Source organism: Streptomyces sp. NPDC104581, assembly GCF_055583685.1.
In genome coordinates, this window is record NZ_JBVJNN010000026.1 from 1 (window position 1) to 56553 (window position 56553).

52 protein-coding genes are annotated in these 56553 nt (G+C 70.8%); 32 read left to right on the forward strand and 20 right to left on the reverse strand.

The genetic code is table 11. The annotated features are described in order from the left end of the window. The first annotated feature begins 459 nt into the window (after positions 1-459). From thrB to ACZ61E_RS21400, 20 genes are all read left to right on the forward strand, one after another. Positions 460-1380 carry a homoserine kinase gene (gene thrB / locus ACZ61E_RS21305; protein ID WP_469701404.1) on the forward strand — a complete coding sequence of 307 codons (921 nt, stop codon included), beginning with the start codon at positions 460-462 and terminating at the stop codon, positions 1378-1380. Positions 1381-1772: 392 nt separating this feature from the next. Beyond that, positions 1773-3833, forward strand: a complete 2061-nt coding sequence (gene rho, locus ACZ61E_RS21310) for a transcription termination factor Rho (protein WP_469701405.1) — start codon at positions 1773-1775, stop codon at positions 3831-3833. A gap of 231 nt (positions 3834-4064) precedes the next feature. After that, positions 4065-5699 carry a trypsin-like serine protease gene (locus tag ACZ61E_RS21315; protein ID WP_469701406.1) on the forward strand — a complete coding sequence of 545 codons (1635 nt, stop codon included), beginning with the start codon at positions 4065-4067 and terminating at the stop codon, positions 5697-5699. Positions 5700-5918: 219 nt separating this feature from the next. Then, entirely contained in the window at positions 5919-7025 is a 1107-nt protein-coding gene (locus tag ACZ61E_RS21320) for an LCP family protein (RefSeq protein ID WP_469701407.1), read from the forward strand. Positions 7026-7160: 135 nt separating this feature from the next. Then, positions 7161-7388 carry a 50S ribosomal protein L31 gene (gene rpmE, locus ACZ61E_RS21325; RefSeq protein WP_023538649.1) on the forward strand — a complete coding sequence of 76 codons (228 nt, stop codon included), beginning with the start codon at positions 7161-7163 and terminating at the stop codon, positions 7386-7388. A gap of 113 nt (positions 7389-7501) precedes the next feature. Further along, positions 7502-8593: a peptide chain release factor 1 gene (gene prfA / locus ACZ61E_RS21330; protein ID WP_469701408.1), complete on the forward strand. Its 1092-nt coding sequence runs from the start codon at positions 7502-7504 to the stop codon at positions 8591-8593. A gap of 147 nt (positions 8594-8740) precedes the next feature. Next, the gene (prmC, locus tag ACZ61E_RS21335; RefSeq protein ID WP_469701482.1) at positions 8741-9580 is read left to right on the forward strand and encodes a peptide chain release factor N(5)-glutamine methyltransferase; all 840 of its coding nucleotides are present in this window, start codon (positions 8741-8743) and stop codon (positions 9578-9580) included. 224 nt (positions 9581-9804) lie between these two features. Continuing rightward, entirely contained in the window at positions 9805-10452 is a 648-nt protein-coding gene (locus ACZ61E_RS21340) for an L-threonylcarbamoyladenylate synthase (RefSeq protein ID WP_469701409.1), read from the forward strand. Then, positions 10449-11090 carry an arsenate reductase/protein-tyrosine-phosphatase family protein gene (locus ACZ61E_RS21345; protein ID WP_023538645.1) on the forward strand — a complete coding sequence of 214 codons (642 nt, stop codon included), beginning with the start codon at positions 10449-10451 and terminating at the stop codon, positions 11088-11090. Before ACZ61E_RS21340 ends, ACZ61E_RS21345 begins: the two co-directional genes overlap by 4 nt. Positions 11091-11297: 207 nt before the next feature. Continuing rightward, positions 11298-12713: an MraY family glycosyltransferase gene (locus tag ACZ61E_RS21350; protein ID WP_469701410.1), complete on the forward strand. Its 1416-nt coding sequence runs from the start codon at positions 11298-11300 to the stop codon at positions 12711-12713. A gap of 265 nt (positions 12714-12978) precedes the next feature. Further along, positions 12979-13392, forward strand: coding sequence for a hypothetical protein (locus tag ACZ61E_RS21355; RefSeq protein WP_469701411.1), 414 nt, complete (start codon positions 12979-12981; stop codon positions 13390-13392). Between the two features lie 216 nt (positions 13393-13608). Beyond that, the gene (gene atpB / locus ACZ61E_RS21360) at positions 13609-14445 is read left to right on the forward strand and encodes a F0F1 ATP synthase subunit A (protein WP_469701483.1); all 837 of its coding nucleotides are present in this window, start codon (positions 13609-13611) and stop codon (positions 14443-14445) included. Between the two features lie 71 nt (positions 14446-14516). Continuing rightward, on the forward strand, positions 14517-14747 hold the full coding sequence (atpE, locus tag ACZ61E_RS21365; protein ID WP_242571200.1) for an ATP synthase F0 subunit C: 231 nt from the start codon (positions 14517-14519) through the stop codon (positions 14745-14747). 42 nt (positions 14748-14789) lie between these two features. Further along, entirely contained in the window at positions 14790-15347 is a 558-nt protein-coding gene (locus ACZ61E_RS21370; RefSeq protein ID WP_242571201.1) for a F0F1 ATP synthase subunit B, read from the forward strand. After that, positions 15344-16159: a F0F1 ATP synthase subunit delta gene (locus ACZ61E_RS21375; RefSeq protein WP_469701412.1), complete on the forward strand. Its 816-nt coding sequence runs from the start codon at positions 15344-15346 to the stop codon at positions 16157-16159. Before ACZ61E_RS21370 ends, ACZ61E_RS21375 begins: the two co-directional genes overlap by 4 nt. Before the next feature lie 161 nt (positions 16160-16320). Further along, positions 16321-17919 (forward strand): F0F1 ATP synthase subunit alpha, encoded by a 1599-nt coding sequence (gene atpA / locus ACZ61E_RS21380; RefSeq protein WP_469701413.1) that lies wholly within the window; start codon positions 16321-16323, stop codon positions 17917-17919. Positions 17920-17939: 20 nt separating this feature from the next. Further along, the gene (locus ACZ61E_RS21385; protein ID WP_469701414.1) at positions 17940-18866 is read left to right on the forward strand and encodes a F0F1 ATP synthase subunit gamma; all 927 of its coding nucleotides are present in this window, start codon (positions 17940-17942) and stop codon (positions 18864-18866) included. Then, the gene (gene atpD, locus ACZ61E_RS21390; protein ID WP_469701415.1) at positions 18866-20320 is read left to right on the forward strand and encodes a F0F1 ATP synthase subunit beta; all 1455 of its coding nucleotides are present in this window, start codon (positions 18866-18868) and stop codon (positions 20318-20320) included. The genes ACZ61E_RS21385 and atpD overlap by 1 nt, the downstream gene beginning before the upstream one ends. A 120-nt stretch (positions 20321-20440) precedes the next feature. Next, positions 20441-20815 carry a F0F1 ATP synthase subunit epsilon gene (locus tag ACZ61E_RS21395; RefSeq protein WP_469701416.1) on the forward strand — a complete coding sequence of 125 codons (375 nt, stop codon included), beginning with the start codon at positions 20441-20443 and terminating at the stop codon, positions 20813-20815. A 133-nt stretch (positions 20816-20948) separates the two neighbouring features. After that, positions 20949-21395, forward strand: coding sequence for a DUF2550 domain-containing protein (locus ACZ61E_RS21400; protein WP_469701417.1), 447 nt, complete (start codon positions 20949-20951; stop codon positions 21393-21395). Between the two features lie 68 nt (positions 21396-21463). Here ACZ61E_RS21400 and ACZ61E_RS21405 read toward each other — a convergent pair whose 3' ends face one another. The 3 genes from ACZ61E_RS21405 to ACZ61E_RS21415 form a co-directional block, all read right to left on the reverse strand. Next, positions 21464-23326 carry a glycosyl hydrolase family 18 protein gene (locus tag ACZ61E_RS21405; RefSeq protein WP_469701418.1) on the reverse strand — a complete coding sequence of 621 codons (1863 nt, stop codon included), beginning with the start codon at positions 23324-23326 and terminating at the stop codon, positions 21464-21466. Positions 23327-23532: 206 nt separating this feature from the next. Continuing rightward, positions 23533-24183 (reverse strand): response regulator, encoded by a 651-nt coding sequence (locus tag ACZ61E_RS21410; protein WP_469701419.1) that lies wholly within the window; start codon positions 24181-24183, stop codon positions 23533-23535. Then, on the reverse strand, positions 24180-25430 hold the full coding sequence (locus ACZ61E_RS21415; RefSeq protein ID WP_469701420.1) for a sensor histidine kinase: 1251 nt from the start codon (positions 25428-25430) through the stop codon (positions 24180-24182). Before ACZ61E_RS21415 ends, ACZ61E_RS21410 begins: the two co-directional genes overlap by 4 nt. Before the next feature lie 161 nt (positions 25431-25591). On the opposite strand from ACZ61E_RS21415, the gene ACZ61E_RS21420 reads away from it, so the two are divergent. Continuing rightward, the gene (locus tag ACZ61E_RS21420; protein WP_469701421.1) at positions 25592-26170 is read left to right on the forward strand and encodes a hypothetical protein; all 579 of its coding nucleotides are present in this window, start codon (positions 25592-25594) and stop codon (positions 26168-26170) included. A 186-nt stretch (positions 26171-26356) separates the two neighbouring features. Here the strand turns inward: ACZ61E_RS21420 and ACZ61E_RS21425 are convergent, their stop codons facing one another. Further along, a complete protein-coding gene (locus ACZ61E_RS21425; protein WP_469701422.1) occupies positions 26357-26929 on the reverse strand; it encodes a cob(I)yrinic acid a,c-diamide adenosyltransferase in 573 nt (190 codons plus the stop codon). Positions 26930-27253: 324 nt separating this feature from the next. Here ACZ61E_RS21425 and ACZ61E_RS21430 point away from each other — a divergent pair, with 324 nt between their 5' ends. From ACZ61E_RS21430 to ACZ61E_RS21440, 3 genes are all read left to right on the forward strand, one after another. Next, positions 27254-28102 carry a 3-hydroxyacyl-CoA dehydrogenase family protein gene (locus ACZ61E_RS21430; protein ID WP_469701423.1) on the forward strand — a complete coding sequence of 283 codons (849 nt, stop codon included), beginning with the start codon at positions 27254-27256 and terminating at the stop codon, positions 28100-28102. A gap of 240 nt (positions 28103-28342) precedes the next feature. Then, entirely contained in the window at positions 28343-28666 is a 324-nt protein-coding gene (locus tag ACZ61E_RS21435; RefSeq protein ID WP_355186420.1) for an STAS domain-containing protein, read from the forward strand. Between the two features lie 206 nt (positions 28667-28872). Then, on the forward strand, positions 28873-31425 hold the full coding sequence (locus tag ACZ61E_RS21440) for an ATP-binding protein (protein WP_469701424.1): 2553 nt from the start codon (positions 28873-28875) through the stop codon (positions 31423-31425). 27 nt (positions 31426-31452) lie between these two features. On the opposite strand, the gene ACZ61E_RS21445 is transcribed toward ACZ61E_RS21440, so the two are convergent. Continuing rightward, positions 31453-32439: a threonine ammonia-lyase gene (locus ACZ61E_RS21445; RefSeq protein ID WP_469701425.1), complete on the reverse strand. Its 987-nt coding sequence runs from the start codon at positions 32437-32439 to the stop codon at positions 31453-31455. A gap of 222 nt (positions 32440-32661) precedes the next feature. On the opposite strand from ACZ61E_RS21445, the gene ACZ61E_RS21450 reads away from it, so the two are divergent. Then, positions 32662-34053 carry a hypothetical protein gene (locus ACZ61E_RS21450; RefSeq protein ID WP_469701426.1) on the forward strand — a complete coding sequence of 464 codons (1392 nt, stop codon included), beginning with the start codon at positions 32662-32664 and terminating at the stop codon, positions 34051-34053. 72 nt (positions 34054-34125) lie between these two features. Here ACZ61E_RS21450 and ACZ61E_RS21455 read toward each other — a convergent pair whose 3' ends face one another. Continuing rightward, a complete protein-coding gene (locus tag ACZ61E_RS21455; RefSeq protein ID WP_469701427.1) occupies positions 34126-34551 on the reverse strand; it encodes a Rid family hydrolase in 426 nt (141 codons plus the stop codon). Positions 34552-34679: 128 nt separating this feature from the next. On the opposite strand from ACZ61E_RS21455, the gene ACZ61E_RS21460 reads away from it, so the two are divergent. Continuing rightward, complete coding sequence (locus ACZ61E_RS21460) at positions 34680-35189, forward strand: MarR family winged helix-turn-helix transcriptional regulator (protein ID WP_469701428.1); 510 nt, start codon at positions 34680-34682, stop codon at positions 35187-35189. A 76-nt stretch (positions 35190-35265) separates the two neighbouring features. Here ACZ61E_RS21460 and nucS read toward each other — a convergent pair whose 3' ends face one another. Continuing rightward, a complete protein-coding gene (gene nucS, locus ACZ61E_RS21465) occupies positions 35266-35937 on the reverse strand; it encodes an endonuclease NucS (RefSeq protein ID WP_469701429.1) in 672 nt (223 codons plus the stop codon). Positions 35938-36150: 213 nt separating this feature from the next. On the opposite strand from nucS, the gene ACZ61E_RS21470 reads away from it, so the two are divergent. Beyond that, a complete protein-coding gene (locus ACZ61E_RS21470; RefSeq protein ID WP_469701430.1) occupies positions 36151-36543 on the forward strand; it encodes an SCO5389 family protein in 393 nt (130 codons plus the stop codon). A 104-nt stretch (positions 36544-36647) separates the two neighbouring features. Here the strand turns inward: ACZ61E_RS21470 and ACZ61E_RS21475 are convergent, their stop codons facing one another. After that, positions 36648-37676 (reverse strand): LLM class flavin-dependent oxidoreductase, encoded by a 1029-nt coding sequence (locus tag ACZ61E_RS21475; RefSeq protein ID WP_469701431.1) that lies wholly within the window; start codon positions 37674-37676, stop codon positions 36648-36650. A gap of 210 nt (positions 37677-37886) precedes the next feature. Here ACZ61E_RS21475 and ACZ61E_RS21480 point away from each other — a divergent pair, with 210 nt between their 5' ends. Beyond that, positions 37887-38216 (forward strand): ATP/GTP-binding protein, encoded by a 330-nt coding sequence (locus tag ACZ61E_RS21480; protein ID WP_469701432.1) that lies wholly within the window; start codon positions 37887-37889, stop codon positions 38214-38216. Positions 38217-38263: 47 nt separating this feature from the next. Here ACZ61E_RS21480 and ACZ61E_RS21485 read toward each other — a convergent pair whose 3' ends face one another. The 7 genes from ACZ61E_RS21485 to mce form a co-directional block, all read right to left on the reverse strand. Then, positions 38264-39109, reverse strand: a complete 846-nt coding sequence (locus ACZ61E_RS21485; RefSeq protein ID WP_469701433.1) for an ABC transporter permease subunit — start codon at positions 39107-39109, stop codon at positions 38264-38266. Beyond that, positions 39106-40323 (reverse strand): ABC transporter ATP-binding protein, encoded by a 1218-nt coding sequence (locus ACZ61E_RS21490; RefSeq protein ID WP_469701434.1) that lies wholly within the window; start codon positions 40321-40323, stop codon positions 39106-39108. The genes ACZ61E_RS21485 and ACZ61E_RS21490 overlap by 4 nt, the downstream gene beginning before the upstream one ends. Before the next feature lie 163 nt (positions 40324-40486). Then, entirely contained in the window at positions 40487-41266 is a 780-nt protein-coding gene (locus tag ACZ61E_RS21495; protein WP_469701435.1) for an ABC transporter permease, read from the reverse strand. A 3-nt stretch (positions 41267-41269) separates the two neighbouring features. Beyond that, positions 41270-42265: an ABC transporter ATP-binding protein gene (locus ACZ61E_RS21500; protein WP_469701436.1), complete on the reverse strand. Its 996-nt coding sequence runs from the start codon at positions 42263-42265 to the stop codon at positions 41270-41272. A gap of 82 nt (positions 42266-42347) precedes the next feature. Next, positions 42348-43286, reverse strand: a complete 939-nt coding sequence (locus ACZ61E_RS21505) for a cellulose-binding protein (RefSeq protein WP_469701437.1) — start codon at positions 43284-43286, stop codon at positions 42348-42350. 114 nt (positions 43287-43400) lie between these two features. Further along, entirely contained in the window at positions 43401-47141 is a 3741-nt protein-coding gene (gene scy, locus ACZ61E_RS21510; RefSeq protein ID WP_469701438.1) for a polarized growth protein Scy, read from the reverse strand. Between the two features lie 160 nt (positions 47142-47301). Next, positions 47302-47739: a methylmalonyl-CoA epimerase gene (gene mce, locus ACZ61E_RS21515; RefSeq protein WP_469701439.1), complete on the reverse strand. Its 438-nt coding sequence runs from the start codon at positions 47737-47739 to the stop codon at positions 47302-47304. A gap of 141 nt (positions 47740-47880) precedes the next feature. Between mce and ACZ61E_RS21520 the strand changes: the two genes are divergently transcribed. Together ACZ61E_RS21520 and meaB are read left to right on the forward strand one after the other, a co-directional pair. After that, entirely contained in the window at positions 47881-49086 is a 1206-nt protein-coding gene (locus ACZ61E_RS21520) for an acetyl-CoA C-acetyltransferase (RefSeq protein ID WP_469701440.1), read from the forward strand. Positions 49087-49169: 83 nt separating this feature from the next. After that, on the forward strand, positions 49170-50129 hold the full coding sequence (gene meaB / locus ACZ61E_RS21525; RefSeq protein ID WP_469701441.1) for a methylmalonyl Co-A mutase-associated GTPase MeaB: 960 nt from the start codon (positions 49170-49172) through the stop codon (positions 50127-50129). 613 nt (positions 50130-50742) lie between these two features. Here the strand turns inward: meaB and ACZ61E_RS21530 are convergent. After that, positions 50743-51480, reverse strand: a complete 738-nt coding sequence (locus tag ACZ61E_RS21530) for a PepSY domain-containing protein (protein ID WP_469701442.1) — start codon at positions 51478-51480, stop codon at positions 50743-50745. 114 nt (positions 51481-51594) lie between these two features. Between ACZ61E_RS21530 and ACZ61E_RS21535 the strand changes: the two genes are divergently transcribed. Both ACZ61E_RS21535 and ACZ61E_RS21540 read left to right on the forward strand, forming a co-directional pair. Next, complete coding sequence (locus ACZ61E_RS21535; protein WP_469701443.1) at positions 51595-52257, forward strand: response regulator transcription factor; 663 nt, start codon at positions 51595-51597, stop codon at positions 52255-52257. Beyond that, a complete protein-coding gene (locus ACZ61E_RS21540) occupies positions 52254-53858 on the forward strand; it encodes a sensor histidine kinase (protein WP_469701444.1) in 1605 nt (534 codons plus the stop codon). The genes ACZ61E_RS21535 and ACZ61E_RS21540 overlap by 4 nt, the downstream gene beginning before the upstream one ends. Here the strand turns inward: ACZ61E_RS21540 and ACZ61E_RS21545 are convergent. The 4 genes from ACZ61E_RS21545 to ACZ61E_RS21560 all read right to left on the reverse strand — a co-directional run bounded on the left by ACZ61E_RS21545 (position 53808) and on the right by ACZ61E_RS21560 (position 56481). Then, positions 53808-54284, reverse strand: a complete 477-nt coding sequence (locus ACZ61E_RS21545; RefSeq protein ID WP_469701445.1) for a MarR family winged helix-turn-helix transcriptional regulator — start codon at positions 54282-54284, stop codon at positions 53808-53810. The two genes, ACZ61E_RS21540 and ACZ61E_RS21545, sit on opposite strands and share 51 nt — an antisense overlap. 135 nt (positions 54285-54419) lie before the next feature. Beyond that, entirely contained in the window at positions 54420-55196 is a 777-nt protein-coding gene (locus tag ACZ61E_RS21550) for an AIM24 family protein (protein WP_469701446.1), read from the reverse strand. Next, on the reverse strand, positions 55193-55843 hold the full coding sequence (locus tag ACZ61E_RS21555; protein WP_469701447.1) for an AIM24 family protein: 651 nt from the start codon (positions 55841-55843) through the stop codon (positions 55193-55195). Before ACZ61E_RS21555 ends, ACZ61E_RS21550 begins: the two co-directional genes overlap by 4 nt. Further along, positions 55843-56481, reverse strand: coding sequence for an AIM24 family protein (locus ACZ61E_RS21560; protein ID WP_469701448.1), 639 nt, complete (start codon positions 56479-56481; stop codon positions 55843-55845). Before ACZ61E_RS21560 ends, ACZ61E_RS21555 begins: the two co-directional genes overlap by 1 nt. Between the last annotated feature and the right edge of the window lie 72 nt (positions 56482-56553).

The window sequence follows — 56553 nt, forward strand, 5'->3', positions numbered from 1 at the left end:
ACGACCTAGGGTCTGGGGGTTGGGTGTTTTTGGTGTGGGGGGGGCCCGGCCCCACCCCTCCCCCCCTGTCGTCGTTGGTTGGGGGGGCGTCTGGCTGTCTTCCTCCCTCCCCCCCCCCCCCTCCCCACCCCCCCCCCCCCCCTCCCCCCCCCCCCCCCCCCCCCCCCACCCCACCCCCCCCCCCCCCCTCCCCCCCCCCCCCCCAGCCCCCCCCCCCCCCCCCCCCCCCCCCCCCCCCCGCGCACGGAGCACACCGGGAACCCGCACAGAAGCACGGGAAGGCACGCGACACGCATCGTGCGCCTCCTGTGCGCCCTATGTCGCCACAGAACCTTCCTTCGATAAGCTGTACCCAACCCGCCCCGCCGCATATGCCGCGGTGTTGTTGCCTTCGTGGCCGTCGGGTGTTTCCGTATCTCGTCGAGACTTCGCCGCCACACAAGGAGAGTCGTCCAAGCGATGGCCGGTCCCGCTTTCCGCGCCGCCGCCGTACGGGTGCGCGTCCCCGCCACCAGCGCCAACCTCGGGCCGGGATTCGACGCCCTCGGCCTGTCGCTCGGGCTCTACGACGACGTCGTGGTGCGCGTGGCCGATTCCGGTCTGCACGTCGACATCGCGGGCGAGGGCGCGCGGACGCTGCCCCGCGACGAGAACCACCTGCTCGTACGGTCCCTGCGCACCGCGTTCGACCTGCTCGGGGGCCAGCCCCGCGGTCTTGAGGTCGTCTGCGCCAACCGCGTCCCGCACGGCCGCGGCCTCGGCTCGTCGTCCGCCGCGATCTGCGCCGGGATCGTCGCCGCCCGCGCCGTGACGATAGGCGGCGACGCCCGGCTCGACGACGCGGCGCTGCTGGAGCTGGCCACCGAGATCGAGGGCCACCCGGACAATGTCGCGGCCTGTCTGCTCGGCGGTTTCACGCTCGCCTGGACCGACGGGGGAGCGGCACGGGCCATCCGGATGGACGTCGCGCAATCCGTGGTCCCCGTCGTGTTCGTGCCCGGGACACCGGTCCTCACCGAGACCGCCCGCGGGCTGCTCCCGCGCTCCGTCCCCCATGTGGACGCGAGTTTCAACGCGGGCCGGTCGGCGCTGCTCGTCGAGGCCCTGACCAGGCGTCCCGAGCTGCTGCTCGCGGCCACCGAGGACCGGCTGCACCAGGAATACCGCGCTCCGGCGATGCCGCAGAGCGTGGAGCTCGTGGGCCGGCTGCGGGCCGACGGCGTCCCCGCGGTCGTCTCCGGCGCCGGCCCCACGGTCCTGGCGCTGACCGACGACAGCGCGGCCGACAAGGTCGTACAGCTGGCCGGCGAGGGCTGGGCGGCGCACAGGCTCGGCCTCGACGGCACGGGTGCCAGCGTTCTGCCGCTCGGTTCTCAGTGACGGTGGATTGCCGGTGAGTGAGAGGGGGAATGTTTGTTGGAGCCGGTAGTGTTAACCTCAAGTCTGCACCCGACGTCTTTTGGGCTCGGTGCTTTGCGTCCCCAATCGGGACCACCATTCTTCCGGGAGCCTCCCCGACTGCCTGAGCAGCCTGCCTGAGCAGTTTTGAGCACGCCCCGGAACCGGCACGACACCCCTCGCTGTGTCCAGGAGTGGGCCGAGCAGGGGGACCTCGGGCCGGATCCATCGCACGTACGCAAGTTTTCCGCCGTACCCGGCGGGACCATCGCCCCGACCTAGGCCCGTGATCGACACGATCACGACCCGCGGTCGGACAGCACAACCGGTCGCCGAGCCAGATGGCCGACGTCCGCTCCAGGGAAGGACCCTTCGTGAGCGACACCACCGATCTGATGGGCGTGAGCGCCGACAACAGCGTCGACACCGCCGCGCCCGCCGAAGGTGCTGCCACCGGCACCACCTCACGGCGCCGCCGCTCCGGCACCGGCCTCGACGGCATGGTCCTGGCCGAGCTCCAGCAGGTCGCCTCCGGCCTCGGCATCAGGGGCACCGCGCGGATGCGCAAGAGCCAGTTGATCGAGGTCATCAAGGAGGCGCAGGGCGGCGGTTCGCCCGCGCCCAAGAGCGACGCGGAGGCCGGCGGCGACGCCGGGACGAAGCCCAAGCGGCGCGCCACCTCCAAGGCCCGTACGGGCGACGCGGCCCCCGCGGAAGCCCCCGCCGAGAAGGCCGCGGACCGTGCCCCGGCCAAGTCCGACAAGGCCGACGGGCAGATCGAGATCCCCGGCCAGCCGGCGAGCGACGAGCAGCCCGCGGGCGAGCGCCGCCGTCGCAGGGCCACCGCGCAGGCGGGCAGCCCGGACGGCAGGACCGAGACCCGCGGCGAGTCGGGCACCGACACCGTCGTGGACGAGCGTCCCGACGCCAAGGCCGAGGCCGCCGTCTCCGCGTCCGCCCAGGGCGAGAGCGACGGGCGCCGCGGCGACCGCCAGGAGCGCGGCCAGCGGGGTGACCGCGGTGACCGCGGTGACCGCCAGGGCCGCCAGCGCGACCGCCGGGGCAAGGGCGACGACCAGCAGGGCGGCGGCCAGCAGGGCGGCGGCCAGCAGGGCGGTGGCGGCCAGCGCCAGCAGCGCCAGGGCGGGCAGAACCAGGGCAACGGGCCGCAGGACGACTTCGACGACGAGGCGGGCGGCCGGCGTGGCCGGCGCGGCCGGTACCGCGACCGCCGTGGCCGCCGCGGCCGCGACGAGTTCGGTGGCGGCGGCGAGCCGCAGGTCGCCGACGACGACGTGCTGATCCCCGTCGCGGGCATCCTCGACATCCTCGACAACTACGCGTTCATCCGGACCTCCGGCTATCTGCCGGGCCCCAACGACGTGTACGTGTCGCTCGCCCAGGTCCGCAAGAACGGCCTGCGCAAGGGTGACCACGTCACCGGCGCGGTGCGCCAGCCCAAGGACGGCGAGCGCCGCGAGAAGTTCAACGCGCTCGTGCGCCTGGACTCGGCGAACGGCATGGCGGCCGAATCGGGCCGCGGGCGGCCCGAGTTCCAGAAGCTGACGCCGCTCTACCCGCAGGACCGGCTCCGGCTGGAGACCGACCCGGGCGTGCTGACGACGCGGATCATCGACCTCGTCGCACCGATCGGCAAGGGCCAGCGTGGTCTGATCGTGGCCCCGCCGAAGACCGGCAAGACCATGATCCTCCAGGCGATCGCCAACGCGATCACGGTCAACAGCCCCGAGTGCCACCTGATGGTCGTCCTCGTCGACGAGCGTCCGGAAGAGGTCACCGACATGCAGCGGTCGGTGAAGGGCGAGGTCATCTCCTCGACCTTCGACCGTCCCGCCGAGGACCACACCACCGTCGCCGAGCTGGCCATCGAGCGTGCCAAGCGCCTCGTGGAGCTGGGTCACGACGTGGTCGTCCTGCTGGACTCCATCACCCGTCTGGGCCGCGCGTACAACCTCGCGGCCCCCGCCTCCGGACGCATCCTGTCCGGTGGTGTCGACTCGACCGCGCTCTACCCGCCGAAGCGCTTCTTCGGCGCGGCGCGCAACATCGAGGACGGCGGTTCGCTGACCATCCTGGCCACCGCGCTCGTCGAGACCGGCTCGCGCATGGACGAGGTGATCTTCGAGGAGTTCAAGGGCACCGGCAACATGGAGCTCAAGCTCGACCGGAAGCTCTCGGACAAGCGCATCTTCCCGGCGGTGGACGTGGACGCGTCCTCCACCCGCAAGGAAGAGATCCTGCTCGGCGGCGACGAGCTGGCCGTCGTCTGGAAGCTGCGCCGGGTGCTGCACGCGCTCGACCAGCAGCAGGCGATCGAGCTGCTGCTGGACAAGATGAAGAAGACGAAGTCGAACGCGGAGTTCCTGCTCCAGATCCAGAAGACGACCCCGTCGCCCGGAAACGGCAACGACTGACGTCCGATTGCGCAACTTCCGTATGGGTCCGCCCCGTTACTCCGGTGACGGGGCGGATTTCTGCATGTAATATCCGATCAGCCGTTCCATCCCCCCACACGGCGCCAAACCAATTCCCTTGATTAGTGGGAGATTTGCGTGCGTGTGTCGAGTCATGGCCGACCCGTCTCCAGAATGCGAAGACTGATAGCCGCCGGTACGGCGGCACTTGCCGTTCTCGCAGGTGGACTGGTGTCGAGCGCCCAGGCCGCCGACGGCGGTGGCGGCAGTGAGAAGTTCCTGCCGCCCAAGGGCGCCGAGGTCGTCGGTTCCAAGGAGGTGTCGCCGCGAATCATCGGCGGGACGAACACCTCCATCAGCAGCGCCCCCTGGATGGTGCAGCTGCTTTTCGAGTTCGACAACGACGGATACTTCTACTTCACCTGTGGCGGAACGCTCGTCGCACCCAACAAGGTTCTCACCGCGGCGCACTGCGTCACCGACGAGAACGGCAAAGCGCTCGACATGGTCGGCCGCGGCATGATTCTGGCCGGCACCGCCAAGCTCGCCGGCGGTCCGAACGACGAGGGCACCGCGGTCGGGATCAGCCGCTCCTACTTCGCCGGCTCCTACAACGCGGACGAGATCGACAACGACGTCGCGCTGCTGACGCTCGCCAAGCCGCTGACCAACACACCGGCCCAGCCCGCGTCGTACGGCGACACCGCCCGCTACGCGCCGGGCACCACCGCCACCACCTACGGCTGGGGCATGACCGGCTCCGCCCCGGACGTCGACACGCTGGCCGACACGCTCCAGCGGGTGACCCAGCCGCTGAACTCGGACGCCGACTGCGGCGAGAACCTCGACACCGTCCTCAACACCCCGGGCGCCTTCAAGCCCGGCCACATGATCTGCGCGGGCACGGGCGGCACGGGCGACAACAGCACGGGCAGGGCGACCTGCCCCGGTGACTCCGGCAGCCCGATGATGGTGAACGGCCGGATCATCGGCATCACCTCCTGGGGTGTCGCCACCCAGTCAGAGCTGTGCAACTACCAGGGCACGTACGACGTGTACACCAAGGTCTCGACGTACATGCCCGCGATCCAGCCGCGCGTCGACGACACCAACTTCAGCCGTGACCACCGGGCGGACCCGTTCGCCCGTACGACCGGCGGCACCGGCTACACCTTCACCTCGGCCGGCGAGAAGCTGACGCGCAAGGCGTTCGCCGGTTCGTACAGCGCCTACAACTACATCGTGCAGACCGACCTCAACAGGGACGGTTACCAGGACCTCGTCGCACGCCACGGCAGCACCGGCGACATCTACTGGCTGCACCGCTCCGCGAGCAGCTCGACGTACGCGAAGACCAAGCTGTTCTCCAACTGGAAGACGGTGCGCGCGATCGTCGCCCCCGGCGATGTGAACGGTGACGGCAAGGGCGACCTCGTCTCGGTCACCTCGACGGGCACGGTGATGGTGCACCCGGGGTACGGCAACGGCAAGTTCAACACCGCGGTCAGCTCGGGCACCGGCTACCAGGTCTACAACCAGGTCCGCGGCCACGGCGACCTCACCAACGACGGCAAGGCCGACCTGCTGGTCCGGCGGGGCGGCACCAACGCCCTCTACCTGGTGAAGGGCACCGGCAAGTCCACCGCGCCCTTCGAGGCCCCCGTCCTCGTCCGCGCCGACTGGTCCGCGTACAACCTGATCGTCACCCCCGGTGACGTGAACGGCGACGGCAAGGCCGACGTCGTCGTCCGCACCCCGGGCGGCAGCCTGTCCCTGCTCAAGGGCACCGGCAAGGCCACGTCCGAGATCTTCGCCACAGGAGTGAGCCTGGGCACGGGCTGGCAGAGCTACTACACCATCGCGTGAAACCGCAGGTGAGGACCGGCTGACCGGTCACTCGCCGGCAGCTCCCCGTGGCCCCCGCCCCCGGCGGGGGCCACAGCTCGTTGTGCGACCCTGCGTGCTGCCCCGCCCGTCCGCACCCGTGGACGGGCGCACCGTGACCGAAGGCCGCGGCAAGGGGCAGCCGCACACGCTGCGAGAGCCGACGACAACCGGCGGGAGCCGGCGGGAGCCGAGGAGCACATGACCGATCAGAGCAAGGGCGGCCGCATACGCGCGACCGGCACACGCCGCAAGAAGCCGGGCACACGACGCCGCGCCACGACCGCGGCCGCGTGGTCGGCCGCCGCCCTGGTCCTCGTCGGCGGATCCGGTCTCGGATACCTCTACGTCAAGCTCAACGGCAACATCCAGGGCGTCGACATCAACGCCCGGCTCGGCACCGACCGCCCCGTCGACGTCGACAACGGATCGATGGACATCCTCGTCCTCGGCTCCGACTCCCGCTCCGGCGACAACGCCGAGTACGGCACGGACCAGGGCGGAGCCCGTTCGGACACCGCGATGATCATGCACATCGACGAGGGCCACCGGAGCGCCGGTGTCGTCTCCGTACCGCGTGACACCATCGTCGAACGCCCCGACTGCGAGGACGCGGACGGCGGCACGACCGCCGGCGGGCGGGCCATGTTCAACACCGCCTACGAGGTCGGCGGCCCGGCCTGCGCGGTGAAGACCGTCGAGAAGATGTCCGGCATCCGCATGGACCACTACATCGAGGTCGACTTCACCGGGTTCAAGCGGCTCGTCGACGACCTCGGCGGCGTGCGGATCACCACCACCGAGGCCATCGACGACTCCAAGAGCCGTCTGCGTCTGGCACCCGGCCCCCACACCCTCGACGGCGAACAGGCGCTCGGCCTCGTCAGGACGCGCAAGAGCGTCGGCGACGGCAGCGACCTGGGCCGCATCCAGCTCCAGCAGGCGTTCATCAAGGCGCTGATCACCCAGGTCAAGGACATCGGCCTGCTCAGCAGCCCCAAGAAGCTGTACGACATCGGCGACACCGCGACACGGGCGATCACCCCCGACTCCGAACTGGACACGGTGCGGGAACTCGCCGGCTTCGCCGGCGGCCTGAAGGACCTCGGTGCCGAGGACGTCGACATGATCACGCTGCCCGTCCGCTACGACCCGGCGGACCCGAACCGCGTCGTCCCCCTGGAGAAGGAGTCGGAGCAGGTCTGGACGGCGCTGCGCGCGGACAGGCCGATCCCGGCGTCGGCCACGGAGGAGTCCGCGGGCGACAAGGGAGACGCGTCCGAGGTGATCACGGGCGGCGCGGAATAGATCCGGACCCACCCCGGTTTTGGAGATACGGCCGGTCCTGGCAGACTGGATCGTCGGCCCCGGTTCACGTACGAGCATCCGCGCGTGCGACCCGGCGCCTTCCTCGCCTGGCGAGGATGTTCCTTAGGAGACACCTTGAAGCGCGACATCCACCCCACGTACGTCGAGACCCAGGTCAGCTGTACCTGCGGTGCGTCGTTCACCACTCGCAGCACGATCGAATCCGGCTCCGTCCGTGCCGAGATCTGCTCCGAGTGCCACCCGTTCTACACGGGCAAGCAGAAGATCCTCGACACCGGTGGCCGCGTGGCCCGCTTCGAGGCCCGCTTCGGCAAGGCTGCCGCCGGCTCCGCCAACAAGTAGCGAGCCGATTGCGCCGGTCCTCGGTGCCCCTGCCCTGGGGCGCCGAGACCGGCGCTTTGCCGTCCCGCAGCACCTTCGCGCAGCATTTTCGTACGCAACCCAGGAGCCCCCGAATGTTCGAGGCGGTCGAGGAACTGGTCGGCGAGCACGCCGACCTGGAGAAGCAGCTCGCCGACCCGTCGGTCCACGCGGACCAGGCGCATGCCCGCAAGCTCAACAAGCGGTACGCCGAACTGACCCCGATCATCGGGACGTACCGCTCCTGGAAGCAGACCGGGGACGACATCGAGACGGCCCGTGAGTTCGCCGCCGACCCCACCGACCCCTCGGCCGGCGACTTCGCCGCCGAGGTCAAGGTGCTGGAGAAGCAGCGCGACGAACTCACCGAGAAGCTGCGGCTGCTGCTCGTCCCGCGCGACCCCAGCGACGACAAGGACGTCATCCTGGAGATCAAGGCGGGCGCGGGCGGCGACGAGTCCGCGCTGTTCGCCGGTGACCTCCTGCGGATGTATCTGCGCTACGCCGAGCGCGTCGGCTGGAAGACCGAGATCATCGACGCCACCGAGTCCGAGCTGGGCGGTTACAAGGACGTGCAGGTCGCCGTGAAGACCAAGGGCGGCAACGGGGCCACCGAGCCGGGACAGGGCGTCTGGGCGCGGCTCAAGTACGAGGGCGGGGTGCACCGCGTGCAGCGGGTGCCCTCCACCGAGTCGCAGGGCCGGATCCACACGTCGGCGGCCGGTGTGCTCGTGACGCCCGAGGCGGAGGAGGTCGACGTGGAGATCCACGCCAACGACCTCCGTATCGACGTCTACCGCTCGTCGGGCCCCGGCGGCCAATCCGTCAACACGACGGACTCCGCCGTCCGGATCACGCATCTGCCCACCGGAGTCGTCGCTTCCTGCCAGAACGAGAAGAGCCAGCTCCAGAACAAGGAGCAGGCCATGCGTATCCTGCGCTCGCGGCTCCTGGCCGCGGCACAGGAGGAGGCGGAGAAGAACGCGGCGGACGTCCGGCGCAGCCAGGTCCGTACCGTCGACAGGTCCGAGAAGATCCGTACGTACAACTTTCCCGAGAACCGCATCTCGGACCACCGGGTCGGCTTCAAGGCGTACAACTTGGACCAGGTGCTCGACGGTGAGCTGGCGGCAGTGATCCAGGCGTGCGTCGACGCCGACTCGGCGGCGAAGCTCGCGGCCGCCTGAGCCGGCCGAGCGCACCCGCGCACCCGCCTCACTCCCCACCGATCATGGTCCGTCCCCTTCCACGTCCCAGGAGGAACCAGCGTGCAGACACCTTCCGGGGGGCCGAGCGACCCCCAGAGGCTCCGCCGCGGGCACGCCCCCCGCAGTCTGCTGCTCGCCGAGGTGGCCCAGGCCACCCAGCGGCTGGCCGACGCGGGCGTGCCGTCGCCGCGCTTCGACGCGGAGGAGCTCGCCGCGTTCGTGCACGGTGTGAAGCGCGGAGAGCTGCACAGCGTCGTGGACGAGGAGTTCGACGCCCGCTACTGGGAGACCGTCGCGCGCCGCGAGGCCCGCGAACCGCTCCAGCACATCACCGGGCGGGTCTTCTTCCGCTATCTGGAACTCCAGGTCGGGCCAGGGGTGTTCGTGCCCCGACCGGAGACCGAGTCCGTCGTCGGCTGGGCCATAGACGCGGTGCGCGCGATGGACGTCGTCGAGCCGCTGATCGTCGATCTCTGCTCGGGATCCGGCGCGATCGCCCTCGCGATGGCGCAGGAGGTGCCGCGCTCGCGCGTGCACGCCGTGGAGCTGTCCGAGGACGCCCTCACCTGGACGCGGAAGAACGCCGAGGGGTCCAGGGTCACCGTGCACCGCGGAGACGCCCTGACGGCCCTCCCGGACTTCGACGGCCAGGTCGACCTGGTCATCTCCAACCCGCCGTACATCCCGCTCACCGAGTGGGAGTACGTGGCGCCCGAGGCCCGCGACCACGACCCGCAGATGGCGCTGTTCTCCGGCGAGGACGGCCTCGACACGATCCGCGGGATCGAACGCACCGCGCACCGGCTGCTGCGGCCCGGCGGCCTCGTCGTCGTCGAGCACGCGGACACCCAGGGCGGGCAGGTCCCGTGGATCTTCAGCGAGGAGTCCGGGTGGGCGGACGCGGCCGACCACCCGGACCTGAACAAGCGCCCGCGCTTCGCGACGGCGCGCAAGGCCATGCCGTGACGGCCGGCACCGTGACGGCAGCGGCGGCCCCGGGCGCCGTGACCTCAGCCTCGAGGCGCACCGTGGGTGATGCGGGTGAGCCGAAGGGACGCGCGCCTGCCGAAGGGGAGAGCGCGCGGAGGCCCCGAGGAACGAGGGGGCGAGCACGGTCGACCGTCGACAGGTGCCCAAGCGCCCCGGAGGCGAACCGAGCACTACAAAAAACACAGATGGAGGGCCGTTAGATGGCACGGCGATACGACTGCAACGACGCGACCGACCGCACGACCGGTCTGCGTGAAGCCGCGTCCGCCGTCCGCCGCGGCGAGCTCGTCGTCCTGCCCACCGACACCGTCTACGGGCTCGGCGCCGACGCCTTCAGCGCCGAGGCCGTCGCCGATCTCCTCGACGCCAAGGGCCGGGGCCGCAACATGCCCACACCCGTGCTCATCGGCTCCCCGAACACCCTGCACGGCCTCGTCACCGACTTCTCCGAGCAGGCGTGGGAGCTCGTCGACGCCTTCTGGCCGGGCGCGCTCACGCTCGTCGCCAAGCACCAGCCGTCGCTCCAGTGGGACCTCGGTGACACACGCGGCACCGTCGCGATCCGGATGCCGCTGCACCCCGTCGCGATCGAGCTGCTGACCGAGGTCGGCCCGATGGCCGTCTCCAGCGCCAACCTGACCGGACACCCGGCGCCGGAGGACTGCGACTCGGCGCAGGAGATGCTGGCGGACGCGGTGTCGGTCTACCTCGACGGCGGCAGGACGCCCGGCATCGTGCCGTCCTCGATCGTGGACGTGACGGGCAAGGTCCCGCTCCTGCTGCGCGCGGGCGCCGTCGACGCCGACGAGCTGCGCAAGGTCGTACCCGACCTCGAGGTGGCCAATTGACCGCCCCTGAGGGGCGTGGCATAGCGGGGCTCCCCGACACCTTCCGCATCCTCCACGTCAGTACCGGCAACGTGTGCCGCTCGCCCATCACCGAGCGGCTGAACCGCCATGCCCTCAGCGACCGCCTCGGCGAGCGGCTCACCGGCGGGCTCATCGTGGAGAGCGCGGGCACCTGGGGGCACGAGGGGGCCTCGATGGAGGCCAACGCGGAGGCCGTCCTGGCGGATTTCGGCGCGGACCCGTCCGGCTTCGTCGGGCGGGAGCTGCTGGACGAGCACGTGATCCGCGCGGACCTGGTGCTCACGGCGACGCGTGACCACCGGGCGCAGGTCATCTCCATGGGGCACTCGGCGGGACTGCGGACGTTCACGCTGAAGGAGTTCACCCGTCTCGTACGGGCCATAGACCCGGCGACGCTGCCCGACCCCCTCGACGAGGGCGTGGTCGAGCGGGCCCGTGCGCTGGTGCGTGCCGCCGCGGCGCTGCGGGGATGGCTCCTGGCCCCCAACGCGGAGGCGGACGAGGTCTACGACCCGTACGGCGCCCCCATCACCTTCTTCCGCTCCATCGGCGACGAGATCCACCAGGCGCTGGACCCGGTGGTGACGGCGCTCACGGGCGTGCCGACCCGGCACTGACCCGTCGTCCGGTACGCCGCTCGCACACCGTGGAACAGCGGCGACGCACCGTGAGAGATCCGGCGGTGCGTACGGTGGGACGAATTTGTGCAACCGTCGCGGCGCCGTGTATGTCCTTGACCATGTGGCTACGCGCATTCCAACAGTCGTCCTGTCGCGAGCTAGTGTGTGTGGCTCAGATGGCCGGCGAATCCTGTGGGGCAGCCTGTGCGTGATTACCTGCTGACGCTCTGCGTGACGGCCGCGGTGACGTATCTACTGACCGGTCCGGTGCGGAAGTTCGCCATCGCGATCGGCGCGATGCCCGCGATCCGCGCCCGAGACGTCCACCGCGAACCGACACCGCGTCTCGGCGGTATCGCCATGTTCTTCGGACTGTGCGCCGGACTGCTCGTGGCCAGCAACCTGCAGAATCTCGGCGGGGTCTTCGAGCGGTCGAACGAGCCGCGCGCCCTGCTGTCCGGGGCCGCGCTGATCTGGCTGATCGGCGTGCTGGACGACAAGTTCGAGATCGACGCCCTGATCAAACTCGGCGGTCAGATGATCGCCGCCGGTGTGATGGTGATGCAGGGTCTGACGATCCTGTGGATCCCGGTGCCCGGTGTCGGCACCGTCGCGCTGACCTCCTGGCAGGGCACGCTCCTGACCGTCGCCCTCGTCGTGATCACCATCAACGCGGTCAACTTCGTCGACGGACTCGACGGTCTGGCCTCGGGCATGGTGTGCATCGCCGCGGCGGCGTTCTTCCTGTACGCGTACCGGATCTGGTACGGCTACGGCATCGAGGCAGCCGCCCCCGCGACGCTCTTCGCCGCGATCCTGATGGGCATGGGTGTCGGTTTCCTGCCGCACAACATGCATCCGGCCCGGATCTTCATGGGCGACTCGGGATCGATGCTGATCGGTCTCGTTCTCGCGACGGCCGCCATCTCCATCACGGGCCAGGTCGACCCGGACGCCCTGAAGATCTACGCCGACGGTTCGACGCGTGAGGCCACCCACGCCGCGCTGCCGGTCTTCATCCCGCTGCTGCTGCCGTTGACGATCATCGCGATCCCCATCGCCGACCTCGTCCTCGCGATCGTGCGCCGCACCTGGAACGGGCAGTCGCCGTTCGCGGCCGACCGCGGCCATCTCCACCACCGGCTGCTGGAGATCGGGCACTCGCACAGCAGGGCCGTCCTGATCATGTACTTCTGGTCGGCGCTGATCGCCTTCGGTGTGGTGCTGTACTCGGTCCACTCCTCGTCCACGATGTCCACGATGTGGATCGTGCTCGCGGTCGTCGCGCTGAGCGCGCTGGGGCTGCTGCTCCTGCTGCTGCCGCGGTTCACCCCGCGTGCCCCGCGCTGGGCCGAGGCCGTCGTGCCGCCCCGCTACCGGCGCCGCCGGCGGGGTGCGGCCCGGAGCGAGCCGGCGGAGGCCGTCCAGGAGGCCACGGAGCCCACGGAGCCCGCCGCGAGCCGGCAGGGCGCCGGATCGCAGGTGCCTCGGGAGTCCCCTCGGACCGACGACGCGACGGCCGGCGAGCGGACCCCGGTCCCGGCGGGCGTCAACGGGGCTACCGCCATCGGGCCGCGATCTCGTCTCTCCGACCGGCGGAAGGCCGATTCGGCATACTGAGAATTGCCTCGGCGGGCCCCATTACCAGACATGAAAGACTCGTGGCCGACTCACACGCGTGGATTCGTCCTCATGTGTGACGGTCGGCACACGTTCATGGTAAAGACCTCATCAAATAGTTTGTGATACCGTTCACGAGACCCGGCGCCAGAGCCGAAGGACCGTAGTGCGACGGTCCGTTGGCCCGAGAACCCAACTCTCGGACCGGGCCTACGCTCGTCCATGACGACACGATCTGCCCCACCCAGCTAGCGGAGTTGCCGCCATGCCGACCAATGACGTCCGGACCCTTCTTCAAGCCGCCGTACCCACCGCCGCCGTCGGCGCTGTCGCGGCGGTGGTCAGTGGTGTGGTGGCCGGGGGGAAGGGCGCGCTGGGCGCCGCGGTGGCCTCGGTGGTGGTGATCGTCTTCATGGGGATCGGCCTCATCGTGCTCCAGCGCACGGCCAAGTCGCTGCCGCATCTCTTCCAGGCGATGGGCCTGCTGCTCTACACGACCCAAGTGCTGGCGCTCTTCGTCTTCATGGCCGCGTTCAAGGACACCTCCCTCTTCAACCCCAAGGCGTTCGCGCTGACGTTGGTGATCGCGACGCTCGTCTGGATCGCCGCCCAGGCCCGTGCCCATATGAAGGCGAAGATCCTTTATGTGGAGCCGGAGAAGACGGGTACGTCGGCGTGATAGGTAGGGGCGGGATAAGTGCGAGTTCGAGATCCTGCTATCGTCCGGTTCCAACTGCGGCATCGATGGCGCGGGCTCCCCAGCTGACGCCTGCTCTTACGACGCGAGGCTCGGAGCAGCCCGGTCGCCGTTCCCACATCCGAAACACCAGTCCAGTGCCGAATCGCGGCTTCCCGCCGCGCCGACACAACGAGGTTGCCGTACCCATGCGCCATGTTGAAGGAGCCCGCGGTGAGTGCTGACCCGACGCAGGTGCTCGCCTTCGAGACCGACTGCCACATCTTCCAGGGCTGTGGCTTCCCGGCTCCCGGCCTGCATTCGTTCCTGTTCAAGCCCCTCCTGGGCGACGGGGACAGCGACTTTTACTTCAACAAGCCGATGCTGCTGGCGCTTCTCGGTTCGATCGTCATCATCGCCTTCTTCTGGGCGGCCTTCCGCAAGCCGAAGGTTGTCCCGGGCAAGCTTCAGATGGTCGCCGAGGCGGGTTACGACTTCGTCCGGCGGGGCGTCGTCTACGAGACGCTCGGCAAGAAAGAGGGCGAGAAGTACGTCCCGCTGATCGTCTCGCTGTTCTTCTTCGTCTGGATGATGAACCTCTGGTCGATCATTCCCGTCGCCCAGTTCCCGGTGACGTCGATCATCGCCTACCCCATCGTCCTCGCACTCATCGTTTACGTACTGTGGGTCTCGCTGACCTTCAAGCGGCACGGATTCGTGGGTGCCTTCAAGAACTTCACCGGTTACGACAAGTCGCTCGGCGCGGTGCTCCCGCTGGCCATGCTGATCGAGTTCTTCTCGAACCTGCTGGTCCGGCCGTTCACCCACGCGGTGCGACTGTTCGCCAACATGTTCGCCGGTCACACCCTGCTGCTGCTCTTCACCATCGCGAGCTGGTACCTGCTCAACGGCATCGGCATCGCCTACGCGGGTGTGTCGTTCGTGATGGTCCTCGTGATGACGGCCTTCGAGCTGTTCATCCAGGCCCTTCAGGCGTACGTCTTCGTGCTGCTCAGCTGCACCTTCATCCAGGGCGCGCTCGCAGAGCACCACTGAGTCCCCGCCCTGCCCCTTAGTCGCCCGGTGGCCAACACCCATCGGTCCGTGAAAGAGAAGGAAGAACTGGCATGTCCCAGAACCTTGCCGCCGTCAGTGGCTCCCTCGGTTCCATCGGTTACGGTCTTGCCGCCATCGGCCCCGGCGTCGGCGTCGGCATCATCTTCGGTAACGGCACCCAGGCCCTCGCCCGTCAGCCCGAGGCTGCCGGCCTGATCCGCGCCAACCAGATCCTCGGCTTCGCCTTCTGTGAGGCGCTCGCCCTGATCGGTCTGGTCATGCCGTTCGTCTATGGCGTGTGATCTTCTCGATCCGGTCAGCACCACTAGACGAAAGGCACTGATGTGAACCCTCTGTTGGTTCAGCTCGCGGCCGAGGAGAAGCAGAACCCCCTCATCCCGCCGATTCCCGAGCTCGTCATCGGCCTGCTCGCTTTTGTCATCGTCTTCGGCCTGCTCGCGTGGAAGCTCCTCCCGAACATCAACAAGGTTCTGGACGAGCGCCGTGAGGCCATCGAGGGCGGCATGGAGAAGGCGGAGGCCGCCAAGACCGAAGCCGAAAGCGTCCTGGAGCAGTACAAGGCCCAGCTCGCCGAAGCACGTCACGAGGCGGCTCGTCTCCGCCAGGAGGCGACCGAGCAGGGCGCCACCATCATCCAGGAGATGAAGGCGGAGGGTCAGCGGCAGCGGGAAGAGATCGTCGCCGCCGGCCACGCCCAGATCGAGGCGGACCGCAAGGCCGCGGCCTCGGCACTGCGCCAGGACGTGGGCAAGCTCGCCACCGACCTCGCCGGCAAGCTCGTCGGGGAGTCCCTCGAGGACAGCGCCCGCCAGAGCCGCACCATCGACCGCTTCCTCGACGAACTCGAGGACGGCGCGTCGAAGGCCGAGGCCGCACGATGAACGGAGCGAGCCGCACGGCGCTGGCCGCCGCACGCGAGCGTCTCGACGCGCTGACCGACAGCACGTCGGCCGACGCGGCGAAGCTCGCGGAGGAGCTGACCGCCGTCACGGCGCTGCTCCACCGCGAGGTGTCGCTGCGCCGGGTCCTCACCGACCCGGCGCGGTCCGGCGAGTCCAAGGCCGAGCTGGCCGGCGGACTGCTCCGTGGCCAGGTGGGCGGCGAGACCGCCGACCTGATCACCGGCATGGTCCGCTCCCGCTGGTCGCAGCCGCGTGACCTGGTCGACGCGGTGGAGGAGCTGGCGGCCGTCGCCGAGCTCACCGCCGCGCAGCGCGCGGGCGCCCTCGACGACGTCGAGGACGAGCTGTTCCGCTTCGGCCGGATCGTCGAGTCCAGCACCGACCTGCGGGCCGCGCTGACCGACCGGTCGGCGACCGCCTCGGCGAAGACCGCGCTGCTGAGCGGTCTGCTCGGCGGCCGGGCCGACCCGAGCACCGAGCGACTGGTCGTGCGCCTGGTGTCCCAGCCCCGAGGACGTAGCCTGGAAGCGGGTCTCCAGACCCTCTCCCGGCTCGCCGCGGCCCGCCGGGACCGGATGGTGGCGGTCGTCACGTCGGCGGTGCCTCTGACCGAAGGCCAGAAGCAGCGCCTCGGCGCGGCCCTGGCCAGGCTTTACGGCCACGCGATGCACCTGAACCTCGACGTGGACCCCGCGGTCCTCGGCGGGATCTCGGTCCGCGTCGGCGACGAGGTCGTCAACGGCACGGTCGCTGAGCGCCTCGACGAGGCGGCACGGCGGCTGGCCGGCTGAGGACCGGCCGGCGTCACGTGACAGCCGGATTACCGACACACATATCCAGAGATCAAGAACTGCGGCCCGGTTGGGCCGTGCAGAAATTGCAGAAGATTCCTGGGGGTCGCCCCCAGACCCCCATAGAACTTCGGGCCCAACAAGGAGAGCAGGGAATCCAGATGGCGGAGCTCACGATCCGGCCGGAGGAGATCCGGGATGCGCTGGAGAACTTTGTCCAGTCGTACAAGCCGGACGCGGCCTCGCGCGAGGAGGTCGGGACGGTCGGCGTTGCCGGTGACGGCATCGCGAAGGTCGAGGGTCTGCCCTCGGCCATGGCGAACGAACTGCTGAAGTTCGAGGACGGGACCCTCGGTCTCGCCCTGAACCTGGAGGAGCGCGAGATCGGCGCTGTCATCCTCGGTGAGTTCAGCGGTATCGAGGAGGGGCAGTCGGTCACCCGTACCGGCGAGGTCCTCTCCGTCGGCGTCGGCGAGGGCTACCTCGGCCGTGTCGTCGACCCGCTCGGCGCCCCGATCGACGGCCTCGGCGAGATCGCGACCGACGGCCGCCGCGCCCTGGAGCTCCAGGCTCCCGGCGTCATGGTCCGCAAGTCGGTGCACGAGCCGATGCAGACCGGTTACAAGGCCGTCGACTCGATGGTGCCGATCGGCCGCGGCCAGCGTCAGCTGATCATCGGCGACCGCCAGACCGGCAAGACCGCCCTGGCCGTCGACACCATCATCAACCAGCGCGACAACTGGCGCTCGGGCGACGTGAACAAGCAGGTGCGCTGCATCTACGTCGCCATCGGCCAGAAGGGCTCCACCATCGCGTCCGTACGCGGTGCGCTGGAAGAGGCCGGCGCCCTGGAGTACACGACGATCGTCGCCGCCCCGGCGTCCGACCCGGCGGGCTTCAAGTACCTGGCCCCCTACACCGGTTCGGCCATCGGCCAGCACTGGATGTACCAGGGCAAGCACGTCCTGATCATCTTCGACGACCTGTCGAAGCAGGCCGACGCCTACCGCGCCGTCTCGCTGCTGCTGCGCCGTCCGCCGGGCCGTGAGGCCTACCCGGGCGACGTCTTCTACCTGCACTCGCGTCTGCTGGAGCGCTGCGCCAAGCTCTCCGACGACATGGGCGCCGGCTCGATGACGGGCCTGCCCATCGTGGAGACCAAGGCGAACGACGTGTCGGCGTTCATTCCGACCAACGTCATCTCCATCACCGACGGCCAGTGCTTCCTGGAGTCCGACCTGTTCAACGCCGGCCAGCGGCCCGCGCTGAACGTCGGTATCTCGGTCTCCCGAGTCGGTGGCTCCGCCCAGCACCGGGCCATGCGCCAGGTGTCGGGTCGTCTGCGCGTGGACCTCGCCCAGTACCGCGAGCTGGAGGCGTTCGCCGCCTTCGGTTCCGACCTGGACGCCGCGTCGAAGGCGTCGCTCCAGCGTGGTCAGCGCATGGTCGAGCTGCTCAAGCAGCCGCAGTACGCGCCGTTCCCGATCGAGGAGCAGGTCGTCTCCATCTACGCCGGTACCACCGGAAAGATGGACGACGTGCCGGTCGAGGACATCCGCCGGTTCGAGAGCGAGCTGCTGGAGCACCTGCGCCGCGAGCGCAAGGAGCTGCTGACCAGCATCGCCGAGGGCGCCAAGATGTCGGACGACACTCTTGAGTCCATCAGCGACGCCATCGCCGCCTTCAAGAAGCAGTTCGAGACCTCGGACGGCAAGCTTCTGGGCGACGACGCCCCGGCCGGCGTCAACGTCTCCAAGTGACGACGGAAGGGACCTGACTCATGGGAGCCCAGCTCCGGGTCTACAAGCGTCGCATCAAATCCGTCACCGCGACCAAGAAGATCACCAAGGCGATGGAGATGATCGCCGCCTCGCGCATCGTCAAGGCGCAGCGCCAGGTGACGGCCTCCACACCGTACGCGACCGAGCTCACCCGCGCGGTCACGGCGGTGGCGACCGGATCCAACACCAAGCACGCCCTGACCACGGAGGTCGAGGCGCCGACCCGGGCCGCGGTCCTGCTCATCACGAGCGACCGCGGACTGGCCGGCGGCTACTCCTCCAACGCCATCAAGGCGGCGGAGCGGCTCACCGAGCGGCTCAGGGGTGAGGGCAAGGAGGTCGACTCGTACATCGTCGGCCGCAAGGGTGTCGCCTACTACGGCTTCCGTGAGCGCAAGGTCACGGAGTCGTGGACCGGCTTCACCGACAGTCCCACCTACGCGGACGCCAAGGACGTCGCCGGACCGCTGATCGAGGCGGTCCAGCGGGACACGGCGGAAGGCGGCGTGGACGAGCTCCACATCGTCTTCACCGAGTTCGTCTCGATGCTGACGCAGACGCCGGTGCAGAACCGGCTGCTGCCTCTCTCCCTCGCCGACACGGCGGAGGCGGACGAGGAGTCGGCGAAGCAGCACGAGATCCTTCCGCTGTTCGACTTCGAGCCGTCGGCGGAGGACGTCCTCGACGCCCTGCTGCCGCGCTACGTCGAGAGCCGTATCTACAACGCGCTGCTCCAGGCCGCGGCTTCCAAGCACGCAGCCACCCGCCGCGCGATGAAGTCGGCGACCGACAACGCCGGGGACCTCATCAAGAGCCTCTCCCGGCTTGCCAACGCGGCCCGCCAGGCCGAAATCACCCAGGAAATCAGCGAGATCGTCGGTGGCGCCAGCGCCCTGGCCGACGCGACCGCGGGGAGTGAAAAGTAATGACGACCACTGTTGAGGCGGCCACCCCGGGAAGCACGGCCACGGGCCGCGTGGCCCGGGTCATCGGCCCGGTCGTCGACGTGGAGTTCCCCGTCGACGCGATGCCGGACATCTACAACGCACTGCACGTCGACGTGGCCGACCCGGCCGAGGACGGCAAGCGGAAGACGCTGACGCTCGAAGTCGCCCAGCACCTGGGTGAGGGAGTCGTCCGCGCGGTCTCGATGCAGCCGACCGACGGTCTGGTCCGCCAGGCCGTGGTGACGGACACCGGCACGGGCATCTCGGTGCCCGTCGGTGACGTGACCAAGGGCAAGGTGTTCAACACCCTCGGCGAGATCCTGAACGACCCGGACGGCACCGCGCAGATCACCGAGCGCTGGCCGATCCACCGCAAGGCCCCGGCCTTCGACCAGCTCGAGTCCAAGACCGAGATGTTCGAGACCGGCCTGAAGGTCGTCGACCTGCTGACCCCGTACGTCAAGGGCGGCAAGATCGGTCTGTTCGGTGGAGCGGGCGTCGGCAAGACGGTCCTCATCCAGGAAATGATCATGCGTGTGGCGAAGCTGCACGACGGTGTTTCCGTGTTCGCCGGTGTCGGTGAGCGCACCCGTGAGGGCAATGACCTCATCGACGAGATGACCGAGTCGGGCGTCCTGGACAAGACCGCGCTGGTCTTCGGCCAGATGGACGAGCCGCCGGGCACCCGTCTGCGGGTCGCCCTGTCCGCCCTGACCATGGCGGAGTACTTCCGCGATGTGCAGAAGCAGGACGTGCTGCTCTTCATCGACAACATCTTCCGCTTCACCCAGGCCGGTTCCGAGGTCTCCACGCTGCTCGGCCGTATGCCGTCCGCGGTGGGTTACCAGCCGACCCTGGCGGACGAGATGGGTGTGCTCCAGGAGCGCATCACCTCGACCCGTGGTCACTCGATCACCTCGATGCAGGCGATCTACGTGCCGGCGGACGACCTGACCGACCCGGCCCCGGCCACGACCTTCGCGCACCTCGACGCGACGACCGTGCTGTCGCGTCCGATCTCGGAGAAGGGCATCTACCCGGCGGTCGACCCGCTGGACTCGACGTCCCGCATCCTGGACCCGCGCTACATCTCGCAGGCGCACTACGACGCGGCCAGCCGCGTCAAGGGGATCCTCCAGAAGTACAAGGACCTCCAGGACATCATCGCGATCCTCGGTATCGACGAGCTGGGCGAGGAGGACAAGCTCGTCGTCCACCGTGCCCGTCGCGTCGAGCGCTTCCTGTCGCAGAACACCCACGCCGCCAAGCAGTTCACCGGCCTGGACGGCTCCGACGTGCCGCTCGACGAGTCGATCGCCGCGTTCAACGCGATCTGCGACGGGGAGTACGACCACTTCCCCGAGCAGGCGTTCTTCATGTGCGGTGGCATCGAGGACCTGAAGGCGAACGCCAAGGAGCTCGGCGTCTCCTGAGTCCCCGACTCAACGGTGGGGGGCGGTTCCGTGCCGCCCCCCTCCGAACCGCCGATCGTGACCCCATAGAATTAGACCGACACCCGGCTGCACAGCCGGGTGGTGACCCGAGGAGCACCCTTGGCTGCTGAGCTGCACGTCGAGCTGGTCGCCGCGGACCGCAGTGTCTGGTCCGGCGAGGCCACCCTGGTCGTCGCGCGCACCACGTCCGGCGACATCGGCGTCATGCCCGGTCACCAGCCGCTGCTCGGTGTGCTGGAATCGGGCCCCGTGACCATCCGTACGACCGACGGCGGCACCGTCGTCGCCGCCGTGCACGGCGGTTTCCTCTCCTTCGCCGACAACAAGCTCTCCCTGCTCGCGGAGATCGCCGAGCTGGCGGACGAGATCGACGCCCAGCGTGCCGAGCGCGCGCTGGAGCGTGCGAAGTCGGCCGAGGACGACGCCGCCGAGCGTCGCGCCGACGTCCGACTGCGCGCTGTGGCGGTGCGTTGACGCTCCGCTTCCGGAATTACCCTCAGCCGCGGCCCGTTCTGGAGTCATCCAGACCGTGTCGCGGCTGAGGCGATGCGGCACCTGTTTCTGTTCGTTCGTGCGGGTTACTCGATAGGCGAGGAGGTCGGTACAGATGGTCCTCGCTCTGCTTGTCTGCGGACTGGTCGTTCTGCTGGTCGCGGTCGGGCTCTTCGTCTTCGGGCTGCGCCGGCGGCTGATCCAGCGCTCCGGAGGGACCTTCGACTGTTCGCTGCGGTGGAACGTGGCCGAGGACGCCGACACGTCCGGCAAGGGCTGGGTGTACGGCGTCGCGCGGTACAGCGGTGACCGGATCAACTGGTTCCGGGTGTTCTCGTACGCGCCGAGGCCCCGCCGCAGTCTGGAACGCTCCGCCATCGAGGTGCTCGCCCGGCGCGCCCCCGAGGGCGAGGAGGAGCTGGCGCTGCTCTCCGACTCCGTCGTGCTCGGCTGTGTCCACCAGGGCACGCGCCTGGAGCTGGCGATGAGCGAGGACGCGCTGACCGGCTTCCTCGCGTGGCTGGAGGCGGCGCCGCCCGGCCAGCGGGTGAACGTCGCCTGACTCCTCCGGGAGACGACGAGGGGACGGCGCCCGTCCGGGTGCCGTCCCCTCGCCCTGTGCGCGTGCTGCTACTTGAGACCGTTGCTGATCGCCGTCACGAGTTCACCGTTCGCGGTGTCACCGGTGAAGTCCCAGAAGAACGCTCCGCCGAGACCCTGGCCCTTCGCCCAGGTCATCTTCGTCGCGATCGTCGCCGGGGTGTCGTAGCTCCACCAGTTGCTGCCGCACTTGGCGTACGCGGTGCCGCCGACGGTGCCGGTGACCGGGCAGCTGTTCTTCAGGACCTTGTAGTCCTCGATGCCCGCCTCGTACGTACCGGGTGCCGCGCCCGTCGCCGTACCGCCCGGCGCGGACTGCGTGACGCCGGTCCAGCCGCGTCCGTAGAAGCCGATGCCGAGCAGCAGCTTCTTCGCCGGGACGCCCTGCGCCTTGTACTTGGCGATCGCGTCGGCCGAGTTGAAGCCGGCCTGCGGGATGCCCGGGTACGAGGTGAGCGGGGAGTGCGGGGCCGTGGGGCCCTGTGCGGCGAAGGCGCCGAAGAAGTCGTACGTCATCACGTTGAGCCAGTTCATGTACTGCGAGGCGCCGGCGTAGTCGGCGGCGTCGATCTTGCCGCCGCTGGACGCGTCGGCGGTGACGGCCGCGGTGACCAGGTAGTTGGCACCGAACTTGGCGCGCATGGCCTGCATCATGTTCTTCATCGCCGCCGGGCCGCTGGTGTCACAGCTCAGACCGCAGGCGTTCGGGTACTCCCAGTCCAGGTCGATGCCGTCGAAGACATCGGCCCAGCGCGGGTCCTCGACCAGGTCGTAGCAGGACTGCGCGAACGCGGCGGGGTTCTTCACCGCGTCGCCGAAGCCGCCGGACCAGGTCCAGCCGCCGAAGGACCAGAGGACCTTGATGTGGGGGTTGGCCGCCTTGAGCTTGCGCAGCTGGTTGAAGTTGCCGCGCAGCGGCTGGTCCCAGGTGTCGGCGACGCCGTCGACGGCCTGGTCGGCGGTGTACGCCTTGTCCGTCGCCGCGTACGCGTCGCCCATGGTGCACTTGCCGCCCTGGACGTTGCCGAACGAGTAGTTGATGTGGGTGATCTTGGACGCGCTGCCGGACGTCACCAGGTTCTTGACGTGGTAGTTGCGGTCGTAGACGCCCCACTCGGTGAAGTAGCCGAGCTTGATCTGGTCGCTGGGCGGGGTGCCCGGGTCCGTGCCGCCGCCGGTCGTCTTCACGGCGACCGAGCCGCTGACCGGTCCGGTCTGGTCGGCGGTGTCACGGGCCTGGACGCTGTAGGAGTAACTGGTGCCCGCGGTCAGGCCGGTGTTCGTGTACGTCGTACCGGTGACCGTGGCGATCTTCGAGCCGTCCCGCAGGACGTCGTAGTTCTTGATGCCCTTGTCGTCGGTCGCGGCGCTCCAGCTGAGCTTGGCCGACGTGTTCGTGATCTCGCTCGCGGTGGGGGTGCCCGGGGCGGTGGGAGGCGTGTCGCCGGGGACGCTGCCGCCGTCGCAGGACGCGCCGTTGAGCTTGCAGCCGGTCGGGGAGCCGGAGCCCGAGCCGGTGCCGTTGAAGCCGAAGGTGACGGAGGCGCCCGGGGTGAGGGTGCCGTTCCAGCCGACGTTCTTGGCGGTCCAGTGGTTGGTGCCGCTCTTGGTGACGGTGGCGTCCCAGGCGGAGCCGACGCCCGTGCCGGCGGGGAAGTCCCACTCGACGGTCCAGGAGTTGAGCGTCGTGGTGCCGGTGTTCTTCACCGTCCACGAGCCCTCGAAGCCGGTGCCCCAGTCGGACTTCTTGGTGTAGGTCGCGGTCGCGGAGGTGGCGGCGGCGGCGGGGGAGGCCAGGCCGACCATGGCGGCGAGGGGGAGGAGCAGTGCGGTCAGCGCCGCGACGGATCTGGATCTGAATCTGGTTCTGCGGACGGACGTCTTCGTGCTCAAGGGGTACTCCTCGAGTGAGTCAAGACAGATCGGGGATGGTCCGGGATGGTCCGTGACACCCGACTCTTGCGACAGCTCGCGCACTAGTCAGTGGCGTGAGAGTAAGGAGGTCTGGACCAATCGTCAATAGGTCCAGACCAAAGGCGTCGCCCGTTCGCGGGCCCGCTGATCAGCCGCCGAGGCACGCCGGCTGCCCGTACGGCGACTCAGATCCCCAACTCCTGTGCCAGCACGGCCGCTTGGACCCGGCTGCGCAGCTCCAGCTTGGCGAGCAGCCTGCTCACATGGGTCTTGACCGTCGCCTCGGCCATGTCCAGCCGTACCGCGATCTCCGCGTTCGACAGCCCGTCGCCCAGACTCGCCAGCACCTCGCGCTCGCGACGGGTGAGGCGGTCGAGCACCGTGAGGTCCGCCGCCTCCGGTGACCGTACGGCCTTCGGCGAGGCGAACTCCGCGATCAGCCGGCGCGTGACGGAGGGCGCGATCAGACCCTCGCCGCGTGCCACCGTCCGTACCGCGTCGACGAGGTCCCGCGCGTCCGTGTTCTTCAGCAGGAACCCGGCGGCCCCCGCGCGCAGCGCGCCGAAGACGTACTCGTCCAGGTCGAACGTGGTCAGTACGAGCACGTCGGCCAGTTTCTCCGCGACCACCTGCCGGGTCGCCGACACCCCGTCGAGCCGGGGCATCTGAACATCCATCAGCACCAGGTCCGGGCGCAGCTCACGGGCCAGCCGCACCGCCTCCTCGCCGTCCGCCGCCTCGCCGACCACCTCGATCCCCGGTGAGCTGCGCAGGATCAGCACCAGTCCCGCGCGTACCGCCGACTGGTCCTCCGCCACCAGAACCCGGATGGTCATGCGGTGCCGCCCCCCTCGTCGACGGGCAGCTCCGCCCGTACCCGCCAGATCTTCGTGCCGTTCCCGCCGCCCGTGCCGTTCCCGCCGCTCGCGCCGGACGAGGAGCCCGTGGCGCCGTCCGCCGCCACCGGTCCCGCCTCGAACTCGCCCTCCAGCAGCGCGACCCGCTCCCGCATCCCGACCAGACCGGCGCCGGACCCCGGAGCGCGCGGGCCGGGCCGGTCACCGTACGGGCTGACGACATCGACACGCAGAGCGCGCCGGGTCCGCTCCAGGAACACCGTCACGGGGCCGCGCGGCGCGTGCTTGATCGCGTTGGTCAGCGACTCCTGGACGATGCGGTACGCGGCCATCTCGACCGGCGCCGGGAGCGCCGGTCCCTCGCCCCGCCGGTCCTCCAGCGTGAAGGTGAGCCCGCTGGGCGCGCCGTTCGTACGCGCCTGCTCCACCAGCGAATCGAGCGCCCCCAGCGTCGGCGCGGGGGACGGCTCCCGGTCGTCGCCGGAGTCCCGCAGCAGCCCGATCAGGCGCCGCATCTCCGCCAGCCCCGCGACGCTGTTCTCCCGGATCACCGCCAGCGCGTCCTTGGAGGTCCGCGCGTCGTCGAGGGAGAGCGCGGCGGTGGAGTGGATCGCGATGGCGGACAGATGGTTGGCGACCATGTCGTGCAGCTCACGGGCCATCCGCGCGCGCTCGGCCATGACGGCCTGCGTCCGGTCCATCTCCGCGAGCAGCGTGGTCTGTTCGGCCCGCAGCCGGGCTGTCTCGGCGGCGTCACGGTGATTGCGCACCAGTACGCCGGTGGTGGCCGGCGCGATGGTGATCGCGGCGGCCAGGACACCCAGCAGCAGGCCCTGGGGCGAGCGCAGCCAGCTCACGGCCGCGACGGAGACGACGACCGTCGTCAGCGCCGTGCCCCAGGGGATGCGGCGGGCGGCGGACGGGCTGCCGTAAAGCACCGCCGCGTAGACGATGTCCGTGAACATGGCGACGGTCGCCACGCTGCCCAGGGTGAAGAAGTCGAGAACGAGCGCGAGGGCGGCCACCAGCAGGGCCGTGCGGGGCGCGCTCCTGCGCACCAGCTCCACCAGGGAGACGGCGGCGACCGGCACCAGCACCCAGGAACCGGGCAGTCCCCGGTCGCTCCCCTGGATGTGCAGCCCGAGCGCCCAGAGCAGCACGCCGCCGACCAGGCCGGCCGCGGCGATCAGGACGTCCTCTCGGTGCGGACGGGGGAGAGCGGTCACCCCACCATCAAACACGGCGCCACGGGCGGGCACCTCCGCACGCCGGCCGAGACCGGCGGGCGGCGCGCTACATCGAAGGATGCAGTCACGGTTCGTCACTGGTGACGACGATCCGGGCCCGGACCGGCGGAAGACTGGGAGCGAGCCGGAAGGGGAACGCCGTGATCGTCACTCTGATCATCATCTGCGAGGTCGGATTCTGGGTACTGCTCGGCATCGGTCTGGCCCTGCGCTACTTCGCCGGGATGCCGCGCGCGTCGACCGCGGTGCTGCTGTGCGAACCGCTGCTGGAGGTCGTGCTGCTGGTGGTGACGGCGATCGACCTCAAGAACGGCGCCGAACCGGACTGGAAGCACGGTCTCGCTGCGGTCTACATCGGCTTCTCCGTGGCCCTCGGCCCCCAGCTGATCAGGTGGGCCGACGCGCGCTTCGCCCACCGGTTCGCCGACGGCCCGCCGCCGGTCCGGCCGCCGAAGTACGGCAGGGCCCGCATGGTCCACGAGTGGCGGACGGCGGCCCGCTGGGCGACCGCGTCCGCCATCGCGATCGGTCTGCTCCAGTCCGCGATCTGGTACGTGGGCTCCGACGGGGACATCGGGTCGCTGCGGATGTGGCAGGAGAAGATGGTCTTCGTGATCGGTGTCAACGTGGTGATCGCGCTCTGCTACACGCTCTTCCCGAAGCAGGACCCCGGCGGCCCCGCGCCGGCCGAACGCCCCACGTCCTACAGCGACCGGTAGGGCCGGCCCCCGCGCGGCGCCGGTCTAGGGTCTGTCGTTTGGATCTTGCCGGGCTCGCGTGCCCCGGCACGCACGCTCGCCGCGTTGTCGTCGGTCGGCATGGCTCCGCCATGCCTCCCTCCTCCGCCTTGCGATCGCACGCACCGGACCCCGCTCACTCATCCGGCCTGATCCAAACGACAGACCCTAGCGCTCGCCGCCCGGCACCCACAGCACGTCGCCGACCTCCTTGTTGGCCACCCTCGCCAGGATGAACAGGAGGTCGGAGAGCCGGTTGAGATAGGTCGCCGTCAGCGGGTTCATGGTCTCCCCGTGCACCTCGAACGCCGCCCAGGTCGAGCGCTCCGCGCGCCGTACGACGGTGCACGCCTGGTGCAGCAGCGCCGCACCGGGCGTGCCGCCGGGGAGGATGAAGCTGCGCAGCTTCCCGGTCTCCTCCAGGAAGCGGTCGCAGTCCGCCTCCAGCTTGTCGACGTACGACTGCTCGACCCGCAGCGGCGGGTACTCGGGCGCCTCGACGACCGGTGTGGAGAGGTCGGCGCCGACGTCGAAGAGGTCGTTCTGGACCCGTACGAGGACCTTGACGACATCGTCCCTGAGCTGCCCCAGCGCGATCGCCCCGCCGATGACGGCGTTCGCCTCGTTCGCGTCGGCGTAGGCGGCGATCCGCGGATCGGTCTTGGCCGTACGGCTCATGTCGCCGAGCGCCGTGGTGCCCTGGTCGCCGGTACGGGTGTAGATACGCGTCAGATTGACCATGCGGCCAGCCTAGGGCCTGACCCGCACGACGGGCCCTGGACGCGGCTGCCCGCCCCGGTCCCCGGTCAACTCGCCTGGGCGCGCGGCGCGCTCGTCGCGTCCGGCCGGCGAAGTGCGGGGCGGGAAGATGCTCAAGTACGCTGTACGGCAACGCTGATGGACCGACTCGTGCCGTCTGCGGTTGTGATGTCCGTCATGTGAGACGTGACGCGCATCTCTTCATCACCACAGCGCACCTCACGACCGATAGCCTCCGGCAGAGAGCAAATGTAAAGCGTGTGTTAAGGCACTCGCGGGTCCGGAGCGGAAATCAAGGGGTACGTCGTGGCCAGGAAGCTCGCCGTCATCGGTGCCGGACTCATGGGGTCCGGAATCGCGCAGGTCTCGGCCCAGGCGGGCTGGGACGTGGTCCTGCGGGACGTGACCGACGAGGCCCTGGTCCGGGGCAAGGACGCGATCCGTGCCTCGTACGCCAGATTCGTCGCCAAGGGCAGGCTCGAAGAGGCGGACGCGGACGCCGCCCTCGCCCGGATCACCACGACCACCGATCTGGACGCCGCGGCCGACGCCGACATCGTCGTCGAGGCCGTCTTCGAGAAGCTCGACATCAAGCACGAGATCTTCCGCGCGCTCGACAAGCTCGTCCGCGACGACACCGTCCTCGCCTCCAACACCTCGGCGATCCCGATCACCAAGATCGCGGCGGCGACGGAGCGTCCCGAGCGGGTCGTCGGCGCGCACTTCTTCTCACCCGTACCGATGATGAACCTCTGCGAACTGGTACGCGGCTACAAGACCAGCGACGAAACCCTCGCCACCACACGGGAGTTCGCCGAATCGGTCGGCAAGACCTGCATCGTCGTCAACCGTGACGTCGCGGGCTTCGTCACCACCAGGCTCATCACCGCCCTGGTCGTCGAGGCGGCCAAGCTCCAGGAGTCCGGCGTCGCCACCGCCGAGGACATCGACATCGCGTGCAAGCTCGGCTTCGGCCACGCCATGGGCCCGCTCGCGACCGCCGACCTCACGGGCGTCGACATCCTGCTGCACGCCGCCGACAACATCTACACCGAGTCGCAGGACGAGAAGTTCGCCGCGCCGGAGCTGATGCGCCGGATGGTGGACGCGGGTGACATCGGGCGCAAGAGCGGGCAGGGCTTCTACAAGCACTGAGCTTCTCGCCGGCGGCCGAAGGGGTGGGCACCGGGCGACACCGACCGGTCGCTGATCACCCCACCGGGTGAATTCGGTATCGGTTCGCTCACGGACGGCAACTTCCGGGGCCGTACGGCTGTCAGGTGTTGCACAGGGACATCGCACGAACGCACCACACGAACGCGTTGCGTGAACGCATCGCGCCGCACACAGACCGAGAACACAGACGCGGAGCACAGAGGCATTCGGGGAGCGGATATGCACATCAGGGGCGACCACGTCGAGCTGGTCGTCGAGGGCCGCCTCGACGTCCGCAGCGCGGCGGACGCCCGTACGGTCCTGCACACGGCCGTCGACGACGGAGCCGGCGACCTGGTGCTCGATCTGACCGGACTGGATTCCTGGGACGCCACGGGCCTCGGCGTCATCATGGGCGCGCACCGCAGGGCCGGCCGCTGCGGACGCAGACTCGTCCTGCGCGGCGTGCCGACCCAGATGCAGCGCCTGTTGGTGGCCACGCGGCTGCACCGCATCCTCGCCATCGAGGGCGGCATCGCGGCAGAATCGCTTCCGCGCGTCTGACGCCAGGAGGGCCCCGCACAATCCTCACGAGACCGTGACGTCTCGGACGGGGTGGCACCCCGCCTGTTCCTGGATACTGTGCGGAGGTTTAGGGTTCGGCCGTCGGCCGGCCAACAACCCATGCGGCGGGCACCGGACCAGAAGCGACAGCGGGGCGTGCGAGGCCGGAAGGGCAACCACACGCCACGATCTGGGGGGCTTTGACGATGAACCCGACCGATCCGACCCATCCGGCGGACCCGCGTCCCGAGGGCGCCGGGCGCACCGGCGAGCGGCCCGCGGAAGGCGACGGCCGCCCGAACCCGTGGCTGTCGCACCCGACGCCCGCCCGCACCGTCGAACTGATCTCGGGCGACTTCCTGATCACGGTCAACCCGGTCGACGGCAGCGAGATCGAGCCGTGCCCGCCGGGATCGCAGCCGCCCACCCCCGTCAGGCTCGACGCGCAGGAGCGCGCCGAACAGCGCAGGGCCGGCCGGCCGCCCATACCGCCGGGTCCCGGCGCGACCCCGTTCCCGCTGCTGGAGCGCCAGGAGGAGCGCGAGCGGCTCGTCGGTCTGCTGGGGCGCGGCCACTGTGTACGCCTCACGGGTTCGGCGGGCTCCGGCCGCACCGCGCTCCTCGAAGCCGTCGCCGCCGACTGCGAGGAACTGGCCCCGGACGGCGTCGTACGGCTCTCCGGCCACCACCGCACCGTCACCGAGCTGCTGTACGAGCTGTACGCGGCCGTGTACCGGTCCGTGCTGTACCGCCCCGACCGCGCCGGACTGCTCGAACTCGTCCGCGGCATCGGCGCCGTGGTCGTCCTCGACGACCTCGAATTCGGCGGCGACCCGCTGGACGAACTCCTCGAAGCCGCGCCGGAATGCGCCTTCCTCCTCGCGGTCACCCCCGACGTGGACGCCCCCATCGGCCGTGCGCGGCTCGAAGAGGTCCTGCTCGGCGGCCTCGGCCGCGGCGCCTCGCTCGATCTGCTGGAGCGTGCCACGGGTCGCCCCCTCACCGACGAGGAGGCGAACTGGGCCGGTGACCTCTGGTTCGAGTCCGAAGGGCTGCCGCAGCGCTTCGTCCAGGCGGGCGCCCTGCTGCGCGGCCGCGACAGGCTGCGCGCCGGCTCCGGTGCGTACGAGGACGGGGTCTTCGTCCACGAACTGGACGGCGCGCCGCACGGCCAGGACCGGTCCGCACACGACGGGTCCACCGCCGACGGGCAGCACGACGTACCCCTGCCGACCCTCGGCGAGGGAGCCGCACCCGCCGTGCTGCTCGCCTCCCGGCTCGGTGAGGCCGCCCGTGAGACATTGCGCTTCGCCGTCGCGCTCGGCGGCGAGGTGCCGCACCAGGCCCATCTGCCGGCCCTGGTGGGCGACACCCACGCCGACGCCGCCGTCGGCGAACTCATGAACGCCGGGCTCCTGTCGCCCGTCGGACCGCGCTACCGGCTCGCCGCCGGGGCGCAGGCCCAACTGGAGGCGCAGGGGTACGGAGTCGAGGCCACGTCGCGCGCGCACACCGCCGTCCAGCACTTCACCTGGTGGGCCGGACATCCCTCGGTCACCCCCCGGCGGGCCGCCTCCGAGGCGGACGCGCTGCTCGCCGCGATGACACCGCTGGTCTCCAGCGGTGAGCCGGGGCACGCGAGCGCCGCTGTCCTGCTGGCCAGGGGCGCGGCGCCCGCCTTCATGGCGGGGCTGCACTGGGGCGCCTGGGAGCGCGCGCTGCGGATCGGGCAGGAAGCGGCCAGGATCGCCGGAGAGGTCGCCGAAGAAGCCTATTTCCACCACGAGTTGGGCATTCTCGCGCTCTGCGTCGGGCGCCTGGACCGGGCCCGCGCCGAGCTGGAGACCTCCATCAGCATGCGCGGCGCGGTGGCGGACAAGCGCGGCACGGTCTCCGGGCGCAGGGCGCTGGCGCTCGTCTCCGACCGGGAGAACGGCAACACCCCGGCCGCGTTCCGCAAGGCCGACGCCGGACCGCCGGTGTCGCCCTCGCGCGGCGTGTCCATGGTCGTACCCGTCCTGAAGCCGCCGTCGCCGGACGAGCGGCTGACGCTGGTCACCCGCCGCGACGACACCCCGGCGGCGGGAGCCCCCACCGGCACGTCGTCCACGGGCCGACGGCGCACGGTGCTGGGCGGGGCCCGCCGCAATCTGGTCGCCGCCGGCGCGGGCGCGGTGCTCGCCGCCGTACTGGGCACGGTCGTCACACTCGGGGCGTCGGGCAACGACACACCGACGGACCGGGTGCAGACCGACAGTTCGGCGGACGACGACGGCACCGGGTACGACACCGAGACGCCCGCGGAAGCGGGCACGGAGAAGCCCGCCGAACCGGCGGGCGTTCCCCGCACCACCGGTTCGGGCGCGCCGACGCCGGGCGCGAGCGGCGGATCCGAGTCGGCGGACCCGGGCGACAGCCCGTCCGACGACCCGTCGGAGCCGGACGACGAGCCGGATCCCTCGGAGCCGGACCCCGACCCCACGGACTCCGAGCCGGACCCCGACCCCACCGACTCCAGCCCCTCCCCGTCGGCCCCCACGTCGCCGCCGCCGACGACGCCGACCTCACCCCCGCCCACGACGACCACCCCGGCACCGCCACCGGAGTCGGAGACCGTGGGCATCCCGGTGGCACCTACGTCCGCGGCGCCCTCGGACCCCGCGACCACGCAGAGCACGGAAGGCACCGAGGGCGCCGAGGGCACCGACGTCACGGAGAGCACGGCGGACGGCCCGGACGCGACGTCGCCGGTGATCTGACCGCCCCGCAGGGCGCCCGGGGCTCCGTCAGGTCCCGGGCGGCGGCACGGGCGCCGCGCCGACCCAGCGGTGATGGGCGTCCATGTCGACGTTGCCGCCGCAGACGACGGTGACCACGTGGCGGCCGGCGAACCGGTCCGGGTCCTCGACGACCGCCGCGATCCCGAGCGCGGCCGACGGTTCGACGACGAGACCGGCGTGCTCCAGGAGCATCCGCATACCGGTGGTGATCGACGTCTCCCGGACGAGGACGGCGTCGTCGGCGACGAGCAGGAGGTCGTCCAGGACGGCGGGGATGGGACACCGGCCCGCGACGCCGTCGGCGATGGTGTCGGCCGACTCGGTGGTGACGACGCGCCGTCGGTGCCACGAGCGGGTCATCGCCGGCGCGCCCAGCGGCTGGACGCAGATCACCTCGACCCCGGGGGCGAGGGTCTTGAGCACGTGCCCCACACCGGTCGCCAGCGCCCCGCCGCCGAGCGCGACGAGCACGGTGTCGAACGACGGCGCGGTGGCCACCAGTTCCAGACCGATCGTCGCGGCGCCTTCGCAGGTCTCGATGTCCAGGCTGTCCTCGACCAGCCGGATTCCCTCGTAACGGGCGATGTCCGCCGCCCGCTCACGGGCCGACTCGTGGTCCCCGTCGACCAGTTCCAGCCGGGCGCCCAGCGCGCGTACGCGATCGAGCTTGGCCGCTGTCGCGAAGCGGGACGCCACGACGGTCACATCGAGGCCCCGGCCGCGCCCGGACCACGCGAGGGCCTGACCGAGGTTGCCCGCACTCGCGCACACCACGGCTCCCGAGCCGCTGTCGGCGAGCCGACTCGCGACCACCTCGGTGCCCCGGCCCTTGAAGCTCCGGACCGGGTTCGCCGTTTCGAGCTTGACGCTCACCGCACAGCCGAGCACGGCCTCCAGCGCCTCGCACCGGTACAGCGGAGTGCCGAGGAAAACGGGATCGATCACCCGCCGGGCCGCCCGGATCCGGTCGATGTCGAGTCGGGTCCGCTCCATGACAGGGCAGCGTAGTGCCCCGCCGCCGATCGGGCCCTGGTCCCAACTGCCCATTGATCAATGAATACTTGGCAGCTCCTGGCTCACGATCACAGGTGATCGCGCGGGTCCGCCCACGGGTGTGCACGCGGGTGAGGGGTCCCGGTCCCGGGATTCGCTCCAGCACCCTCCGAAGAGAGGTTTCCCTTGAAACTGGCGCTGATATCAGGAGATGGCCTGCCCGTGAGCGGTCTGCTCACCATCTTCAGGAACGTGATCGAGTCCGAGCTGGGAAACGGCAGGCTCAAGCTGCCGGTGGTGGCCGATCTCGGCTTCTCCTGGCGGCCCGACAAGCAGCACTTCTTCCCGCGGGGCGCCGAGCACAGCGTGTACCCCGACTGGATGTGCACCAGTGACGCCGTGCCCGTCGGCACCGGCCGCGCGGAGCTGATGAGTGAACTGACCCGGATCCGCGCGGCGGTGGCACGGGCCGGCGCACTGGACGACGGGGAGCGCGCGGAGCTGAGCCGGGCCGTCGAGTCGCTCGCAGTGCCGTACGAGGAGTACTTCACGCGCTGGTTCGAGGAACACGACGTCGACTGGGTCTGCGCGGTCAACATGACGCTCTCCGACGCCGTCCCGGTGACCCTCGGCCTGCACCGGGCCGCCGCCCGCCGCTGGCCCCCCGGGGTGCCGGGCGGGGTGCTGTTCTGGGACCACGACCTCTTCGGCACCTGTGCGATCTTCGAGGACGGGGAGCGGGTGTACCCGGCGTCGCCGAACGAGTTCACCCCCGTGCCCGGTACGCATCCGTGCCACCGCTGGGCCGTCATCTCGCCCGCGCTGGCGGAGGAGGTGCGGGGATATCCGACGGAGCTCGAAGCGACGACGCTGCCGAACGTACTCCCGGCGCTGCGGGAACGGGAGCCCGGCGACCGGCACGCCGCCTTCCTGGCGCAGCACCGACTGACCCCGGACCGGCCGCTGTTGCTGGTGCCCGTGCGGGTGTTCCAGGTGAAGGGGGTGGAGATAGCCGTCTCGGTGTTCGCGGAGATGAGGCGCCTCTGTGCGGAGCGGGGGACACCGGCGCCCTGCCTGCTGGTGTTCGGCAGTCTGGACGAGGACCCGCCGTACGCCCGTGAGGTGCTCTCCACCGTCCGGGAGCTGGGGGTCGAGGACGACGTGGTCTTCCTGGACGGCGTACCGCTGTCGAGCCACCGGGATGCCGAGGGCCGCTGGCGGCTCGACGAGATCGACCTGCTGGGGCTCTGCCGGGACAGCGGGGGAGCGGTGCTCTTCACACCCAACACCTCGGACGTGGAGAGCGTCGGGCTCGGGCCGGCGCTGGCGGCCGTGGCGGAAGTGCCGTGCGCCGTCACCGAATACGCGTGCTTCGAGGACATCTACGGGACGCGGAGCAGTAGCGTCAGGGTGCCGGACAGCGCGGGGATTCCCGGGGCGGCCGGCCGGCTGCTCGATCTGATGGCGAGGAACCGTCGCGGTGACGCCGCCGTGCGGGAAGCGCTGAAGCGGGACAAGGAGCAGGTACTGCGGTCGTTCGATCCCCGTCCGTGGCGGAAGATCCTCCAGGAGATGGCGAACGAGGTCAGCGGTGCCGGGAACGGCGGCCGATGACGGACAGCCGGGCGGGGGCCGGTTCCCGGTCCCCGTTCGGCGGTGTCCGCCCGTCGCCCCGTAAGGCGCGGTTCAGTTCCCGGAGCCGACGACGGCCGTGACGCGGATCTCCACGCGCATGGCGGCGAGGCCGAGGACCGTGACACCGGTCTCGGTCCAGATCGGCGCGCGGCCGTCGAGACGGCGGCGGAACTGCTCGGCCATGACCCTGTTGTGGTCGTCGCCGATCACGTCGTCCCCCGGTGCGACCTTGTGGTACGAGTTGACGTGGATGACGTCCTTCCAGGTCGCGCCGACGGTGGCGAGGGTGCGCTCCACGTTGTCGAAGGCTTGGATGATCTCTTCTTCCAGCGAGTCGGGGACGACCAGGTCGTCGTCCACCCCGGCCTGGCCGGAGATCTCGACCCGGTCGCCGACGCGGACGGCCCCGCTGTAGCCGAGGGCCGCGTGCAGTTTCTCGCCGTAGCCCGGAACGATGCCGAAGGTGACGGTGCTCATGATGCTTCCTCTTCCTGTCCACAGGGGTGCGTTTCCTCTGGGATGAGTTCACGCGTAAAGTGAGAGTAGCAAGCGATGACTTCAAGCGCAAAGTGATGACGGGCGATGCCGGAGGGACGGGAAGACCGATGAGCGGTGCGGGAGGGCCCATGGGCGGCACGGGCGGGCATGAGGGCGACGGCGATCCGCGATGGCTCGACGAGCAGGAGAAGGCGGCGTGGACGGGGCTGATCTCGCTGGTCCTGCTGCTGCCCGCCAAGCTGGAGTCGCCGCTGCGGCAGGAGCACGGCCTCACGCTGTTCGAGTACCTCGTGCTCAGCCATCTCTCCGAGGCGCCGGAGCGCAAGCTGCGGATGGGAGAGCTGGCGTTCCTCGCCAGCGGGTCGCTCTCGCGCCTGTCCAACGTCGTCAAACGCTGTGAACAGCGGGGCTGGGTCGTACGGGCCCCCGATCCGGCCGACGGCCGTTACACCCTCGCCGAACTCACCGACGCGGGCTTCGGCGTCGTGCGCGAGGCGGCGCCGACGCATCTGCGCGCCGTGCGCCGTATCGTCCTCGACTCGCTCAACGCGGCCGACCAGAAGGCCCTCGCCCGCGTCGCGCACAGACTCCGCATCGTCCCCGACGACTTCGGCTGACGGGCGCCCGCAGGCGGCGGTGGAAGCGGGGGCGGGAGGCGGCGGGGCCGGGCGCCCCGCCGCTCGGCGACACGCCCTAGAACAGCCGCAGTTTGTCGTCCTCGATACCGCGCAGCGCGTCGTAGTCCAGCACCACGCAGCCGATGCCCCGGTCCGTCGCGAGGACACGGGCCTGGGGCTTGATCTCCTGGGCGGCGAACAGGCCGCGGACCGGGGAGAGATGGGGGTCGCGGTTCAGCAGTTCGAGGTAGCGCGTGAGCTGTTCCACCCCGTCGATGTCGCCGCGGCGTTTGATCTCGATGGCGACCGTCGCGCCGTCGGAGTCGCGGCAGAGGATGTCCACCGGGCCGATGGCGGTCGGGTACTCGCGGCGGATGAGGCTGTAGCCGTCGCCGAGTGTCTCGATGCGGTCGGCGAGGAGCTCCTGGAGGTGTGCTTCCACGCCATCCTTGATCAGGCCCGGATCGACGCCGAGTTCATGGGACGAGTCATGGAGGATTTCCTCCATCGTGATGATCAGTTTCTCGCCCGCTTTGTTCACGACCGTCCATACCCCGACATCGTCACCCGTGCCCTCTTTGAGGGTGCAGGGCGGGGACATCCAGTTCAGCGGTTTGTACGCCCGGTCGTCCGCGTGGATCGACACGCTCCCGTCGGCTTTGACCAGGATCAGGCGGGGGGCGGCGGGCAGGTGGGCGGTGAGCCGGCCCGCGTAGTCGACGGAGCAGCGGGCGATGACGAGGCGCATGGTCCGCAACGCTACTCGACTGTCGGCGTACGCCGTGATTCGCCCCTCAAGCCCCGTTCGTTTGTGGCCGGTTGTGTTCCCATTCGCCTGGTGCGGTCCGGACAGCACGCATAACGTGGATGCAGGAGGTCGCCGGTCGTGCACGCTGCGTCGTCGTCTCCCCCTTCCCTGCCCGTAAGGCCCCGATATTTCGGGGTCGCGAGAGGAGAACCCATGTCGCTCGACGTCTCACCGGCACTCTTGGAGCAGGCCGAGCGAGGCGAGGTCGACGAAGCCGAATTCGTCGACTGCGTCCGGACCTCCCTGCCCTTCGCGTGGGAGATGATCAGCTCCTTGGTGGCCCAGCTGAAGGTGGACGGCGGAGAGTTCGCCGACAACCAGACGCCGCCGCCGGACGAGCAGGCACGTGGTCAGCTGCTGCGCGCGCTCGCCAGTGACGCGATCCGCGGAGCGCTTCAGCGCCACTTCGGGGTGCGCCTGGCATTCCAGAACTGTCACCGGGTCGCGGTGTTCCCGCTGGACCCCTCGGTCGACGAGAGGTTCGCCCGCTTCACCTCCATCAGGGGGCAGTTGCTCAACCAGTCCCCGGAGCTCCGGGACTGCTGACGCCTTCGGTCCGCACGGCTTCGGCCCGACGGCGGATTCCTGGGCCGACACAGGGATCCGCCCGACGTCCGCCGCGCGCCCGGGGGGACGGGCCCGCCGCCGCCTCAGCGGAGCTGTGGCAGTACCTCGGCCCCGATCCTCCGTACGTTCTCCTCCGTGGCCGCCAGGTCCCCGGAGCCCTCGACGAGCAGCGCGAAGCGTGTGATTCCGGTGCGTTCCGCCGTGGCCGCGAGGCGGTCGGCGGCGAGCCGGGGGGAGCCCACCGGATGCAGCCCGCACAGTAACTCCGTGTACGCGACGGGATCGCGCATGGACCTGTGCCTGCCGTCGACCGTCACATGCGCTTCGAGCCCTTCCCGCAGCCAGCCCGGCATGGCCTTCACCAGCGTCTCCGTCGCCTCCGCACGGCCGTCGGAGATCTGCGCCACGCCCGCGGACACGTGCCCGGCGCCGTCGGCCTCCTCGGGGGTCCGGCCGGAGGCGATGGCGTGCTCGCGCCACAGGGCCACCATCCCGGCCTTCTCCTCGTCCCCGCAGTGCATCCCCAGCAGCATCGGCAGTCCGCGCTCGGCGGCGAGCCGCACGCTCCTCGCGGACGTGCACGCGACGACCACCTCGGGACCGCCGGCGCCGCCGATCAGCTCGTCCGGCCTCGGTACGACGGGGACCTCACGGAAGCGGTAGCGCTCACCGTCCGCCGACACCCGTGACTCGCGCAGCCACCGCAGCAGCAGGTCGAGCGATTCGGGGAAGTCCCGTTCGTACGCCCGCAGACCCGATCCGAAGACCTCCAGATCGACCCACGGGCCGCCCCTGCCGACGCCGAGCGAGAACCGGCCGCCGGAGAGCAGATGCAGCAGCGCCGCCTGCTCACCGAGTGCCACCGGATGGGTGTTCGGCAACACGCTGACCGCCGTACCCACCCGTAGACGCTGTGTGCGCCCCAGGAGCAGCCCGGCCAAAGTCACCGCCGACGGGCACGTGCCGTACGGCACGAAGTGGTGCTCGGCCAGCCAGACCGAGTCCAGCCCTGCCTCCTCGCCGACCTCCGCCGTACGTACGGCTCTGTGCAGCGCTTCCCCCTGGCCCTGGCCCGGGAACTGGGCGGCCAGTACAAAAGCTCCAACTCGCATGGCCCTCTGCCTCCTTGGGGCTGACGCGTCTCCCCCCGCAGGCATTAACGTCTGACACGTGCCATGGGCACGGTCGCCACCGGAAGTTGTTGCGATTGTCCGCTAACTGCACCGAGCGGGTGCCCTCGGTCTCACGCGGTGCGGCCCGGCTCCGGGAGAGCGGCCCGTACGCTGGAGGGGAACCGTGCTGTCTGCCCCGTGAGGTGTCATGTGTCCCCGCGTCGCAACCGCCCCCGAGGCGGCGAGACCCCGACCGGCCACGACGGTGGGACGTCCGACCGGTACGGCGGGTTCCAGCGCACCGAGTCCTGGCAGGGCGAGGAGTGGGCGGTCCGTCAGGTGGCCGGCGCCGGTACCGGGGGCAAGCGCTACCGCTGCCCGGGTTGCGACCAGGAGATCCCCTCGGGGGTGCCGCACGTGGTGGCGTGGCCGGAGTACGGCGGCGTCGACGACCGGCGGCACTGGCACAAGGCGTGCTGGAACGCGAAGGACCGCCGCACCTCGCGGGTGCAGCGGTCCCGTAACGCGCCGAGGTTCTGAGCCCCGCCCCCGCGTTGGCGGTTCCGGACCCCGTTCGGGAGCGGCCCCTACACGTCGCGCCGGTCGAGCGAGAAGAAGGCCAGCGCCATCACCGCGGCCGTGACGACCGTCCCGATGAACAGCGGGTCCCAGCCCCTGGGTCCCGACCCGGTCACCGAGGTGTCGTAGAGGACCGCGATCTGGCTCGGGATCGAGTACTCGAAGAGAGCCTGCTGCACGTCGACCAGCGACGACGAGAACATGAACATCGCCAGCACCAGCGGCAGCAGCACCACCCCGATCATGATGGTGATCGCGCCCGCCGAGTGCCTGATGAGCGCGCCGACGCCCAGCGACATCAGACCCAGCAGCGCCATGTAGAGCCCGACGCCGAGCGTGGCCTGGAGCCACTCCTGGCCGGTGGGCGCGCGCCCGTCGAGCACCGCGACCTGGACGGCGCCCACCAGGGCCGTCGTGACCGTCGTGATCGTGAGGACGAGCAGGAAGAAGACGAGTGACTTCGCCGTCAGCACCCGGGCCCGGCTGGGGCAGGCGGTCAGCGTGGTGCGGATCATGCCCGTGCCGTACTCGGACGCGATGGTCAGCACCCCGAGGGTGATGACGCAGATCGAGCCGAGCAGCGAGCCGAAGAAGCCCAGCGGCAGCGCCGACTCCGCGCCGAGGGTGGTCTCCGAGAGGGAGACGGCCCAGGCGGCGAGTCCGCCGACGCCCACCATCAGGACGATCATGACGCCGAGAGTCCACATGGTCGAGCGGACGGAGCGGATCTTGGTCCACTCCGAGGCGAGCGCGTCGCCGAGGGTGGCCGGGCGGACCGGGATCGGCGAGGTGTACGAGCCGAGGGGCTGCCCGCCCTGCCAGATCGGCGCCTGCTGGTCCTGCGGGGCTGTCATCGGTCGTCCTTGTCGGTCGTGTCGGTCTTCCCGTCGCCCGCGCCGACCGCCGCGTCGCCCGCGCGCTTGGTGGGATCGGGCGCCGCCACGGGGGCGGGCGCGGGTCCGGCGGGCTCCGGCGCGGCATCGGCGGGCTGCCGGGACGCGTCCGGGCCGCCCTCCGTCGCGTACGGGTTCTCGCCGGGCGGCGGCGGCGCGTACCAGCCCTGCGTCGGGACCTCGGGCACGACGGGCGGCTGGTACAGCTGCCCGCCGTAGCCCGGCTGCGGCGGCGGCGTGAACCCGGCGAGCTGATCGGCCGTCGACCGGTAGTCCACGGCGCTCTGCGTCAGCCGCATGTACGCCTCCTCCAGCGACGCCTGGTGCGGGGACAGCTCCCAGAGCCGTACGTCCGACTCGTGCGCCAGATCGCTGATACGGGGGAGCGGCAGCCCGGTGACGCGCAGCGCCCCGTCCGGCTCGGACAGCACCCGGCCGCCCGCCTCGCCGAGCGCGGCGACCAGCTTCTCGCGCTCCTCGCGGTCGCCCTGCGCGGGGCGCACCCGCGCGAAGTCCGCCGAGTTGTGCGAGATGAAGTCCTTCACGCTCATGTCGGAGAGCAGCTGTCCGCGCCCGATCACGATCAGATGCTCGGCGGTGAGGGCCATCTCGCTCATCAGGTGCGAGGAGACGAAGACCGTACGGCCCTCGGACGCGAGCTGCTTCATCAGATTGCGGACCCAGAGGATGCCCTCGGGGTCGAGGCCGTTCACCGGCTCGTCGAAGAGGAGCACCTGCGGGTCGCCCAGCAGCGCGGCGGCGATGCCGAGCCGCTGTCCCATACCGAGCGAGTAGCCGCTGGAACGGCGGCGCGCCACGTCCTGGAGGCCGACCACGCCGAGCACCTCGTCGACCCGCGCCGCCGGGATGCCGGAGAGCTGGGCGAGCGAGAGCAGATGGTTGCGGGCGCTGCGCCCGCCGTGCACCGCCTTGGCGTCCAGGAGCGCGCCGACCTGACGGGGCGCGTTGGGGAGCCCGCGGAACGGGTGGCCGCCCACGGTCACGTGGCCGGCGGTCGGCCGGTCGAGGCCGAGGATCATCCGCATCGTCGTGGACTTGCCGGAACCGTTGGGGCCCAGGAACCCGGTGACGCTGCCGGGCCTCACCTGGAAGGAAAGGTTGTACACGGCCGTCTTGGCGCCGTAGCGCTTCGTCAGGCCGACTGCCTCGATCATTCTCCAGCCCCATCGACAGCTCAGTCAGGTGATCGGGGCGGTGGCCTCTCCGGGCCGAAAGCCCCCGTAGGAGTTAGGAGGATATCCGGGCCTTGACGGTTCCGGCCAAGTCGTTACGACGGAGCGGCGGACGGTGTGTCCGCCGCTCCGGGGGCCGGGACCCCTACGCGTCGCGCTTCTTCAGTACGAGATAGCCGCCGATCAGCGCCGCGACGACCCACAGCACCATGATCCCCATGCCCTCCCACGGGGTGTAGGGGGCGTCGTCGGAGTTCATCGCGCCGGGCACCACCTGCATGATCTTGGAGCCCGCCTGGTCGGGGAAGTATCGGGCGACCTCCTTCGCCTTCGGCACGGAGGCGAGGATCTGCGAGACCAGGAAGAAGAACGGCATCAGGATGCCGAGCGACAGCATCGAGCTGCGCAGCATCGTCGCGACGCCCATCGAGAACAGCGCGATCAGGCCCATGTAGAGACCGCTGCCGACCACCGCGCGCAGCACGTCCGGCTCACCCAGGGTGGTCCCGTGGTCGCCGAGCACCGCCTGGCCGAGGAAGAACGAGACGAAGCCGGTGAGGAGCCCGACCACCAGGGCCAGCGCCCCGGCGACCGCCAGCTTGCTGAAGAGGAACGCGCCCCGCTGCGGTACGGCGGCGAGCGAGGTGCGGATCATGCCCGAGCTGTACTCGGAGCCGACGACCAGGACACCGAAGACCACCATCGCCAGCTGGCCCAGGACCATCCCGGAGAAGCTGACGAAGGTCGGGTCGAAGGTGCCCCGCTCGGCCTGCGACAGATCGTCGAACGTGGAGCTGAGCAGCGCCGACAGGGCGACACCCATGGCCACGGTGACGATGAACGCGACGGCGAGGGTCCAGGTCGTGGAGGAGACCGTACGGATCTTGGTCCACTCCGAACGGAGGACCGCTGGTACCGATGCCATGGGTCAGGCTCCCTTGCCCTGGTTGTCGTGCTCTCCCCACCGGGGACCCGGGGCCGCCGCCGCGGCAGCGGGGGCCGCCGGGCCCGGGCCGGAGCCGGAGTGGGCGTGGTACTCGACGGACTCGGCCGTCATCTGCATGAACGCCTCTTCCAGCGAGGCGCGTTGGGAACTCAGCTCGTGCAGCACGAGACCGTGCCGGGCCGCCAGCTCACCGATCTCCTCGGAGGTGGAGCCGTCGATCTCCAGCGCGCCGTCACCCGCGTCGACGACGCTGAAACCGCCCGCGTGGAGCGCGTCGCGGATCTGCTCCTGCTGCGGGGAACGGAGCCGTACGAAACTGCGGGAGTTCGTCTGGATGAAATCAGCCATCGACGTGTTCGCGAGCAGTCTTCCCTGACCGATCACGATCAAGTGGTCCGCCGTCAGCGCCATTTCACTCATCAGATGGCTGGAGACGAAGATGGTGCGGCCCTGCGCGGCGAGGGCTTTCATCAAGTTGCGAATCCAGTGGATGCCCTCCGGGTCCAGACCATTCACCGGCTCGTCGAACATCAGGATCTCGGGATCTCCGAGCAGCGCGGCGGCGATTCCCAGCCGCTGCCCCATCCCCAGCGAGAAACCTTTCGACTTCTGCTTCGCCACGGCCGTCAGACCGACGGTGTCGAGCACTTCGCTGACCCGGCTCACCGGGATGCGATTGCTCTGCGCCAGACAGAGGAGATTGTTGTACGCGCTGCGCCCCCCGTGCATCGCCTTCGCGTCCAGCAGGGCGCCGATGTACTTCACCGGCTCCTGGAGCTCGCGGTACGGCTTCCCGTCGATGCGGACCGATCCACCGGTCGGGATGTCCAGATCCAGCATCATCCGCATGGTGGTCGACTTACCGGCTCCGTTGGGTCCCAGAAAACCCGTCACCACCCCTGGGCGGACCTGGAAGGAGAGATGGTCGACCGCGATTTTCTTCCCGAAACGTTTGGTGAGCCCTTCGACCTCGATCATGCGGACAACCTATGGGTGCGCAAAGCCCCCCGCCACTCGGGTGGCGGGGGGCTTGCACGATCGTTACCTGCGGACCGTGAACCTAGCGCGACTGCTGGGCCGGAACACCGCGGGAGATCGGCTCGTCCTCGGCGGGCGTACCCGCCGCGGCGACGGCCGCACCGGTCAGCGTGGCCAGCATCTCGCGGACGTTGGTCAGCTGGGCGTTGATCGAGTCGCGGCGGTTGGTGAGCGCCGCCAGCTCGCGCTCCGATTCGCTGCGGATCCGGTCGGCCTTGGCGTTCGCGTCGGCCACGATGTCCTCGGCCTGGCGCTGCGCGGTCTCCACCGTCTGACGGGCGCGGCGCTCCGCGTCCGTACGGAGCTTCTCCGCCTCCAGACGCAGCTGCTCGGCGCGGTGCTCGATCTCGGCCAGACGCTTCTCGGCCTTCGCCTGACGCGACGCCAGATCACGCTCGGACTGCTCACGCCGCTTGGCGAGGTTCGTCTCGAAGTCCGCGGCGGCCTGGGCGGCCTTGGCGCGGGTCTCCTCGAAGAGCGCGTCCGCCTCCTCGCGCTTCTGCTGCGCGTCCTTCTGCGCCTCGGAGCGCAGGGTCTGGGCCTCGCCCTTCGCCTTCTCGACGATGCGGACGCCCTCGTCCTCGGCCTTCGCCTTGCGGTCGGCGGAGAACGCCTCGGCGTCGTTGCGCACCTGCTGGGCCGCCGACTCGGCGAGCTCGCGGTGCTGTTCGGCCGCGCGACGGGCTTCTTCGCGCAGGTCCTTCGCCTCCTCCTCGGCGAGGCGGAGGATCTTCTCGACGCGCGCTCCCAGGCCGGCGTACGACGGCTCCGCGTCGGTGACCTGGGCCTGGGCGTTCTGCGTTTCGAGGTGGAGCTCCTCGATGCGCTTTTCCAGTGCGGTGATCCGTGCGAGAGCGCTGTCACGATCGGCGACGAGCTTGGTAATGCGGTCATCCACCTGACCGCGGTCGTAACCACGCCGCACGAGCTCGAAGCCGAATGGGGAGGAAGTGTCGCTCATGGGGTTCCTGTCGAATGAGACCGGTGAGGTGATAGGGGGAATCCTAGGCGCCGAAGCGGCGTGTCATCGAGCGGATGCCGGTTTGATCTGGAGAATGTCCAGCCTTTTGAGTGGCTAACTGTCGGACTGCTTGCCACCCGAACGGGTAACACCCGCCGCCGCACCCGCCTTGACGTTACCCCCGCCGGAGCCCCCGCCTGAACCCGTCTTGCCACTCGCGGCCGGAGTCTCGAAGGATTCCAACGCTTCCAACACGTCCTGCACACGAGAGATCTCGGCCTGGATGTCCTCGCGCCTGCGTACCAGGACGTCGAGTTCACGCCGGCCCTCCTCGACGGTACGGGCCGCCTCCGCCTCGGCGTCGGCGAGCAACTTCTCACCCGCACGGGTCAGTTCGGCCTTCTTCAGCTCCGCCTCCTTCAGCAGCGCCTCGGCCTTCTTCACCGCCGCGATCCGGACCTTGCTCGCCTCCGAACCGGCCTCGGCCACCATCTCCTTGGCCTTCGCCGCCGCCTCGGCCTGCTGCTCGGTGGCCGCCTTGACCAGCTTGTCGACGCGTTCGCCCGCCGTCTTCATCTGCTCGGCCGTCTCGCGCCGCGCCCGCTCGTGCAGTTGGTCGATCTCGCCCTCGACCCGCACCCGCAGCTCCTCGGTGCGCTCCCGGATCGCCGTGGCGTCGTTGCGCGCCCCGACCAGCAACTCGTCGGCGTCCGTACGGGCCTTCTCCACCAGGGAGTTGCCCTCGACCGTCGCGTCCGAGTGGATCCGCGCCGCCTCGGCGCGCGCCGCGCCCACCATGGCGTCGGCCTGCGCCTCCGCCTCCGTGGCGGCGCGCAACGCCTCCTCCTGGGCCTTGTTGACGAGCTGGTCGGCCTGCTCGGCCGCGTCGGCGCGGCGCTTGGACGCGCTCGCCCGCGCGTCGTCGAGCAGCCGGTCCGACTCCGTGATCGCGTCGCTGACGGCCGTCTCGGCGGAGGCGTCGGCGTCCGACTTGACCCGCTCCGCCTCCGCCCGCAGCCGGTCGGCCGCCCGCTGGGCCGAGTTGACGGTCTCGGCGGCCTCGGCGCGCATGCGCTCCGATTCGCTCGTCGCCTCGGCGACGAGCCGGTCCGCCTGCTCCGCCGCCTCGCCCCGGATGCGGTTGGCGTCGTCCCGCGCCTCCTGACGGGCCCGTGCGGCGTCCTGCTCGGCGGTGGCCAGGGAGTCCGACGCCTCGGTCCGCAGCCGCTGCGCGTACTCGGCGCTCTCCGTCCGCAGTCGCTCCGCCTCCGCGACCGCCTCGCCGACGGTGCGCTCGGCGTGCGCCCGCGCCGCCTCGGTCTCCTCCTGGGCACGGCCCCGCAGCCGCGTCACGTCCTCCGCGGCGCGCTCGCGCTCCGCGTACGCGTCGGAGCGGACCCGGTCCGCCTCCTCCTGCGCCTGCGACCTCGTCCGTTCGGCGGCGTGCTCGGCGGCGGAGCGCAGCCCCGCGATCTCCTGCTCGGCCTGGTCGTGCAGCCCGGCGACCGCGTCCCGTACCTGCTGCGCCGTCTGCTCGGCGGCCGACACCATCTCCGTGGCGCGGACATCGGCCTCCTCGACCAGCCGCGCCGCCTCCGTCTGCGCCTCGTCGACCCGCTTGCGCGCCGACGCCAGCAGCTCCTCGCTCTGCTCGCGGGCCCGCTCGCGCTCCCGGTCCGCCTCCGTACGGGCGGCGGTCAGCAGCTCCTCCGCCTCGCGGCGCCGGCGGCCCGCCTCCTCCTGCGCGGCGTCCAGCGCCTCGGCCGCCTCGGTCCCCACCCGCTCGGCCGCGGCGGCGGCCTCCGCGCGCAGCCGGTCGGCGCTCGCGAGGGCCTCGGACTTGACCCGCTCGGCCTCCTCGGCCGCCTCCGCGCGCAGCCGCACGGCGGTCGACTCGCCCTCCGCACGGGACTGGGCGGCGTCCGCGGCCGCCTCGTCTCGCAGCCGCTCGGCCTCCTGCTCGGCCTGGGCCTGGAGCGTGCGCAGCCGCTCGGCGGCCTCCGCGCGCAGCCGCTCCGTCTCATCGGCGGCCTCGCGGCGGATCCGCTCGCTCTCGGCGCGGGCGTCGGTCAGCGCCGAATCGGCGCCGCTCAGGCGCTGTTCGGCCTCGGTGTGCAGCCGCGTCAGCTCGTCGGCGGCCTCGGCCCTGCGGGCCTCGACCCCGCGCTCGGTCTCCTCGCGCAGCTCCGCCGCGGCCCGCTCGGCGGCGCTCTTCGTCTCCTCGGCCTGCTCCTCGCCCTCGGCACGCAGCCGGTCCGCCTCGGCGCGGGTGCGCTCCAGCGTCTCCTCGGCCTGCTTGCGCAGCGTCGTGGCGCGCTCGATGGCCTCCGTACGGACCCGCTCGCTGTCCGTGGACGCGGTGGCGCGCAGCTCGTCGGCGTCCGCGCGGGCCTTGGTCAGCAGCTCCTCGGCGGTGCTCGCCGCCTCCTCGATCTGCTGGACGGCCTCCCGGCGCGCCTCGCCGCGGATGCGCTCGCCCTCGGCGACGGCCTCCGAACGCAGCGTCTCGGCCTCGCCGCGCAGCCGGCGGGCCTCCTCCTGGAGTTCGACCGTCTTGGCGCGGTACTCCTTGGTGTCGTCCTTGGCCGCGCCCTTCAGCTGGTCGGCCTGCTCCGCCGCCTCGCCGCGCAGCCGGTCCGCCTCGGCCTCGGCCTCGCTGCGGATGCGCTCGGCCTCCTCGCCGGCCGCGCGGGTGGTGGCCCTGGCGTCGTCGGACGCCTTGGTGAGGACCTCCTCGGCGGTACGGGCGGCCTTGGCCAGCTGGGCGGCGGTGTCCTCGGAGGCGGCCTTACGGGCCTTCTCCGCCGCCTCGGTGACCATCTTCTCGGCCTCGGCGCGGGCGTCGGCGAGCGCCTGCTCGGCCTCCGCCTTCAGCGCCTCGGACTCCTTCGTGGCCTCGCCGACGAGCCGGGCGATCTCGGATTTGGCGGTACGGGTGCGCTGCTCGTACTGGGTCTCGGCGCCGGCCAGCCGCTTGACCGCGGCCTCCTTGGCCTCGGAGACCAGCTTCTCGGCCTCGGCGCGGGCCTCGCGCAGCCGCTCGTCCGCCTCCTGTATGCGCTGTTCCGCCGACCTGCTCAGCTCGCCCGCCTGCTGGCGCGCCTGGTCGGACTCGGCCGTCGTCGCCGTGCGGAGCTGCTCGGCGTGGCTGGTGGCCTCCTGCGCCTGCGTGGACGCGGCGTTGAGCAGCCGCTCGGCGTCCTTGCGCGCGCGCTGGAGAATCGCCTCGGCCTCGGCGCGGGCGGTCTCGGCCTCGGCGCCCAGCCGGCGGCGGGCCTCCTCGGCGACCCTGGTGGCCTCCGCGCGGGCGGCGCCCAGTGCCTTCTCGGCCTCGGCGCGGGACTCGTCCAGCAGCCTGCGGGCCTGCGTCTCGGTGCGGCCGCGCAGCTGCTCGGCCCAGGCGACGTTCTCGTTGACGTGCGACTCGACGGTCTGGCGGCGCTCGGCCAGCTCCTGGTCCAGCCGCTGGCGGCGCTGCACCGCCTCGGTGTGCAGCTCGGCCTGGAGCCTGGCCTGGTGCTCGGCGTGCTCCTGGAGGATGCGCTGCGTCTGGGCGCGGGCCTCGCGCAGCTCCCGCTCGGCGTCGGTGCGCAGCTGATCGGCCTGGATCTGCGCGTTGCGGAGCATCTGCTCGGCCTGGTAGCCGATGTCGGCGTTGTCGTAGGAGGGCCGGGACGCGAGGTTGCGGCGCGCCTCGTGCAGTTTCGCGCGCAGTACTTCGACCTGGTAACCGAGGTCCTCGGCGTGCTGGACGGCCTTCTCCCGCGCGGTCTTCAGCCGGTCCATCTCGGCTTCGAACCGCGAAAGGTGGTCGTCGTCAGCTCGGTGGCTCTCCTGGCGTTCGTAGCCCCGCACTGCGCGGTCCCATCCGTCCCCTGGTCGCAACTCTGCAATAGGTACCGCCCGACGGGCGAACGGCCCCCCGGGGAATGGTGACAGATCATCGGCCGAGGCGCCGCCCCGACCCGGCCCCGGCCCGGAGCGGCCCACTCTACCGGGCCGGGAACCGTACGGGTCAGTGCTCCGGGGGCTTCGCCGCCGAGGTGACGAGTTCCGTCAGGACCCCGTGACAGTCCTTGGGGTGGAGAAACGTGATGCGGGAGCCCATCGAGCCGGTGCGCGGCTCGTCGTACAGGACCCGTACCCCCTTCTCCCTGATCGCCTCCGAGTCGCCGTCGACATCGGCGGTGCCGAAGGCGATGTGGTGCACCCCCTCGCCGTTCTTGGCCAGCCACTTGCCCACGGCCGAGTCCTCGCGCACCGGTTCGAGGAGCTGGAGGTAGGAGGCCCCGCCGTCCGAGGTCCCGTTGATCCTGAGCATGGCCTCCCGTACGCCCTGCTCCTCGTTGACCTCGGTGTGGAACACCTCGAAGCCGTAGGTGGCCCGGTAGAACTCGACGGTGGCGTCGAGGTCGTGACAGGCGATTCCGATGTGGTCGATTCGCGTCAGCATGCGCACAGTGCAGCGCCAACCGGCCGGTTACGCAACGTGCGCGCCGTCACACTCGTTGCCAGGTGACCCGGGACCTGAGTGGTCAGTACATTTGGTGAACCCTCGTTAACCCCCAATCGTCAGGCAAAGGGGTCCCATCTCATGCCCGGTTCGAACACCAAGACCACCTCCGTCATCGTCGCCGGCGCGCGTACGCCCATGGGCAGGCTGCTCGGATCGCTGAAGTCCTTCTCCGGCGCCGATCTCGGCGGCTTCGCCATCAAGGCCGCGCTGGAGCGGGCCGGTGTCACCGGCGCGCAGGTGCAGTACGTGATCATGGGGCAGGTGCTCCAGGCCGGGGCGGGGCAGATCCCGGCGCGGCAGGCTGCCGTCAAGGCCGGCATCCCGATGGACGTTCCCGCGCTCACGATCAACAAGGTCTGTCTCTCCGGCCTCGACGCGATCGCGCTGGCCGACCAGCTCATCCGCGCCGGCGAGTTCGACGTCGTCGTCGCGGGCGGCCAGGAGTCCATGACGAACGCGCCGCATCTGCTGCCGAAGTCCCGTGAGGGCTACAAGTACGGCGCGATCGAGATGCTCGACGCGATGGCGTACGACGGCCTGACCGACCCGTTCGAGTCCATCGCCATGGGCGCCTCCACGGAGAAGCACAACACCCGCCTCGCCATCGCCAGGCCCGAGCAGGACGAGGTCGCGGCGCAGTCGCACCAGCGGGCCGCCGCCGCGCAGAAGAACGGCGTCTTCCAGGCGGAGATCACGCCCGTGGAGATCCCGCAGCGCAAGGGCGACCCGGTGGTCTTCGACCAGGACGAGGGCATCCGTCCCGAGACCACCGTCGAGACCCTGGGCCGGCTGCGGCCCGCGTTCTCCAAGGACGGCACCATCACGGCGGGCTCCTCGTCGCAGATCTCCGACGGCGCCGCGGCCGTCGTGGTCATGAGCAAGGCCAAGGCGGTGGAGCTGGGCCTGGAGTGGATCGCGGAGATCGGCGCGCACGGCAATGTGGCGGGCCCGGACAACTCGCTCCAGTCGCAGCCCGCGAACGCGATCAGGCACGCGCTGAAGAAGGAGGGCATCGCGGTCGACGACCTGGACCTGATCGAGATGAACGAGGCGTTCGCCGCGGTCGCCGTCCAGTCGACGAAGGAGCTGGGCGTGTCGCCTGAAAAGGTGAACGTGAACGGCGGCGCGATCGCCCTCGGTCACCCGATCGGCATGTCCGGTGCCCGCCTGGTGCTGCACCTGGCGCTGGAGCTGAAGCGGCGCGGCGGCGGCGTGGGCGCGGCGGCGCTGTGCGGTGGCGGCGGCCAGGGCGACGCGCTGATCGTGCGGGTGCCGAAGGCGTAGCCGGCACCACGGTGGCCGGGGGGCGCCGGTGACGGGGTCGCCGGCGACGGGATCGGATCGGAACGGAACGGAGCGCGGTACGGATGACGGTGGACGTCCCCCAACTGGTGGCCCAGGCACGGGAGGGCCGGCCCCGGGCGGTGGCCCGGCTGATCTCGCTGGTGGAAGGGGCGTCGCCGCAATTGCGCGAGGTGATGGCGGCGCTGGCGCCCCTGGCGGGCGGCGCGTACGTCATCGGGCTCACCGGCTCGCCCGGTGTCGGCAAGTCGACGACGACGTCGGCGCTGGTGTCCGCCTACCGCGGCGCGGGCAAGCGCGTCGGCGTCCTGGCCGTCGACCCGTCGTCACCCTTCTCCGGCGGCGCGCTGCTGGGGGACCGGGTCCGGATGTCCGACCACGCGTCGGATCCCGGCGTCTACATCCGCTCCATGGCGACCCGCGGCCATCTCGGCGGGCTCGCCTGGTCGGCGCCGCAGGCGATCAGGGTGCTGGACGCGGCCGGCTGCGACGTGATCCTGGTGGAGACCGTCGGGGTCGGCCAGTCGGAGGTGGAGATCGCCTCCCAGGCCGACACCTCGGTGGTGCTGCTCGCGCCCGGTATGGGGGACGGCATCCAGGCGGCCAAGGCCGGGATCCTGGAGATCGGTGACCTCTACGTGGTCAACAAGGCGGACCGCGACGGCGCCGACGCGACCGCCCGCGAGCTGAACCACATGCTCGGCCTCGGCGAGGCCCGGGGCCCCGCCGACTGGCGCCCGCCCATCGTCAAGACCGTGGCGGCCCGCAACGAGGGCATCGACGAGTTCGTCGAGGCGCTGGAGAAGCACCGGGCGTGGCTGGAGAAGCACGAGGTGCTCACCGAGCGGCGAACGCGGCGCGCGGCCCGCGAGGTGGAGACCATCGCGGTCACGGCGCTCCGCGAACGCATCGACGACCTGCGCGGCGACCGCCGCCTGGAGGCGCTGGCCCAGCGGATCGTCGCGGGCGAACTGGACCCGTACGCGGCGTCGGACGCACTGGTGGCGGGCCTGACGGGCAACTAGCCGCCCCCGGGGCCCGGTTGCTGCCCGCCACGGCGCTTCCGCGTCGCTCGGTGTGCACCGCTGCCGCCCACGAACGGTCGCCATGCGGTGCGCTCCAGCCTTGCGGCGCACTTTCCCGGCCGCCCGGGCCGATCCCCGCGGATCTCCCGTACGGGCCCCGAACGGTGTCCGGATGTCCCGGCCCGCGGTGCGGGTAGGGGCGTGACGCCTGGTGGGGCCGTCCGCGTACGGCGCCGTGCGGCGCGCACCTGCCTTGCGGCGCACTTTCCCGGCCGCCCGGACCGATCCCCGTGGATGCGGCGGGCGGGTCCCGGCCCACCGCGCCCCCGGGCACGCGCGAGGCGCCCGTGGGCGTGATGTTGTCGGGGCGCCCGCGTGCAGGCGCCGTGTGGCGATCCAGCTTCGCGGTACGCCTTGTCGGCCGCCACGGGCCTGTCCCCGAGGAGCTGGTGGGCGGCCCGGGTACGGGCGCGGAGCCTGAGAGGAAGCCCGTGTGCGGGCGTCGTGGGCCGATCTCCGTGGATCCGGTGGGCGGGTCACGGGTGCGAGTACGCGCGGGGGCGCCGGGGGGGGCGTGGTGCGTCCCGGCCGGCGCCCCGGTCTGCCGCGCGGCTCAGTCGTCGTCGCCGTCGTCACCACGGTCGTCGTGGCGGTCGTCGTCCCGGTCGTCGCCGCCGTCGTCGTCCCGGTCCGCGGACACCGTGCCCGAGGACATGTCGACCTTCACCTCGTGCGTACGGCCGTCGTCGCCCCGCACCGTCACCTCCCAGTGGCCCGCCTCGCGGTCGTCGTCGTCCGAGTCGATCGACGTCACGGTGCCGGGGTGCTTCTTGAGCGCGGCGGCGCCCGCCGCCTGGGCGTCCACCTCGGCGCCGCGTACCGCCGCGCGCTCGTGGCGGTCGTCGTCCCGGTCGTCGTCGTCATCGTCGTCGTCGTCCGCGCGGACCGCACCCGTCGAGGCGTCGACCCGCAGGTCGTGCCACTTGCCGTCCTGGCCGATGACGTCGACCTCCCAGTGCCGGCCGGCGGACGAGCGGTCGTCGTCGTCGAGCTCGACGGACTCCACCTTGCCCGGGTGCTGCTTCAGCGCCCCCGCGGCGGCCTGGGCCGCGGTGAGCTTCGAGTCCGTCGCAGGGGTGTCGTCCTTGCCGTCGTCGTTCCCGGCGTCGTCCGGCGCGTTCCGGTCGTCGCGGTCGTCGCGGTCGTCGTCGTTCACCAGCGACGCCGAGGAGACCGTCTTCGGCGCGGCGTCCGCGCCCGTGCCGGTGGAGCTCGTCGCGACCGCGGTGTACGCACCGCCGCCGATCAGAGCCGCCGCGGTGATACTGGCGATGACGATGTTGCGCTTCATGAGGTTCCTCCCCGTCGGGCCGTTTTCGCTTGACCTCAATCTGGCTGACGGAAGCTGAACGCAGCCTGAAGCCACCTGAAGCCTTCTTCAGGTTCGTTTTGGGAGGCTGTCGCCATGCGCCTGTTGATTGTCGAGGACGAGAAGCGGCTCGCGGTGTCGCTCGCCAAGGGCCTGCGGGCCGAGGGTTTCGCCGTGGACGTCGTGCACGACGGCCTCGAAGGACTCCATCTGGCCGGTGAGGGCACGTACGACCTGATCGTGCTCGACATCATGCTGCCCGGTATGAACGGCTACCGCGTCTGCGCCGCCCTGCGCGCGGCCGGCAACGACGTTCCGATCCTGATGCTGACGGCCAAGGACGGCGAGTACGACGAGGCCGAGGGGCTGGACACCGGCGCCGACGACTATCTGACCAAGCCGTTCTCGTACGTCGTGCTCGTCGCCCGGGTCAAGGCCCTGCTGCGCCGCAGGGGTTCCGCCGGGGCCTCGCCCGTACTGCGCGTCGGCACCCTCAGCGTCGACACCGCGGCCCGCCGCGTCCACCGGGGGGACACCGAGATCACCCTCACCGCCAAGGAGTTCGCGGTGCTGGAGCAACTCGCCGTCCGGGCGGGACAGATCGTCGGCAAACCGGAGATCCTGGAGCACGTCTGGGACTTCGCGTACGACGGCGACCCCAACATCATCGAGGTCTACATCAGCGCGCTGCGCCGCAAGCTCGGCGCCTCGACGATCCAGACGGTGCGCGGCGCCGGTTACCGGCTGGTCGCCGTATGAGGCGCCCCTTCTCCTCCGTACGGTCCCGTGCCGCGCTCGCCGCGACCCTCGTGGTGGCCGTGGCGCTCGTCGCCGCCGCGTTCGCCCTGCTGTTCGCGCTGCGCTCGAACCTGACCGACCAGGCGGAAGGTCAGGCCGACCAGTGGTCGAACGAGGTCGCCCAGCAGATCGCGAACCAGGTGCCCATCGGCGAGCTGGAGCTGCCGGACAGCGAGGACCACCCGACCCAGGTGACCGACGCCGAGGGACGGCTGCTGGTCGCGAGCGACGACATGGAGAGCATCACCGGTACCGGTGTGCCCGCCGTGCGCCCCGCTTCGCCCCCGCCCACCGCGACGCCGTCCCCCACTCCCACTCCCACGCCCACGCCCACCCCGTCCGGCGACGACGATGACGACAACGACGACGACAGCGGCGGGGACGACGACAGCGGGGACGACGGCGACGCCGACAGCGGGCCCCCCGGCGCCCCGGCCGACGGAAAGGTCTCCCGGCCCCTCGGGCACAGCGACGGAAGCGTGACCGTCGACGGCACGACCGTGGACCACCGCTTCTCTGAGCGCCGGGTCACCGGGCTGGCGGGCGCCCCCTACCTGGTCCATGTCGGCGCCTCGCTCGGCCCGCAGCAGAGCGCCGTCGCCGCCGCGCAGATCGCGATGCTCATCGGGCTGCCCGCCCTGCTCGTCGTCGTCGGCGGGGTGACCTGGCTCGTGACGCGGCGCGCCCTGAAGCCCGTCGAGGGCATCAGGCGCGAGATGGCCGCCATCACCGCCTCCGAGGACCTGAGCAGGCGGGTGCCCGAGCCGGGCACCCATGACGAGGTCGCGAAGCTGGCCCGTACGACCAACGAGACGCTCACCGCACTGGAGGCGTCCGTCGAGCGCCAGCGCCGCTTCGTCGCCGACGCCTCCCACGAACTGCGCAGTCCCATCGCCTCGCTCCGCACCCAGCTCGAAGTGGGCGCCGCGCACCCGGAGTTGCTGGATGTGCCGGGCGCGGTGGCCGACACCGTACGGCTCCAGCAGCTCGCCGCCGATCTGCTGCTGCTGGCCCGTCTCGACGCGGGCGAGCAGGCCGGGCGTACCCGGCTGGATCTGGCCGCGCTGGTGCGTGAGGAGGTCTCGCAGCGGTCGGCCGACCGGATCCCGGTGGTCGCGGATGTCCGGGGCAGCGCCGAAGTGTCGGGTTCACGCGGCCAGTTGGCGCGGGTGCTCGGCAATCTGCTGGACAACGCGCAGCGTCACGCGGCCGGTGAGATCCGGGCGACGGTGCGCCGGGACGGCGGTCAGGTGGTGCTCGCGGTCTCCGACGACGGGGCGGGGGTGCCGGAGGCGGAGCGGGAGCGGATCTTCGAGCGGTTCGTCCGGCTCGACGACGCCCGCAGCAGGGACGACGGCGGCGCCGGGCTGGGCCTGGCGATCGCGCGTGACGTGGCGCACCGGCACGGCGGCACGCTGGAGGTGGGTCGTGGTGAGGCGGGCGGCGCCCTGTTCGAGCTGCGCCTGCCCGCCGCGGGCCGGGACCCGGAGCGGCCGGTCCCGGCCGGTGCCTCAGCTCTTGGCGCGGCGCCCCCGCAGGTGCTCGGCGACCGGCGTGAGTGATCTGCTCAGCGCGGCCAGGGCCTCCGGCGGGAGGAGGTCGATGAAGTGCTTCCGTACGGAGGCGACATGGTGCGGAGCGACCTTCTGCATCGTCTCCATGCCCTGGTCGGTGAGGACGGCGAAGAGACCGCGGCGGTCCGACTCGCAGTTCTCCCGGCGGACCAGTCCCGCGGTCTCCAGCCGGGTGATCTGGTGCGAGAGGCGGCTCTTGGACTGGAGCGTCGCGGCGGCCAGGTCGCTCATCCGCAGACGCCTCTCCTCGGCCTCGGAGAGGTTGACGAGGATCTCGTAGTCGTTGTTGGTCAGCCCGAACGGCTGGAGGTCCTTCTCCAGCTGGTGCATCAGCAGTCTGCTGACGTCCAGATGGGTGCGCCAGGTGCACTGCTCCGCGTCACTCAGCCAGCGGGTGGCCGTCTCGGTCTCCATATATGAATTCTACCTAAGATGTTGAAATTTGGACGAAGTCCGCGAGTGTGACGCCGGGCACAGGGGAGACCGTTCCGGGGTGTCCCGGTACGGAAAAGGCGCACACGTTCGAGGTCACACTCCGCAGACTACCGTTTACAGCCCGAAGCGTCGCTGGAGATCGCCCAGCTGTCCGGGCATCCGGGGTGTGCCGCCCGGCTGTCCGCCCGGCGGGGCCCCGCCGCCCGGTACGCCCGGTTCGTTCGGCACCGCACCGCGGGCCGTGTCGGCGAGCAGCGCCTCGCTCGACTGGAGGAGCACCGTCCCCGCCCCGACGAACTCGAACTGGTGCTCCTCGCCCGACGCCCCGCCGAGCCCGCTCATCGCACGCAGTCCGCCCATCACCCCGGTCATATAGGCGTGGTCGTAGTGGTGGCACGGCGCGGGGCAGTCCGCCCAGCCCACCAGGGCCTGCGGATCCACCCGCAGCGGCGGCTCCATGAACACCACCGGACCGTTCGACGCGGCCACGAACTTCCCCGTGCCGATCAGGGTCAGGAAGCCCGGCACGATCGACTGCTTGAGCGCGAGCGACGGCTGGTACGCCAGCAGATTGCCGGACCGGACCGTCAGATTGCCGTCCTCCAGGTCGAAGGAGTTGACGTCGAACGCGCGGTCGGCGAGGAGCATCTTGCCGCTGCCCTCCGCCACCACCCAGTCGCTCGCGTGCAGCGGCGAGTGGAAGCTGCCGCGCACCAGCCGGTCGAGCCGGCCGTGCCCGATGCCGTTGAAGTCGATCCGCCCGTAGTAGGCGATCATCTTGCCCTTCTGGAGGAACCACTGGCTCCCCTTCAGTTCCACACAGAAGGTGTACGCGTTGACGTTGTCGTCGCCCGGCAGCGTCGTCGGGTCATGGATCACGGGCGCGCTCACAGCTTCTCCTCCGACGCCTGGACGTACACCGCACCGTTGCCGCTCAGCTCCAGCTGGAACGCCTCGCCCGAGCCCCGGCCCACCATGTCGCGCCAGCCGACGGCGGTGGAGAGCTTGTTGCGGACGTCGCCGTGGTGGGCGACATAGGCCTGCGGGTCGACATGGACCGTACGGCCGTGGCCGATCGGCAGCTCGATGATCCCGCCGTGCGCCATGACGGCGACCGAGCCATGACCCCTGAGCGTGGTCGTGAACAGGCCCTGGCCCGTCACCTGGCCGCGCACCATGCCCATCACGCCGCCCTGCGCGCCCATGAACATCGTGCCCTGCTCCAGCGACCCGTCGAACGCGAGCAACCGGTCCGCCTCCACGTACAGGGTGTCGCCGGACAGTTCGATCACCTGGATGTGGTGCCCCCCGTGGCCGAACATCACGGTGCCGCTGCCCTGGACCGTCATCAGCGGGGTCGCCTCGCCCGCCACCCGCCGGCCGATCATCGACATCAGGCCGCCCTGCCCGCCCGCCGTGTTCGGGGTGAACGTGACGTCGCCGCGGTAGGCGAGCATCGCGCCGCGCTGGCTGAACATCCGGCCGCCGGGCGTCACGGTCGCCTCGACCATCTTCGAGTTGATCTCCCGGAACGGCATCAGACATCGCCCCCGACGGTGTTGCGCTCGCTGGGCTGTACGTACACCAGGCCGTCGCCCTCGAACCGCATCTGGAACGCCTCGCCACCGCCCTCGCCCATGATCGTCCGGAAGTTCACCCCGGACTGGAGGTGCTGCTGGAGGTCGCCCTGGTGGGCGACGTACGCGCCGGGGTCGACCGAGAGCGGGTACTGGGGTGTCACCCGGAGCACCACGGCCACCCCGTCCGACATGATCGCCGCCTGGCCCGTGCCCTCGACGGTCGTCGTGAACAGCCCGTTGCCGCTCGCGCCGCCGCGCAGACCGGTGAAGCTGGTGCCGGTGCGCAGACCGCCGTCCGTGCACAGCAGGTTGCTCGACTCCACGTACAGCTTGTCGCCGTGCAGCGAGACGAGACTGATCTCGCTCGCGCGGTCCGCGAAGAAGCAGGTGCCCTCGCCCTTCACCTCCATCATGACCATCTGTTCGCCGGTCAGACGCCGGGTCACCATCCCCCGTATGCCCTCACCGCCGCCGGAGAGCTTCTTGAACGCCATCCGGCCGTCGTAGGCGACCATCGAGCCGTTCTTCGCCCGCACCGAGTCGCCCGCCATGTCGACGGCGAGGACCTTGCTGCCTTGGAGTCGCAACTGAGCCACACGTCGAAGGTATCCGGACCCGGATAAAAAGCGGGCAAAGCCTGGTGCCACAATGAGGCGACGCTTGTGCAC

Excerpts from the sequence above, each read along its gene's own strand:
- ACZ61E_RS21545 (WP_469701445.1), bottom strand. The coding sequence starts at position 54,284 with ATGGAGACCGAGACGGCCACCCGCTGGCTGAGTGACGCGGAGCAGTGC.
- ACZ61E_RS21375 (WP_469701412.1), top strand. The coding sequence starts at position 15,344 with ATGAACGGAGCGAGCCGCACGGCGCTGGCCGCCGCACGCGAGCGTCTC.
- ACZ61E_RS21530 (WP_469701442.1), bottom strand. The coding sequence starts at position 51,480 with ATGAAGCGCAACATCGTCATCGCCAGTATCACCGCGGCGGCTCTGATC.
- ACZ61E_RS21540 (WP_469701444.1), top strand. The coding sequence starts at position 52,254 with ATGAGGCGCCCCTTCTCCTCCGTACGGTCCCGTGCCGCGCTCGCCGCG.
- ACZ61E_RS21410 (WP_469701419.1), bottom strand. The coding sequence starts at position 24,183 with ATGACCATCCGGGTTCTGGTGGCGGAGGACCAGTCGGCGGTACGCGCG.
- ACZ61E_RS21500 (WP_469701436.1), bottom strand. The coding sequence starts at position 42,265 with ATGATCGAGGTCGAAGGGCTCACCAAACGTTTCGGGAAGAAAATCGCG.
- ACZ61E_RS21385 (WP_469701414.1), top strand. The coding sequence starts at position 17,940 with ATGGGAGCCCAGCTCCGGGTCTACAAGCGTCGCATCAAATCCGTCACC.
- ACZ61E_RS21555 (WP_469701447.1), bottom strand. The coding sequence starts at position 55,843 with ATGCCGTTCCGGGAGATCAACTCGAAGATGGTCGAGGCGACCGTGACG.
- ACZ61E_RS21425 (WP_469701422.1), bottom strand. The coding sequence starts at position 26,929 with ATGGTCAATCTGACGCGTATCTACACCCGTACCGGCGACCAGGGCACC.
- atpD (WP_469701415.1), top strand. The coding sequence starts at position 18,866 with ATGACGACCACTGTTGAGGCGGCCACCCCGGGAAGCACGGCCACGGGC.
- ACZ61E_RS21475 (WP_469701431.1), bottom strand. The coding sequence starts at position 37,676 with ATGCGAGTTGGAGCTTTTGTACTGGCCGCCCAGTTCCCGGGCCAGGGC.
- ACZ61E_RS21485 (WP_469701433.1), bottom strand. The coding sequence starts at position 39,109 with ATGACAGCCCCGCAGGACCAGCAGGCGCCGATCTGGCAGGGCGGGCAG.
- atpE (WP_242571200.1), top strand. The coding sequence starts at position 14,517 with ATGTCCCAGAACCTTGCCGCCGTCAGTGGCTCCCTCGGTTCCATCGGT.
- thrB (WP_469701404.1), top strand. The coding sequence starts at position 460 with ATGGCCGGTCCCGCTTTCCGCGCCGCCGCCGTACGGGTGCGCGTCCCC.
- mce (WP_469701439.1), bottom strand. The coding sequence starts at position 47,739 with ATGCTGACGCGAATCGACCACATCGGAATCGCCTGTCACGACCTCGAC.
- ACZ61E_RS21495 (WP_469701435.1), bottom strand. The coding sequence starts at position 41,266 with ATGGCATCGGTACCAGCGGTCCTCCGTTCGGAGTGGACCAAGATCCGT.
- ACZ61E_RS21400 (WP_469701417.1), top strand. The coding sequence starts at position 20,949 with ATGGTCCTCGCTCTGCTTGTCTGCGGACTGGTCGTTCTGCTGGTCGCG.
- ACZ61E_RS21520 (WP_469701440.1), top strand. The coding sequence starts at position 47,881 with ATGCCCGGTTCGAACACCAAGACCACCTCCGTCATCGTCGCCGGCGCG.
- ACZ61E_RS21535 (WP_469701443.1), top strand. The coding sequence starts at position 51,595 with ATGCGCCTGTTGATTGTCGAGGACGAGAAGCGGCTCGCGGTGTCGCTC.
- prfA (WP_469701408.1), top strand. The coding sequence starts at position 7,502 with ATGTTCGAGGCGGTCGAGGAACTGGTCGGCGAGCACGCCGACCTGGAG.
- atpA (WP_469701413.1), top strand. The coding sequence starts at position 16,321 with ATGGCGGAGCTCACGATCCGGCCGGAGGAGATCCGGGATGCGCTGGAG.
- nucS (WP_469701429.1), bottom strand. The coding sequence starts at position 35,937 with ATGCGCCTCGTCATCGCCCGCTGCTCCGTCGACTACGCGGGCCGGCTC.
- ACZ61E_RS21505 (WP_469701437.1), bottom strand. The coding sequence starts at position 43,286 with ATGAGCGACACTTCCTCCCCATTCGGCTTCGAGCTCGTGCGGCGTGGT.
- ACZ61E_RS21490 (WP_469701434.1), bottom strand. The coding sequence starts at position 40,323 with ATGATCGAGGCAGTCGGCCTGACGAAGCGCTACGGCGCCAAGACGGCC.
- ACZ61E_RS21445 (WP_469701425.1), bottom strand. The coding sequence starts at position 32,439 with ATGGAGCGGACCCGACTCGACATCGACCGGATCCGGGCGGCCCGGCGG.
- meaB (WP_469701441.1), top strand. The coding sequence starts at position 49,170 with ATGACGGTGGACGTCCCCCAACTGGTGGCCCAGGCACGGGAGGGCCGG.
- ACZ61E_RS21455 (WP_469701427.1), bottom strand. The coding sequence starts at position 34,551 with ATGAGCACCGTCACCTTCGGCATCGTTCCGGGCTACGGCGAGAAACTG.
- ACZ61E_RS21470 (WP_469701430.1), top strand. The coding sequence starts at position 36,151 with ATGTCGCTCGACGTCTCACCGGCACTCTTGGAGCAGGCCGAGCGAGGC.
- ACZ61E_RS21340 (WP_469701409.1), top strand. The coding sequence starts at position 9,805 with ATGGCACGGCGATACGACTGCAACGACGCGACCGACCGCACGACCGGT.
- ACZ61E_RS21320 (WP_469701407.1), top strand. The coding sequence starts at position 5,919 with ATGACCGATCAGAGCAAGGGCGGCCGCATACGCGCGACCGGCACACGC.
- ACZ61E_RS21435 (WP_355186420.1), top strand. The coding sequence starts at position 28,343 with ATGCACATCAGGGGCGACCACGTCGAGCTGGTCGTCGAGGGCCGCCTC.
- ACZ61E_RS21460 (WP_469701428.1), top strand. The coding sequence starts at position 34,680 with ATGAGCGGTGCGGGAGGGCCCATGGGCGGCACGGGCGGGCATGAGGGC.
- ACZ61E_RS21440 (WP_469701424.1), top strand. The coding sequence starts at position 28,873 with ATGAACCCGACCGATCCGACCCATCCGGCGGACCCGCGTCCCGAGGGC.
- ACZ61E_RS21355 (WP_469701411.1), top strand. The coding sequence starts at position 12,979 with ATGCCGACCAATGACGTCCGGACCCTTCTTCAAGCCGCCGTACCCACC.